Below are 56,011 nucleotides of genomic sequence, written 5' to 3' on the forward strand. Positions count from 1 at the left end.
GGACGAAAGCTTGTCACATGGCGACCCCGGCGTCAATAACTAGATGGTTACCTTTAGACTGGGGACATGCCACCAGATGCCACTGACACCAAGCGACGTATTCTCAGCGCAGCGCGTGCCGAGTTTGCGCAATTCGGTCTCGCTGGAGCCCGTGTGGATCGGATCGCTGATGAAGGGCGGGTCAATAAACGATCGATCTACGTCCATTTCGGACCGAAGGGTGACCTATTCGATCTGGTCGTGGCGACAGCGCTGACGGAGATGGCTGAGGAGGTGCCCTTCACTGCCGAAGACCTACCTGCGTATGCAGGAGCACTCTTCGACTATTTCGTCGCCCACCCGGAGATTCTGCGACTCACCTCATGGGCGAACTTGGAAAGAGCTAAGGCATCGGCCGATGAGATCGAAGCCTACGCGCCTAAGGTCGCCGCCCTCACTGAATTCTTTGGTGACAACGCAGTCGACGTGCTTGCTCTATTGCTCGGTCAGGTCACCGCCTGGCAGTACGCATCTTCTGCGCTTCGAGCCCACTCAACACATGATGAGTGGGCTACGAAACGTCTTCAGCAACACCGCGAAATACTCATGGTTTCGGTACGAGCACTAGTTGGCACCACCTCCACCGTCAATCACACCTACTGAGCTGGAATTGACTCTTTCACTGACGGAGCAGTCGGCACCGAGACTGGAGCTGACTTTGTTGGCTCTGGCTCACTGGACTCATCAGGCCTCTCGATGGTGATCGTCACCTTGGCCTCTGCGGTCTGACCGCGAGCGTCGGTGATTGAGTACTTCAGCGAATCGCGGACGGCATCTCCCTCGTCTGGTGTGTAACGGATTGAGGTGCTTCGACGGCTGCCTGGCCATTCTTTGGAGCATCGACAATTGCGATAGTGATGTCACCGCGGAAGTCATCGTTGCCAGTGACATCGATGAGCACTGAATCGTCTTTCGCAGTGTCAATGGTGGCTTCATCGTCTTCGGCAACAGGCTCAATCGGAGTGAAGACCTCGTAACTGACGCTGACGCGAATGCCGTCGGCACTCTCTTCAGTCTCGACATGAACCACGACGACAGCATCCTCGCCATAGTCATGCAGGAGGTCGAAGCGGTCGAGAGCTGAGGCCAATAGCTCATCGATAGCATCGCCGTCCGTGTCTGTGACCTCGATCTGGCCGAATGGGTCCGAGGTCTCATAGGCGTCCTTATCTTCCGGCGCCTCGGTCACGAGCAGTGTGGTCCCAGCTTCGCCGCGCTTGCCATTGAGCCCGTTGATTACAGAGTCTTCGGCCACTGGCGGGTACTGCGGGTCGGGATCTTCGCCGTCGTCGTCCCCGCCCCCGGCGTTGGCGTGACCATTCGCGTTGGAGTCGGAGCCGTCGCTGTTGCTGGATCCATCCGCGGAGCCAGTCGAGCCACCGTCTGAACTCGAGGCGTCGGATGAAGCGTTATCGCCGCTGCCGTCATCGTTGCCACTCTGGGCAGAATCGGACCCCGTATTCGAATCAGGGGCACTGCCGCTGCCGTCGGAATCGTTGTTGGCGTTAGCTGAAGCTGAAGCCGTGTTGGTGCTATCGTCACCGTCCGACGAACCGCTGCCGGCATCATCGTCGTCACCGGGGTTCGGGTTCGGTGGGCTTGGAGGGACGATGGGCGAACTGCCTTCGCGATCATCAGAGCCGTTGTCACCCTCATTATCTTTCGCTCCCTTGTCGTCTTCTTCGTCGTCGTCATCAGAGCTGCCAGGGCCAGTCGGGTCAGGAATATAGGGTGCGTTGTCTGAAGGTGCCTGCGGCATCGCAAAATTGTCACTTCCGTCATCTGGCTGGCCACCCGAGGCATTGTCACGTCCTGGGTCACCAAACGGATTTGAAGTGTCTGACGGCTCATTCGAGGCCGACTTATCCGTCTGGTCATCGTCGCCCTCATCACCCTCATCGGCGGGGATAGTGAAAGACGGGTTCGGCGTCTTCGAATCTGTGACCTTCGACTGAGAAGTCGGGTCGGACAGCAGCGTATTCACGGAACACGACACCGCTGTGACCAGCAGCGCAAGCACAATCGCAACGATCGCTCCAATCTTCACTTTCGTCGAATTGCCCTTGGAAGTCGTCTCATCAGCCATATATTCAGTACTCCGTGTGTTGATACGAAAAAGTCCCTACCCCTATCTATGCGCCGATTCTCAGCGCAGTCGACAGGTGCAGGGACTCGTTCGGTCTTCCTCAGCCGTTGTTCTCCATCACGTTGAGGATCTTCTTGCTGGCCAGAGCACGGATGACAGCCAGTTCATTGTCGACCTCGATGATCTCAACATTGCCCGTAGGCCGAGGAGTATCGGTGTTCGGCGAGAACTGCGTGCTGGCAACGATGAGCGGGATCTCCTCATGCGTCCAGTCGATGATTCCGAAATCATCTTTGAAGCCCGAGAGCAGAATCTCCTCGTCACGCTGCTCCAGATGCTTCTGCCCGTTCTCGGCAAGATAGCCACCGTAGATAAGCTCGGTGATGACCGGGATGACCGAATCCTCGATCAGAGAGATGCGGGCCTTGAGAGCCTCCGAGTCATCGAGGTCAGAGTAGCCGTCGATGACGAAGTCGGGGACCTCGGAGGCAGATTTGCAGCCGTGGTACTCCGTCTCCTGGGTGCCCTTGTCGAGGGTGATGACGACGAAGGGAAGTGCGGTCAGGTCGGTGTCGTTGTCGATGATTGTCATGGTGTGTCCTTCTGAGTTGAAATTGCGCTCACTAGGTCTATGCCCCATCACCTGATGTTTGTCCGCCACCCTTCGATGGGGCTGAACTCGAGCTGCTGGGCTCCGAGGATTTGGCCCCCGATGGAGACGCTGAGGCACCGGTGGACTGGCCGGATTTCGCCTTTGGTGCGGGCACCTTCTCGGCACTCGTACCGCCGTCTGATTTCGCCGGAGCATTCGGAACCGAGGACGGAGAATGAAGCGACTTCGGATTCGAGGCACGTTTTGTCGTCACGCTGCTCGATTTCTCGGGAGCCTTGGGCGCTGGTGCTTTTGCCACGGGTGCCTTTGGCTGTGTGGGTGAGCTCGCTGGCTTTTCCACCGTTTTCGTCGGAGCCTTAGCGACAGCCTTCTTCGGAGCCTCAGCCTTGGGTGCCGGAGTTGCCTTCTTCTTAGCGGGCTGTGTGTTGACGGCCTTCGGTGCAGGTTCAGACTTTGGCTTCTCGGCAGGCTGAGTCTCGGCGACTTTTGGTTTGCTCGACTTCTTCTTCGACGAACTGTCGCCCGTGGAATCTCCCTTCTTCTTGGCTGGCTGAGTATCGACAGCCTTAGGAGCGACCGACTTCTGCTCGTCATCGGACTTCTCGTCCTTGGGCGCCTCTTCACCGCTGGCATCAGGCTTCTGCGACTCTTCTTCATCAGTCGACTCAGGATCCTCGACAGTCCCGTGGGCCATATCGTTCGATACCTTCTCTGAGCCCTTGCCGGCATCATCCTCGGTCGTGGATTCGTCCGAGTCCTCAGAATCCTCTTCGTCGACCGGTGCGATCGCCATATCGTTCGAGACCTTCACCATGGAATCTGGCCTCTTCTCGTCGTCATCGCCAGCTTCATCTGAAGCCTTGGAATCATCAGCGTCACCGGATGAGGTCTCATCAGCTTCGGCCGACTTCTCATCATCGTCTGGTTTCGCATCCGCGAGCTCGGCGCTCTTGGACTTCTCAGCTGGGGCGCTGGCGTGGGCTTTGCCGTCCTCACCAATGGTGATGGTGACCGTTCCTTCAGCCTCGTCATTCTGCCCCGAGCGATTCTTGTCTCGATCCTGGGTGTGACGAACCTTGTAGGTGAACGTCACTTCTTCGCCGGGCTCATATTCTGAGGCATCGAAGGTGATCTCACCGGAATTGGCATCCCACGTCAGACCTTTGACGTCGTCGCCGGTGACTTCGGTAACTTCACCGTCGAGGACCTTGTCGTTCTTCGTCAGGTCATCAAACGTCAGCTTCACAGACGAACCGGCATCGACGCTGTAGTGGTCATCTTCTGCCTCCGGTGGCTTGAGGCGGTACTCGGTGATCGTCATGGTCGACTTCTCACCATCGCCGACACCATAGAGAGTCAGATCATCGGCATTCGGGTAATTCTTGAGGAACTCCCAATACGATCGACTCCCCTGCGGGACCCCAGACGTTCAAACCTCACGAGGTGAGCCTGGACCGTACATGGGTTCAACGCTCAGCACGCCAGCATTCGATCAAGCACTTCGGAGTGCCATTGGATGAGGACTGAATCCAAATTGCGGCATGATCACACGTAGCGCGGCCAGCAATCTCAATTGTGTACAGACAGTGACCCCAAAGGTGGACAATTTCATCTTTTTGAGGGATGTGCTGATCGAACCTCATCGGGGACAGTGGAGAAGTTGCAACTACTGAAAGGACTTCCCTGTGTACCTGCTACTAATATCAAATGCCCGATCGAACACAGTGAACGCGCGCCCATCCAGGCCTGTGTTCCTGGTCCGAGGCTGATCCAGTCGGACCAATTTCGCCGAACTGATGGCGAGTTACTCGACGCGCACCCCGAAACCACGTCACCCAATGTCGTCCAGGTATAAGCCGATGGGACTGGCCTCACCGGCTCTACCGCTATCGAAGCCAACTTCGTCAAGGAGCAAAATCCGGAGGTCGGGTGGGCCGTACATCCAACTTGAAAAAGAGGAAAAATTGAACAAGTCGTTATTGTCCACCATCCGAGTCTTTGCTGCCCTAACTGTGGCTTGTCTACTCGCTGGGTCACTATCCTTCGTAGCCCCCAACACCGCTGAAGCCGCTACCAACCCTGGAAAGGTAATGTGGCAGACAAAGGTATCTGGCAAGACCGGGGGTCTCCGGTACGGAACCACGAAATGGGGCTACGTGCATATCAAGCAAGGCGGCTCGACTGGCAATACTTCAAATCACGAGCTGTCTTCGGCCGCGAAGCGGCAGTGGGCCAGAGCCCTGAATTCCAAGAAGCCACATCGCGCGAAGAACGGCCTTCTTGTTTTTGCGGCGCAATACAAAATCGGCAAAGGCAAGAAGCAGAACCGCACCATGTGCGTCGTTTACAACACCAAGAAGGTAAAGTTCAAAGGCTTCAGGAAGCCGCAAGAGGCCGGCATCGTTACCGCGTATTGGAAGAAGGGAAACCACTCAGCCCGTGGATGCAATTAACGAAATACCGATTGGATCGATAGTCGTCAGCGACGACACCAAATCTGATTACGCTGTGGTCCGAGATACTCCCGGCCCAGACACCGTCGGTGAGCTTTCTATGTACGATTCGATCGGACAGGCATACGTCTCTGAGAAAAATGGGATTACTAACGTCGTGTCGGTAGAGACTCTTCGCCTGGCAACAGACGACGAACGCAAATCCGCGGGCTTCTAGCCTGGTTAGACTCATAGCGAAGGGCAGCTGACTGGTCAACCTGTTCACAGGTGGGCCCGTCGGCTGCCTGATTGGACCTAGGCACTCGTCCGATCGCCGACAAGTGAGACACCTAGCCTCACCGTCTAGAGGCTCAACTTCGCAGGCTTACTGGGAATATCGGCGGATCATCTGAACATTCGATCAAGCACTTCGGAGTGCCGCTGCTCGTTTACCTGGCTTGCTACACAGGCATGAGGTGGGGAGAGATTACAGGGCTCCGAGTCGGCGATCTGGACTTTGAGAAGCGACGAGTCAGAATCGTGCGCAATGCTGTTGAGTCAGGTAGCAAATTCCACGTGGGCACTCCGAAGAGTGGAAAGAAGCGAACCGCACCTCTGCCCGGCTTCCTTGCGGATGAGTTGAAAGACTTCTGCGCAGAAAAGTCACACGCCTCATTGGTTTTCGAGGCTCCGCGCCGTGGCGGATTCATTTTGCGACCAAAGCCGAAAGGTCGCAGCGAAGGTGGGACGGGTGGTTCATGGTGGGCATTGGCCAAAGAAGAGGCGGAGGTTCCGCCGCAAATGCGTATCCACGATATGCGCCACACAGCTGCCAGCCTGGCTGTTCAGTCAGGCGCCCACGTCAAGGTTCTCCAACACATGCTCGGTCATGCATCGGCGGCGATGACTCTTGACACGTACTCGGACCTTTTCGACGACGATTTGGACCAGGTTTCAGAGGCTTTGGATGCTCATAGATCAGAACAGTTAAGAATGAAATGTGGGCAAAATGTGGGCAAATGAGCCAAATCCAACGGCCCGACTAGCACTTCTAGGCTTCTCACCAGGCAACTTATCAACTGTTCAAAGGTGGGCCCAGAGGGACTTGAACCCCCGACCCTCTCGGTGTAAGCGAGATGCTCTAGCCAACTGAGCTATAGGCCCCACAGCAAATCGAGAGCTATGGCTCTCGATCGCGCTTGACCAGTATGCCATACGGCAGGCGGGCAGACGAATTGCTTGTCCTGTCGACTTGTTCGTTCAGACGACCTCGGTGCGAAGGAGGCGTGCCGCGATTGTCGCGAAGTTCTCACCTGCATCGTCGTTCCCTATGCCGAAGAGGCTGCGGTTCTGCTCGATCGCCACGGCCCCGAGCGCATGTGCCATCACACCCTGGGAGACCGTCTGTCCCAATGCGTCGACGCTCAACGCGCTGGGAGTCACTTCGCTGGGGGAAATCGAGTAGCCGAGCAACATGATCTCAGCACCGTCACGGTATGTGAGCAGGATGTCACGCAGCGCCATCACAGCTACAAGTGGGTCAGAAGTCGACGGGCATCGCGCATCCACCTCTGCGTTCATGCGTGTGGCGATGAGGACGAAGAGCTCCTGTTTATCCTTGACGTGCCAATACAGGGCGGAGGGCTGAACCTCGAGCTCACGCGCGAGCCTGCGCATCGACAGATCGCCCAATCCGTAGCGTGAAAGGATGTCGAGGGCGGTTGTCGTGATGCTCCCGGCAGTCAGTGCCAATGAGACTTTCCTTCCATTCACAGTCGGTTGACCGTACCGATTTTTCAGAACGCGTCGCCATCGCTATAGTAGTTCCTGGTCACGGGATATAGCGCAGCTTGGTAGCGCGCCTCGTTCGGGACGAGGAGGTCGTGGGTTCGAATCCCGCTATCCCGACCAATGAAATGTGTCGCGACATCGTTCACTCGATGTTGCGGCACATTTTTCTTGTCCTTAGGTGCCCCGGTGGATATCCCGCCTGGTCAGAACCGGTGGAATCCACATTGGAACTGCGCCGGATGATCAGCTGACATCGGTTCGAATGGTCAGCATGAATGCTGAGTCCTCGTGCGCCTGCACGGAGTGTCGCTCCGGAGGAATCGTCATGAGGTCTCCGACGCGAAGGTCCCACGAGTCCTCTGCTGATGACAAAGCCACACTCCCCCGCAGCACCTGCAGCGTCGCCTCTGGCGGTGAGTCATGCTCTGCCATCGCGGTCCCTGCCGTCAACGTCAGCAGGGCCTGCTTGAGATAGCGCCCGCTGTAGACGCTGTGGGCTGCCCGCCCGCTGTTGGCGCCCCGTGCCTTTTCCAGAAGTTCGTCGGCCAGCTCGCCGAGGTTCTGGGCGTGTGAATTGTCAGTCATCATCTGTCCTGTCCTGCTCGTTCGATTTTTGCTGCGCAGACCTCTCAGTCCTGATGCTAACTTGTAGTTGATCGATGTGAGACTGACTTTGGAGGTTGACCATGGCCGATGGCCCAGTATCCGAAACCATTGACGTTCGGACGGTTCCCAAGCCTGAGCGGCATCCGCTCATCATGGCGGCCTATCAGAAACTCGATGTCGGTTCAGGTCTGATCCTCATCAACGACCACGAACCCAAGAATCTCAAGGGTGAGATGGAGGAGGAGTTCGCCGAGGCGATGGCCTGGGAACCACAGTCATCAGATGACGAGGATTTCCGGGTCCTCATCAGCAAACGGGCAGCGACGCCTCTCCCCCGCGTCCTGGCCGATGTGGAGGAACTCAACGGGCCTGCGGAGACCTCAGGTTCCGTATGGCAGCTCCAGCCTCAGTCGCGTGATCTCGATGCGAACATCATCGCGCTCGCACCCGGTGGTGAGATCAAGGAACACATGGGGCCCGGCCTCGATGTGCTCATCCACATCCTCGACGGCGGCGGAACCCTGGAGACAGAGCTGACCACGATCCCGCTCGCACCGGGCCAGATAGTCTGGTTGCCGCGTCTCTCTCGTCGACGCTTCCTCGCCGATGAGTCCCAAGGCCTGCGATATTTCTCAGTCCATCAGCGCAAACAGGGACTGACGATCACCAGTCGACACTGACTCAGCCGAAGCATCAGTGCGACCCTGCGGTCCAGGCTGTGATCAGGGCGCTGGCTCGGGGTCATCTGGGCGGCCAAACGCAATGGCGATGAGTCTGCGCAGCACCGCCTCGTCGATGTCTTCCAACTTGCGCACATACACGCATCCAGCGCCCTCGGTGTACGTACCGAGGCTGCTCAGCAGCGCCGCTCCGGCAGGTGAGTCTTTGAGCCCGTAGAGCGAGAGCTGAGTCTTACGGGGTGAGAACCCGGTCTTTGGCCAGTGACCGCGGTTGCGCGGATTCGATGGCGAAACGTACTGATACTGTCCGTACCCCACGATCGACGGACCCCACATCACCGGCTGCGTGCCGGTGACCTCGGCGAAGATCGCAGCCAGCGCGAACCCATCCTCGCGTCGCTTATTGGGAACGGCAGCTGCAAGGAACTCGTTGACGTCAACGTCGGTGGGCTGTGTCTTCTGAGCGGTCATGGTTCAATTATGGCCTCTCGACGGTGATCAGGCACCGCAGCGAGGCTCAGGCGCCGTCGGGAATCCAGGCCGAACCATCCTGAACCTTGTAGATGAGGTTGGTTCGGGTGTGGGCGACCGCCGGGTAGCGGGTGAGGTAGTCCAGAACGAAGGACTGGACCGCCTCGGTGTCGGTGGCGACGATGTGGAGCAGATAGTCATCGGCTCCGGCCATGTGATACATCCGCACCACCCCGGGGAACTGCGGTGCCGCGGCGGTGAAGGCATCGATCTCAGCTCGGTCATGTTTGGCCAGACGGATGGAGATCAGAGCCTGCAGCGGGATGCCCACAGCTGCAGCATCGATGTCGACACGAAAGCCTCTGATCACGCCCAGCGTCTTGAGACGTTTGAGGCGAAGCGAAACCGTCGACTCGGAGATGCCGACCGCCGAGGCCAAGGCGGTGCCCGATGCTCTGGCATCATCGCTGAGAGCCTTGAGCAGCTGTCGATCAACATCATCGAGTTCCACTTTCTGCGACATGACTCACAGTCTGGCATATAAGATTCAAGAAGCTTCGATGGGAATACAGAAAATCACGGATTCTTGACTGATGATTGCGGTTCATAACAGGAATAGCTTGAATGCTGACATGACCTCACTGCACCCAGAAACGCTCATGGTCCATGGCGGCATGGAAGGCCTCACCGAGGCAGGAGTCCACGTTCCGGCCATCGACCTCTCGACCACCAACCCAGTCAACGATGTCGCCACCGGCGGTGACTCCTACGAATGGCTGGCGAGCGGGCATTCGCTCAAGGACGGCGATTCGGCCGTCTACCAGCGCCTGTGGCAGCCCGGTGTCGCACGCTTCGAAACGGCCCTGGCCGAGCTCGAGCACGCCGACGAAGCGGTCGCATTCGCCACGGGCATGGCCGCAATGACCGCGGCCCTCCTCGCAGCCGTCAGCGCAGGAACACCCCACATCGTCGCAGTGCGTCCGCTCTACGGCGGAAGCGACCACCTCCTCGAATCCGGACTGCTGGGCACGCGGGTCACTTGGGCCGAAGAATCCGACATCGCCCAGGCGATCGAGGACGACACCGGACTCGTCATCGTGGAGACCCCGGCCAACCCCAGTCTCGACCTCGTGGATCTCGACGGCGTCGTCGCAGCCGCCGGCAACGTGCCTGTGCTGGTCGACAACACCTTCTGCACCCCCGTGCTCCAGCAGCCCATCTCCCACGGAGCAGCCCTCGTTCTGCACAGCGCGACGAAGTATCTCGGCGGTCATGGCGATGCCATGGGCGGCATCATCGCCACGAACTCCGACTGGGCGATGCGTCTGCGCCAGGTCCGAGCCATCACAGGAGCCCTTCTCCACCCCATGGGTGCCTACCTCCTCCATCGGGGACTGCGCACCCTTGCCGTGCGCATGCGCGCGGCACAGACCACCGCCGGTGAACTCGCCGAGCGTCTGGCTGCGCACCCTGCCGTCGCCGTCGTCCACTACCCGGGGCTGGACGGCCAGGACCCGCGCGGACTGCTCGGGCGCCAGATGTCCGGTGGTGGAGCCATGATCGCATTGGAGCTGGCCGGCGGATTCGAGGCCGCACGCAGCTTCGTCGAACACTGCAGCCTCGTCGTCCACGCGGTGTCCCTGGGCGGCGTCGACACTCTCATCCAGCATCCGGCGTCACTGACTCACAGGCCGGTTGCGGCCACGGCGAAACCCGGCGACGGTCTCATCCGGCTCTCGGTGGGGCTCGAGCACGTCGATGACCTGGCAGACGATCTCATCGTCGCTCTCGACGCGAGCCGAGCCGCAGCCTGAGCCGGCCGACCTTCTGCCGCTGCCGATCCGAGGAGGGCGTGTACTCTTTTCCTCATTGACATTGACGCGACGTCAACTTCTAAGCTGATCGTCATGGACTGGTCCATACAGGAAACAGCGCGGATGACGGGGACGACGAGCCGAACGCTGCGTCACTATGACGCAATCGGACTGCTGCCACCGACGTACACTGCCGACAACGGATATCGCTATTACGACGAGACAGGGCTGTTGCGCCTGCAGCGCATTCTCCTGCTCAGGGAACTCGGGATGCCGTTGACGAAGATCGCCGAGGTGCTCGAGAGCACCGAGGACCCGATCGCGGCATTGTCCGAACACGTGGAAATGCTCGGACGCGAGCGTGACCGCGTCGAGCGGCAGATCGCCGCCGTCACCGCGACCATCGCACGATTGGAAGCAGGTGAACCTCTCATGGCAGAGGAAATGTTCGACGGTTTCGACCATCGCAGACACAAAGAAGAAGTGACGCAACGCTGGGGCCATGCCGCCTATGAGTCGTCTGCGCAATGGTGGGAGTCAATGAGCGCCGAAGACAGGCAGGCTTGGAAGGCGATAGTCGACCAGTTGAGTCAGGACTGGGCGAACGCCGCCGAGGCCGGGGTCGGCCCCGAAACGAAGTGCTGCCAGGAGATGGCCCGTCGTCACGTTCAGTGGCTGACAGCCGTGCCGGGGACTCCGGCAAATGATCCCGACGGTGATATGGACGGATATGTCCGCGGTTTGGCAGACATGTACGTCAGCGATCCGCGTTTCGGTGCCAATTACGGGGGCACCGAGGGCGCCGAGCTGGTCCGGGACTCACTCAATCTCTACCTGGACGCACACGCGGATTCCTAAAAGCAGTCAGGACTGCTGCTCCAGGGCTCGTCGAATCTTCTCGGCGGGCCCTGCCAGCTGTTCAGGGGTCTGCATGGGCGCACGGTCAGAGATGTCGAAATCGTCCATCGAGTTCGTCGGCAGGACGTGGATGTGCAGATGCGGGACCTCGTAGCCGACGACGAGCAGCCCGATGCGCTCACAGTCGAGGGCCTCCTGCTGAGCACGTCCGATCTGTCGCGCCACCGCCATCAGGTGGTCGAGCAGGTCCTGGTCGGCGTCGATCCAGTGTGAGATCTCGTCCCGGGGCACGACCATCGTATGGCCCTCGGTCATCGGCGATACATCGAGGAATGCAACGCACACGTCGTCCTGGTAGACGAAAGTGCCCGGAATTTCCCCGTTGATGATCTTGGTGAAGATGGTGGCCATGTTTCATTCCTCCTTGCTGATCCGATGATCGCATTGGCTCAACCGCAGAGTGCTCGCGCTTGAGCGACATCAACGGAGAAGTCACGCGTCTCGGTTCGTGCGACCTGACGACTGGTCACGATCGTACCTGTTCGGGAGATGACGAAGACTCCGCGTTCGGCCACACCGTGATCAGCGTCGAAGACCCCATACGACCTGGCCACATCGCCGTGCGGCCAGAAGTCCGAGCCGAGATCAAGGCCGATCTCTCTTTCCTCCGACCACGCGGCGAGTGTGTACTTCGAATCCACGGACATGGCGATGATCTCGACCGGGAGAAACTCAACCTCCAGCGACTGTCGCAGGTCATCAAGGGCGCTGACCTCATCACCGCAAACGGGTGAGAAGGCGAACGGAAAGAAGACGAGGATGACAGCCGAGCGACGTAGAACCTCGGCGAGGTGGAGCGTAGACCCGCACTGATCGGGCACGCGGAAATCGGGGGCCCGGTCTCCGGGCCGAAGGATCATGAATAGTTCTTCTTGCCCACCAAACGGAAGCCGGCCCAGTATTCGGCAGCGCTGACCGTCGAGGTCACATGCATGCCAGCTGTGGGAGCTGCCTCAGAAATGTCGGCCGGGCTGATATGCCCGGGGCGACTTGCCTTGGGAGACAGGAGCCAGACGACTCCGCCTTCCTTCAATGTTGCCTGCGCGTCGACGAGACCATCAATGAGGTCGTCGTCGTCGGAGCGCCACCACATCAGAATGACGTCGAAGACATCATCGACATCACCGTCCGCGATCTTCTCACCGATGATGTTTTCGATCGCCTGGCACAGGTCCAAGTCGACGTCATCGTCGTAGCCGATTTCTTGCACATAGTCTCCCGCAGCCAAACCAAGGTTCTGGCCCAGCTCGTTGGGGAGGGTCGACGTGGAAGATGTCCTTTCAGAAGAGGAGTTACTCATGCCCTTATTGTTCCGTCAAGTGTGCCGGAGGTGCAAATGACGGCGCGCCAACCCGGTGCAATCCACGTCAAAGAGCATCGAAGACCACGAACTCGTCATCGAGATCACAAGATTTCGCCCCAGCGAAGTTCGCGCGGGAGGACTAGGCTGATGGGAGTATCTGGTGGACCCTGGGCTCAATCATGATTTGATCTTCCATTCCACTCGATCACCCGGATCTCAACACCAACGAAGATCGTGGAGCGGAAGAGAGGACCACACCGTGGACAATCGGAAACAGGGCGGACCGATACTCAATGGGCTGCCCAGCCAGGTGCCCGACATCGATCCCGAAGAGACTGATGAGTGGCTGGCATCGCTGGACGGCCTCATCGACGAGGGCGGACGGTCACGCGCACGTTACGTCATGCTGCGGATGCTTCAGCGTTCGCGGGAGAAGCAGATCGGCGTGCCCAGCCTGACAGCCACCGACTACGTGAATACGATCGGGCCTGAGAACGAACCGTGGTTCCCCGGTGACGAAGAGGTCGAGCGCCGCTACCGGCGCTGGAACCGCTGGAATGCCGCAATGCTCGTCCACCGTGCCCAGCGGCCCGGAGTCGAAGTCGGCGGACACATCTCAACCTATGCTTCGTCCGCCACGCTCTACGAAGTCGGACTCAACCACTTCTTCCGCGGCAAGGACCACCCTGGCGGCGGCGATCACATCTTCTACCAGGGTCACGCCTCCCCCGGAATGTACGCCCGCGCCTACCTCGAAGGCCGGATGAGCGGAGACGATCTCGACGGATTCCGTCAGCAGCAGTCCCACCAGATCAACGGCAAACCCGCCGGTCTGCCGTCGTATCCGCACCCGCACCAGCTTCCTGATTTCTGGGAACACCCGACGGTGTCGATGGGTGTGGGACCGATCAATGCGATCGCCCAGGCACAGTTCGACAAGTACCTGCACAACCGCGGCATCAAGGACACCTCCCAACAGCAGACATGGGCCTTCCTCGGTGACGGTGAGCTCGACGAGCCGGAGAGCCGCGGAATGCTCCAGGTTGCCGCGTTCGAAGAGCTCGACAACCTCAACTTCGTCATCAACTGCAACCTGCAGCGCCTCGACGGACCGGTCCGCGGCAACGGCAAGATCATCCAGGAGCTCGAGGCCTACTTCCGCGGCGCCGGTTGGAACGTCATCAAGGTCGTGTGGGGCCGCGAATGGGACGCCTTGCTGGGCAAGGACCGCGACGGCGCACTGGTCAACCTCATGAATGCCACCCCCGACGGTGACTACCAGACCTACAAGGGAGAGTCCGGCGGATTCGTCCGTGACAACTTCTTCGGGCGCGATCCGCGCACCAAGGCCATGGTCGAGGACTACAGCGATGAGAGGATCTGGAACCTCAAACGCGGCGGTCACGACTACCGCAAGGTCTACGCAGCCTACAAAGCAGCCTTCGAACATACCGGGCAGCCGACTGTCGTCCTCGTCAAGACGGTCAAGGGCTATTCGCTGGGGCCTCACTTCGAGGCTCGCAATGCGACCCACCAGATGAAGAAGATGACGATCGACGATCTCAAGCTGGCTCGCGATCACTTCCAGATCCCGATCTCCGACAAGGACCTCGAAGCAGACCCCAAGCAGCCGCCGTACTACCATCCCGGAGAGGACGCTCCGGAGATCAAGTACATGCAGGAACGGCGTCAGAAGCTCGGCGGCTACTCCCCCAAGCGTCGCAGCAAGCACATCGATCTCAAACTGCCCGCCGACAAGGCCTTCGATGCAGGCAAGCGCGGATCGGGCAAGCAGACGATCGCCACCACCATGGGATTCGTCCGCGTACTCAAGGACCTCATGCGGGAGAAGGAATTCGGCAAACGCATCGTGCCGATCATCCCGGACGAGGCCCGCACGTTCGGCATGGACTCGTTCTTCCCGACGGCGAAGATCTACAACCCGCACGGCCAGAACTACATTTCGGTCGACAGGGATCTCTTCCTCGCCTACAAGGAAGCCACCGACGGCCAGCTGCTCCATATGGGCATCAACGAGATAGGTGCCACCGCGGCACTGACCGCCGTCGGCACCTCCTACGCCACACACGGCGAGCCGATGATCCCGTTCTACATCTTCTACTCGATGTTCGGCTTCCAGCGCAGCGGTGACTTCTTCTGGGCGGCAGGCGACCAGATGGCACGCGGCTTCATCCTCGGAGCCACTGCCGGGCGCACCACTCTCGTGGCAGAGGGACTGCAGCACGGTGACGGGCATTCGCATCTGCTGGCGTCGACCTACCCCTCGATCGTGTCCTACGATCCCGCCTACACCTACGAGATCGCCCGCATCGTCCGTGACGGCATCCACCGTATGTATGATCCGGCCGATGAGCGCGACCCCAACGTCATGTACTACCTGACGATGTACAACGAGCCGATGGTCCAGCCCCCTGAACCAGAGGACCTCGACGTCGACGGCGTGCTCAAGGGTATGTATCTCCTGGCGAAGGGCCCGGACAACGGCGGCCCGAAGGTCCAGCTCATGGCCTCCGGCGTGGGCGTCCCCTGGGTTCTCGAAGCCCAGGAGCTGCTGGCCGAGGATTGGGGCGTATCGGCAGACGTGTGGTCGGTGACCTCGTGGACCGAGCTGCGTCGCGATGGCCTGAATGCCGAAGACGGCCGACTGCTCGATCCCGATGCCGAGGCACGCGTGCCCTATGTGACTCAGAAGATGGCTGAGGTTGAGGGGCCGGTTGTGGCGACCTCGGACTTCATGCGCGCGGTTCCGGATCAGATCCGTCAGTATGTGCCAGGCCACTTCACATCCCTGGGCACCGACGGCTACGCGATCTCGGACACCCGTCCAGCAGCGCGCCGCTACTACCACGTCGATGGGCCTTCGGTCGTGACACAGGCTCTGATCTCCCTGGCCGACACCGGGGCGATCTCGATCGACAAGGCCGCCGAGGCGGCACGGAAGTACCAGCTCGACGACGTCACCGCGGGTACCTCAGGCTCGACCGAAGGTGCCGGCGCCTGATCGCATCGCGCTGAGCGGCGGATTCGATAACGTACTCGACACCGCTATGAGTGTGGCCGGAGTCTCTAAGACTCCGGCCACACTTGTCTCAATCGACAAAAACTTGTGTGTCGCACACAAGCGAATTGTGCCGAAGCGTTTAAAGTGGTGCCTATGACAACTGACGCCGAGACGCTCCGGCGCCGGGCAGAGACGGCACGCCGTCTGCGGGCAGGAGTGGGAGTCCTCTCCACTGTGACCCTGCAGAGACTTGAAGCTCGGCTCCCCTGGTACCGCAGCATGTCCCCCTCTGATCGATCCTGGGTCGGGCTGTTGGCGCAGTCGGGCATCTCGTCCTTCATCGACTGGTACCGCAAACCCGATACGGATCTGCGAGTCGTCAGTGAGATCTTCAAGTCCGCCCCACGCGACCTGATCCGAGCAATCAGTCTCCAGCAGACTCTTCAGCTGCTCAAGATCGTCGTCGAAGTCGTCGAGGAGAGAGTGCCCGACATTGCACGTGCGGTCGAGCAGCCGGCGCTGCGGGAGGCCGTTCTCGTCTACTCTCGTGAGATCGCCTTCGCCGCCGCAGACGTCTATGCCCGAGCCGCCGAGGCCAGGGGCAGTTGGGACGCTCGCTTAGAGGCAATGGTCGTTGATGCTCTGGTTCGCGGCGACTCCGTCGATGAGCTGGCCAGCCGCACTGCTGCCTTCGGGTGGCAGTCGGAAGGTCCCGTCAGCGTACTTGTCGGACGGGCCCCGCAGAGGTCAGCCAAGCGCGGCCTCGACGTCATCCGACGCAAGGCCCGGAAATGGGCCGATGATGCCCTCGTCGGCATTCACGATAACCGACTGCTCATCGTCCTCGGCGGTGCCACCGAACTCGATGAAGCCGTTGAGGAACTTTCCGAATCCTTCGGACCATCCGAAGTAATCGTCGGACCCAGAGTTCCGAGCCTGGCAGAGGCCGCCACCTCGGCGAAGGCAGCGATCATGGCGCTCAAGGCCGCCACCGCCCGCCCCGACTCCCCCCGCCCCGTCAGGGCAGAAGAGCTCCTGCCCGAACGCGCCCTGGCCGGAGACACCGTCGCCCTGAACGAACTCATCAGCCGGTACTACGAACCATTGACCTCGGGGACCGGGCAACTGCTCAAAACGGTCAGCGCCTACGTCGAATTCGGATCGTCTCTGGAAGCCACGGCCAAGGCACTTTCGGTCCACCCGAATACGGTGAGATACCGGCTCCGGAAGATCACCTCGGCGATCTCACTCGATCCCACGGTCTCCCGCGACGCATTCGTCATCCACATCGCATTGGTCTACGGGCGACTGTCAGATGCCGGGCTATTGTCGAACACCGACAAAACACACTGATTTAAAAGATCCATCCACTAGATTGAACACCGAAGTCGAGTGAAAAGAGAACTGAGTGCTAGCAATCACGTGCCCGGGCCAAGGCGCCCAGAAGTCGGGTTTTCTGAGTTCCTTCCTGGAACTCGACGCCTTCGCCGCACAGATCGACGAACTCTCCTCCGCATCCGGGATCGACCTGCGCCTGCACGGAACCGAATCGGATGACGAGACCATCAAGGACACAGCACTGGCACAGCCGCTGCTCGTCGCCTCAGCGATCGCATGCGCCGCTGAGCTCGGAGCCAAGGCAGAGTATGTCGCCGGGCACTCCGTGGGCGAGATCGCTGCCGCACAGATCGCCGGTGTCTTCTCTCCAGCCGATGCCATGCGCTTCGTCGCAGTGCGCGGCGCAGGGATGGCAGCGGCCGCGGCGCAGACTCCCACAGGCATGTCAGCCGTCGTCGGCGGCGAACCTGCCGACGTTCTGGCAGCCATCGAGGCAGCAGGTGCCAGCCCAGCCAATGTCAACGGAGGCGGACAGACGGTGGCAGCGGGATCCTTGGAGCATCTGGAGAAGCTGGCGGAGAACCCGCCGGAGAGAGCACGCGTCATCGCTCTGCCCGTAGCTGGTGCCTTCCACACCGAGTACATGGCTTCGGCGACCCAGGAACTGGCCGCCACTGCCTCGGCGCTGGAGATCGCAGATCCTTCCACTTATGTCCTCAGCAACTGCGATGGAACGGTCGTCGAGAGCGGTCAGGACTATGTCGACCGCCTCGTCAAGCAGGTCACGAACCCTGTTCGCTGGGATCTGTGCCAGGAGACGCTGTTGAATGCGGGAATCACCGGAATGATCGAACTCGTCCCCGGTGGCACTCTGACCGGAATCGCCCGACGCGCCATGAAGGGCGTGGAGACATTCGCCATCAAGTCCGCTGCAGACCTCGGCGGTGCGCGTGACTTCGCCGCGGCCCACGCCTGATCATCAAAGGAAGACCATCATGCCAACACTGAAGACCGCAGAATCCGGAACCTTCTCCAAGATCATGGGCATCGGCGCCTATCGTGCCGAAAACCTCGTCACCAACGACGACATCGCCGGACCCATCAACTCCTCCGATGAGTGGATCCGCCAGCGCACCGGCATCATCACCCGGCGTCGTGCCAGCAAGGACGTCGGTGTCATCGACATGTGCGAAGAGGCCGCGCTGGAAGCGATCGCCTCCTCCGGACTCAAGCCCGAAGACATCGGAGGCATCATCATCGCCACCGTCACCTTCGAATACTTCACTCCTTCGGCGGCGGCAGCGCTGACTGACCGCTTGGGAACCGGCCACATCCCCGCCTGGGACATCAGTGCGGCATGCGCCGGTTACTGCTACGGCATCGGACAGGCCGACGCATTGGTCCGTTCCGGCGCCATGGACAACATTCTGGTCATCGGTGCCGAGAAGCTCTCCGAGGTCATCGACCCCGAGGACCGTTCGATCTCCTTCATCCTCGGTGACGGAGCCGGTGCTGTCGTCGTCTCGTCATCGGACGAGCCGGGCATCTCGAAGACCGTCTGGGGCTCGAAGGGCGAGAACTGGTCGACGATCCGCATGACCGAGTCTCTCTACGACGTCCGCGACAACCGCGACACTCCCTTCCCCACCTTGCGTCAGGATGGGCCGACCGTATTCCGCTGGGCCGTCTGGGACGGCGCCGAGGTGGCCAAAGAGGCATTGGCCGAGTCCGGTATCGAAGCCGCCGACCTGGCTGCCTTCATCCCGCACCAGGCGAACATGCGAATCATCGACGAACTCGCCAAACAGCTCAAGCTGCCCGAGCACGTCGTCATCGCCCGCGACATCGCCGACAACGGCAACACCTCCTCGGCCTCCATCCCGCTGGCGACCGAACGTCTGCTGCGCGAACAGCCTGAACTCAGCGGCGGATACGCCCTGCAGATCGGCTTCGGAGCCGGTCTGGTCTTCGGCGCACAAGTGATCCGCCTCCCTTAAACGGGTTCATTCACGGAAAACTCTCCGTGAATGTCCTAAGATATTCGGCGGGACACTCGTCGAAAAGTTCCTCAACCGGTCGAACAACCCTCGGCTGACACTAGAAAGTAGGAAAGAAATGGCATTCACCGAAGCTGAAGTCCTCGCTGGACTGGCAGAGATCGTCAACGAAGAAACCGGTTTGGCTGTGGAAGCAGTCGAGGCCAACAAGTCCTTCACCGATGACCTCGACATCGACTCCATCTCGATGATGACCATCGTCGTCAACGCTGAGAAGAAGTTCGGCGTGAAGATTCCGGATGACGACGTCAAAGACCTCGTCACCGTCCAGGACGCTGTTGACTACATCAACAAGGCTCAAGAGGCCTGAGAAATTAGCCGAACACGGCCCGTCCACCGACGGGCCGTGTCCACACTATCGACGAGGTTTGTACCATGACACCTAAAGTTGTCGTCACCGGGATTGGTGCGGTAACCCCATTGGGCGCGACGGCCGATGCCACGTGGCAAGCCATACTGGCCGGCAAGTCCGGCGTCCACACAATGGACAATGACTGGTCCGAGAAGTACGGCCTCGCCGTCGACTTCGCAGCACAGGTCGACCCACAGGTCGTGCCCGATAATCTCAAACGTGTCCAGGCCAAGCGCCTCGACCCCTCCTCCCAGTTCGCTCTGATCTCCGCCCGTGAGGCCATGGCTGATGCCGGCCTCGAGGAGACGGACCCAGACCGCACCGCAGTCTCCTGGGCGACCGGAATCGGCGGTGTCTGGACTCTGCTCGATGCCTGGGACACGCTCCAGGAAGAGGGCCCACGCCGGGTCATGCCGCTGACCGTTCCGATGCTCATGCCCAACGGGCCCGCAGCAGCCATCGGCATGGAGTTCAAGGCCCGTGCTGGTGTCCAGACCATGGTCTCGGCGTGTGCGTCGTCGACCGAGAGCCTGGGCCACGCCTACGACGTTGTGGCCTCCGGTCACGCCGATGTCGTCATCGCCGGCGGCTCCGAAGCTGCGATCCATCCGATCACGATCGCCTCCTTCAACTCCATGCAGGCACTCTCACGCCGCACCGACTCCCCTGAGACTGCATCACGTCCCTATGACGTCGATCGCGATGGATTCGTCATGGGCGAAGGCGCGGGTACCCTCATCCTTGAAACCGAGGAGCATGCCAAGGCGCGCGGAGCGAAGATCTACGCCGAGGTGTCCAGCTGGGGCATCTCCAACGACGCCTACCACATCACCGGTGGTGAGCCAGGCGGACAGTACGCGCTGCGTGCGATGCAGAGTGCGCTGGACAATGCGGAGCTCAGCCCCGCAGATATCAAGCACGTCAACGCTCACGCAACCTCGACACCGGTTGGTGATATCCCTGAGTCTTTGGCGATCAGCCAGCTGCTGGGCTCTCACGTCGGTGACGCTCTGGTCAGTGCCACGAAGTCGATGACTGGCCACCTGCTGGGTGGAACAGGCGCTGTCGAGTCGATCCTCACGGTCAAGGCGCTGCAGACACGCACCGCTCCCCCAACGATCAACATCGACGAGGTCGACCCGGAGGTCGTGGGCATCAACATCGTCCGCGACACCCCTGCAGAACTTCCAGCCGGAGACATCGCAGCGATTTCGAACTCGTTCGGCTTCGGCGGGCACAATGCCGTCGTCGCCTTCAAGTCCGTGTGATACGTCAGCGCTTCTCGAGGCGGCGGTCCAGTCACAACTGATCGAGCCTCTGAGCGACCATGAGATCAGGCCCCAGCAATCATGCTGGGGCCTGATCTGCGTCTGGGCCACCGATCAACTCAGTGACTCGTGCGCTCAGTCAACCACCTGTCCGCTCAATCAACGCTGAGTCAGATTATCCCGCTTGCTCAGACGAGATAATCTGGCTCACCGTTGAACGAGGCGACACTGGGACCGAACTCGTGTCGTCGTAGAGCTGTATGCTGGCGCATCTGCATATGACTATGGGCACACCCGAGGTAGGCAGGTGTGCCCATAGTCGTGTTGCAGCAGCCTTCGTGCGTCTTGGTAGAACCGACGGCGCCGGAAGTCTGGTGAGAGGCTCAGCCGACCTTGGTCAGCCAGCGCACCGGAGCGCCCTCGCCTGCGTGGCGGAAGGCATCGAGCTCTTCGTCCCAGGCTTCGCCTAGGGCCAGAGCCATCTCAGTGGAGAGTTTGGCCGGATCACCGGAAGCGCGTTCCATGACGGAGCGAATGCGATCTTCGGGAACCAGAATGTTGCCTGCAGAGTCGGTGACTGCGTGATAGATCCCGAGGTCTGGAGTGTGGCTCCAACGGCCGCCGTCGACTCCGCCGGAAGGCTCCTCGGTCACTTCATAGCGCAGTGAGTCCCACCCGCGGAGAGCGGATGCGATGCGAGCACCAGAACCTGCTGGCGCACGCCAGCAGACTTCGGCACGCACAAGGCCTGGCGCTGCCGGCTGGGGTGTCCAGTCGAAGCGTGCCTGTGCACCGATTGCCCCGCCCGCTGCCCATTCGATGTGCGGGCATAGCGCGCGAGGTGCTGAGTGGACGAATAGTACGCCCTGTGTCATATCCATTTGTGCCTCCTACCTCGGATACGTCTTCCCCTACGATCCGAAAGGAGGTGCTAGAGCCAATGATAGACGAGTTTTGTCTGTGCGCCAAGCACTGAATGACCTGGTGGCGTCGCGTGTAGCCAGGTTCTGCTCGAGGACGGGAAGGGAGCGCGTCCGCGGGTTGCCCGAGCTGGACGAACGAAGGGTCGGTAAGAACCAGCGACCTTGTGCGCTACGATGGCGCCATGCTGCAGGAAGGCGCTACACCGACCACTGTGCGAATGTTCCCAGACTATGCTGACACCGTCCTTTGGCTCGTCTACCCCGTTGACTATGAGGACACCGATTTGTCCTCGGGACTGATTCGCGAGCTGGAAGCGTGGGAACGGTCGTACTACGAAGCGTTGGACGCCGACTTCAACTGGAAATCACCGGAGCTTGCTCGAGCCTTCACTAAGACAGGCATCGATCTGGCCGGACGGGTCGCGAACGAACTCGGCGAGGAATTCGTCATCGAATTCGCCTCTTACGAAACCACTGCACCGACGTACACGGTTCACAGCCGCAGACCGGCAGACAATGAGGGGGCCTCCACAGCCTTTTCGACTATCGCTGAAGAGCTCGAAGCCGAGCAGAAGCGCGTGACGCAACTGGTGGCCGAGGCCGGTCCCGATGCCGAGTGGACGGCATACGCGCCACTTTCCGGTGATGTCTTCACCTGGGGCAGGAAAGCCCCTCAAGCAGAAGATCGTGACTGACACACAGTTGCGCAGTCCCTCACCCAGTCGCGCAGTCCCTATTCGGACAGCCGGGATCGGACGACAATAGACATGAACGAAGACTACAACAGCGGTGCCCCCGGTCGGACTTGAACCGACGACCAAGGAATTATGAGTTCCCTGCTCTGACCAGCTGAGCTACGGGGGCGAGCAGAAATAAGATTAACACCAACTGACGGCCTGGACCCATTCGGCTCACGCGCAGCCGAGCATGGCTGCATCGTCAGATCCCGTTCTTGCCCCATTCCCTCGAAGGCAGAGTCCGGTCAGGGGCAGGAGACGATCAGCTCGCTGAGGAGACCGGTGATATGCGGGTCAGCGCACTTCGAGCGGCGTCGACACAGGTGTAGCGCTCGGTCGTGATGTAGACGTCGAACACGGTCTGACCGTCACTGCCGGGATCGTTGCGTTTGGACGCCGCGACGAGACCTGACCAGTCGGGACCGACCACGACGACGCCGTGCTCATTGCGCATGGGATCTGATGCGTCCACGACTCCTGTGCGCACACCCGGGATCGGCGGCTCCGTGAACCCACCCGAGAACATCGCCGTCAGACCGACCGTGTCGCGAATACGTTCATAGCGGTCTCGGGTGGCTTGGGAGAAGGTCTCATCTTCACCGAAGACGCCGAGGGTGATTGTGGCGGCACCTGAAGCCAGGGCGCGTTCTTCGAGCGCAGCGATCTGAGCGACGAGAAGCTCACGATTCATCACGAGTGGTTCGCGCCGCAGACCCTGGGCAATCGAATAGGGAGTGCCCAGAGCCGCGAGGTTACGCGAATGGTGATCGATCAATCCGTCCTCGATCGGCTCGGCGAATGGTTCGGGCTGCTTGGTTGCGGGACCGAAGAACGGACCGGACATGAAGCGTGCGCCCAACGCGCGAACTCGGTCGAGATCGTCTTCGGTGGTGACGCCCTCGGCGAGGATCACTGCGCCTGTGCGTTCGAGGTGAGCGTGGAGCAGACGATTCAGTTCGGCCAGGTGCGATTCGCAGTCGATGCGCAGTACGTCGGGATGAAGACCGACGACAGACGGATTGACCAGAGGCACGAAGGAGGTGCTGCGCAGGTCAGCCCCGACGGATGACATGCCTACACCCCATCCCATCGAGCGCGCCTGACGCACTGCGCGGAGTACAGATGCCGGCGACGATGAGACGCGGGAGGCATCGAGCTGAAGGATGACCGAACGGTCGGGTTCTTCGGTGCGATCTTCAAGGGTGGCGAAGGATTCGCCCTCGGCATGGAGGAAGAGTCGGTTCGACTTGGGCAGTCCGGCTGCCTCGGCGGTCCTCAGCGCTGTTGCTCGAAGCGAGGCATCGATGTCGCCGATCATTGCCGAGGCATGCATCTCGCGGCGGAGAATCTCGGATTCAGCGTGCCCGAGTGCCGGGTCATCTGTGGGGGCCTGCAGGATCTGATATCCCACCTTGTCGAAGGTGTACGCATCGACGACGGGGGCGAAATAGGTTTCGATCCCACCTGAGCGCACCAACTCCTCGAGAGCAAGGTCCAGATCGTGTACCGCCTCAACCACCATATGTCCTTCCATGGGCAAACGTGCGTTCACAGTCTTCCACATGAGAACAGACTCGATTGTCTATATTCCGTAACATTATTGCGCTCAGAGCTGACGGCGTCGGCCTCGCCTGACCTCGGCCAAACCGACGATTCCGGCCAGAACCACGATGATCGCAATCGCTGCGAATGAGCTGATCATTCCGATGTTCCAATCGCTGACTGCCGTGACAGCGAAGGCCAAAGCGGTCATGATGGCCAATCCCATCGACGTGCCGATGCGCTGTCCGGTCTGCAGGACTCCCCCGGCCGAGCCCGCATACTTCAGTGGCACTTCCTGCAGGGTCAGGGTCTGGTTAGGGCTGATGACCATGCCCTGCGCGGCACCGATGAAGCACAGAGTCAGCAGCATCCACCATTCGCTGCCGATGCCCTGGGTGAGCAGGAAAACCACGCCGATCGTCGAGACCAGACCCACCAGGCAGGTGATGATCCCCCAGACGACGAGTCGGCGTCCGATTTGGAACACGAAACGTCCGGACACATCTGCCGATACAGCAGAGAGCAACGCAGCCGGAAGTCCGATCATGCCTGCTGCCAGCGCAGTGTGGCCCAAGCCCTGTTGCATGTACATCGCGATGAGCACCCAGACGCTCGTCACACCCATGAAGTAGAGGGTGATGATGATCGAACCGTTGCTGAAGCTGCGAATGCTGAACAGGTTGAGGTCGACCATGGGAGCGTGTCCACGGGCAGAGTACCGGCACTCCCAACGGGTCCAGAGCCAGATGGTGAATATTCCCAGTGGCAAGCCGAGCCAGATGAACCACCCGACAGAGGACTCGACGAAGGGCAGCAGCACGAGGAGGACACCGACACCGAGCAGAACCACTCCGACGGGATCGAGGTCTCGATCCCTTTTCGGGACTTGTCCATTAGTCGCCGAGGTGGCTGTCGAGCTCGCATCGGTGCCGTCGTTGGCAGAGATGGGGTGCCAGGCTGATTTCGGCAGCCAGCTCCTGGCGAGGATGAGGGAGATGACCGCGAAGGGGACATTGACCAGAAAAGCCGCACGCCAACCCAACTCCGGGCCGAAGAGAGCGATGAAGACGCCGCCGAGGACAGGACCTGTGGCAACGGAGAGGCCGACGGTGGTGCCCATCAGTCCGAACGCGCGCCCGCGCTGTGGCCCTTGAAAGTACTGTTGAAGCAGCCCGACGACCTGCGGATTGAGCAGTCCGGATCCGAGTCCCATGAAGACGCGAGCAATGTTGAGCGTCAGTGCCCCGGGCGCGATGCCGGCGACGAGTGAGGCCAGGCCGAACAGGCCCACTCCGATCATGAACAGCTGGCCGCGTCCGAAGACGTCGCCTGCTCGACCTGCCGCGACGAGAACAACGCCGAACGAGAGGGCATAGCCGGTCAGGACCCATTGCAGAGCCGAGGACGATGCCTGAAGATCCGCCTCAATGGCGGGCAGGACGACGTTGATGATGGATACCGACAGCAGAGACATGAAGAGCGGGACGAGACCGATGAGGACGATTCGTCTTTGAATCTGATTCATCCGCTGGCCGTCGCTCACCTGATCACCTCTGTTCAGACTGCATTCCGCACAGAGGTTGCCGTACGGAACCAAGTCGATTCGACAGTTCCCTATGTGGGAACTGTTTCATCATACGTGCCAGTGTTCAGACCTCGGGCTAAATCACACGGCGGAACCGGTCACCGGGCCGGATGTATTTGGTTGCCATCCCAGAGCAGGAGCGACGTAGCTGGCGAAGGACTCCAGGATGTGGAGGTTGTAGTCCACGCCGAGTTGGCTGGGAATCGTCAACAGGACCGTGTCCGCGGCTTCGACCGCGGGGTCGGCCTTCAGCGCCTCGATGAGTTCGTCGGGTTCGCCCGCATAGGTCTTGCCGAAAGTCGAGCGCGTACCATCGATGATCCCGATCTGATCACCTTCTCCACCTGAACGGCGACCGAAGTAGAGGTCATCGAGGTTCGTGGTGATCGGGAAGATGCTGCGGCTGACGGACACGCGCGGAGTCCAGTCATGGCCAGCGTCCTTCCATGCTGCGCGATAGCGATCGATCTGATCGCGCTGCAGCGCGCCGAAGGATGCACCGGTAGCTTCGGTCAGCAGGGTCGAGCTCATCATATTCACGCCCTGGGCAGCGGCCCATTCGGCGGTCGCCGCAGTACCGGCGCCCCACCAGACACGTTGTTCGAGACCCGGAGAATGAGGTTCGACGCGCAGCTTCCTGCCTGGACCGAACTGCGTCGGATCTGCTGGGGCGAGTTCTTCGCCCTTGATTGCTGACAGGAACTGCGCGAACTTCTCGCGGGCCATGTTCGCGGCCTTCGCATCGTAGCTGTCGCTGTAGCCGAAGGCTTCCCAACCTCGGTCGGCTGGTTCCGGTGATCCCCGGCTGATGCCCAAAGCCACTCGCTGATCAGAGAGCAGGTCTAAGGCAGCGGCTTCCTCTGCCAGATAGAGAGGGTTCTCGTAGCGCATGTCGATGACACCGGTCCCGACCTCGATTCGAGAGGTCTTGGCCGCGATCGCTGCCAGAAGCGGCATCGGCGAGGCCGCCTGCTCAGCGAAGTGGTGAACCCGGAAATACGCGCCGTTGACGCCGATCTCATCGGCCCCGACGCCGATCTCGACTGCCTGCTGCAGCGCCTCCTTCGCCCCGTACTCCCCCGGAGCACTTCCCGAACCGTAGTGACCGAAACTCAAGAACCCGAATGCCTTCATACCCTCGACAACCTACTTGATCGATCAACTATTCCCGCCTGCTCGGCGCGCGATCCAGGCCAGTGCGCCGGAACCGCGGGGACGACAAAGGCCCCGTCCTTCTGGACGGGGCCTGAGCTGCTCCCCCGGCTGGGCTCGAACCAGCGACCCTTCGATTAACAGTCGAATGCTCTGCCAACTGAGCTACGGAGGAAAGGCGCAGTTGCCTGCGCACGTTGTGTCAGCTTAGCAAAGACACTCGGCCCACGACAAAGCGGACAACAGTGCTTTAGCTCACAGTTCCGGTTAACCCCACCACCGGACAGCGTGGAATCCATACAGTCAGGACAAACTCAGTCAACAACCACCTCGGCGAGGTGACCGCACTGTAAAATCAAGGGGATTCCTCACCCCACCCATGCAGCGGAAGAAGTGCACGTGACCTTAGTGGCAATCGCCCTCGCCGTCCTTGCTGCGGTGGCATTGGCCTATGGAGCGCTGTACCAGCATGACGCCGTCGCAGATCAGAACGACTCCCACAACGGGCTGAGCTGGGCTCACTTCAAAGAGCTGCTGAGCAACAGGAAATGGCTGATCGGACTGATCATCACCGGTCTGGGCACCGTGGGAAACATCGTCGCTCTGGCGCTGGCACCGGTCATGGTCGTCCAACCCGTCGGTGCCTTCTCCCTCATCGTGTCCGTCCTTCTGGGTGTGCGCCATCGTGGGCTCAAGGTCAACCGACGTCTGGTGCAGGCTGTCATCTGGTGCACTGTGGGGGTGACGATCTTCGTTGCGCTCTCAGCCACCACTGCCCGAACAGAGGTCCATCTGGGATCCGACGCGCTGCCCCTGGTGTGGATCACTGCAGTCATCCTCGCGCTGGGCCTGGGCATCATGCTGTTCTTCCGGAGTGCGCCCCAACTCGTGCTCATCATGGCTGCGGGTCTGCTGTTCGCATGTGTGGCCACGAATACACACCTCGTGAGCGTGCAGCTGCTCCGCGCAGGAATCGACCAGGTCACGTGGCTCAACGTCATCGGCCTCATCGCCGCGACTGCGATCGGAGCCTGGTTCGTCCAGAACGCGTATGCGGCCGGCCCCCCGGAGATGGTCATCGCCGGCCTGACTGTCGTTGATCCCATCGGCGCAGTGGTCCTTGGTTCGGTCGTTCTCGGGGAAGCGTCATCTGCTCCGGTATGGCTTGTCGTCATGATCGCAGCCACAGGATTGGTCGCGTGTCTGGGCGTCGTTGTATTGTCGCGGTATCACCCCGATGTCAAAGATCGAGAACACCAGCGTCGAGTCGCTCGTCGCACAGACCAGTTGACCGACACCGAGGAGAGTTGAATCCTGTCCGCGCATAGCCACACCCCAGCCCGCCGCATTCTCATTCCGACGGAAACCTACGCACCCGAGGTCAATGGCGCCGCGAAGTTCGCAGAACGTCTGGCCGCCGGGCTGGCTGCCCGCGGCAATGATGTTCACGTCGCCTGTCCCTCCGCGACAGGAAAGGCCTCGGTGAGCACCGAAGACGGTGTCACGGTCCACAGACTGACTTCACATCGTTGGCCCCTGCATCCGACGTGGACCATCTGCATGCCTTGGCAGACGAAACCCGAGTTGTCTCGCCTCCTCGATTCTCTTCAGCCCGATGTCGTGCATACTCAGGCGCATTTCGTCATCGGTCGCTACGCGTTTTCGGAGGCGAGCAAACGCGGCATTCCCGTGGTCGCCACGAACCATTTCATGCCCGATAATGTTCGACCCTATCTGCGGGCACCGAAATCCCTCCTCGACGGTGGCACTGCCGTGGCGTGGTGGGATCTGCGCAGGAAATTCCAGTCAGCAGACTTCATCACGGTTCCCACGCAGCTCGCTGCCGACCTGCTCACGCAGAACGGGTTCACCTCCCCGATTCGCGCAGTCTCCTGCGGTATCGACCTGGAACGGTTCGCGCACCTGCGTGACGATCAGACTGCTCAGAACGATCAAGCCGTCCGGAACGATCAGACTGCCCCGTCCGAGCAGGCGTCCGAAGGGTCGCCAACGGCGTCTGAGCGAGCGACCGCGGCTTCCGGCACCGAGGTCGCGGCTCCGCCGCGTGTCCTCTTCGTCGGCCGCCTCTCTTCGGAGAAGCACGCCGCCGACATCGTCGAAGCGGTTGCAAAGACCAACCCTGCGCTCGGGCTCGAAGCCGACATCGTCGGTGGCGGGGATCAGGAGGAGCCGCTCAAGGAGCTGGCCGCGGATCTCGGAATCGCCAATCGCATCCACGTGCTGGGCAAGATCAGCGACAAAGAGCTCATGGACGCCTACCAGCGGTGCACGTTCTTCTGCATGCCATCGACAGCTGAGCTCCAGTCCATCGCCACGCTGGAGGCACTGGCTTCACGCAAACCCGTTGTCCTCGCTGACGCGGTTGCGCTTCCACACCTGGTCAGGGACGGTGTCAATGGATTCCTGTTCCCGCCGCGGGATATCGAGGAGCTGGCCTCGCGATTCACCCAGATCTGCGAGCTTTCCGACACCGATCTCGACACTATGTCCAGGGCATCGCTCAATGTGGTCGCCAAGCATGACATCGAGTACACGCTCGACACGTTCGAATCCATCTACAGCAAGGTCATCACCGAAGGCCTTACTGCAGCGGCCTGAGACAGTCAGATGATTGAGCCTTCAGCCATCTGCGCCTGTCGGCGGAACAAACACAGTCTCCCCGGTACGAAGACGATCGAAGTCCACGCCTGCCACCATGTCATCGAGAGATGACCACGATCCTGCTGAGCCTGCAAACCCGAGGGATGAGCACATCCACGCGTAGACATCCTGGAGTGTCCAGCCCTGGGCGCGCAGCTGCTGGTAGGTGACCGCGCCGTCACGTTTGGCCAAGCGTCTGCCAGCTGTGTTCACGACCAGTGGAACATGCAGCCACGAGGGCTGCGGCAGGCCCAGCAGGTGGGCCAGATGAGCTTGACGAGGCGCCGAGGTGGCCAGGTCGTCCCCGCGCACCACTTCGTCGACACTGCTGGCACCGTCATCGACGATCACGATGAGGTTGTAGGCGAAGACTCCATCGCCGCGCTTGAGGACCAGGTCATCAACCGGGGACGTGATCTCGCCCAGCAGCCTGTCCTGAACCGTGACTTCAGCGTTGTCGGTCTTCAATCGCAGTGCCGGGCGGCGCCCCTGTTCGTAAAGACGCTGTCGGTGCTGAACTCGTTCGGACTCCAGCAGATCACGACAGGTCCCGGGATACGCTCCGGGCGGAGAATGCGGTGCCGATGGCGCCTGTTGGATGTCCTTGCGTGAGCAGTAGCACTCGTAGACGAGACCCTGTCCCGCGAGGCGGCTCAGCGCTTCGGTGTACACGTCGATACGGTCCGACTGGACGAGCGGCGGCTCATCAGGAGTCACGCCCAGCTCAGCGAAGACCTCGAGCTGTGATTGTGCCGCACCGGGTTGGACCCGATCAAGATCCTCGATGCGCCAGAGGAACCGTCGCCCGGTCTGTCGCGCGCGGACATACGCCAGCAGCCCCGAACGAATGTTGCCGATATGCAGGTCACCGCTTGGGCTTGGTGCGAATCGCCCTGCCCCGGTGATCGACGTCTCGAGCCCTGTGGTCTGTGTGCTCAAGCCTGCGTCACGAGGTCGGCGTACTGCGGGAAGCGTTGGAGATAATCCTGCACATAGCTGCACGTCGGGACGATGCGGCCGCCTTCGTCCCGGATCTGATCGAGGACAGTGGTGACCAGTGTGCGCGCGAATCCGCGGCGAGAGAAGCCTTCGGAGATGATGGTGTGCTGGAGTTCGACAGTCTCGTCATCGATGACCCGATAGCCGAGGAAGCCAGCGAACTCGACCGGTTCCTCAGCGGTGAAGATCTCAAACCGTTCACGACCGGGATTTTTGACCACCGTGACGGGGGTGGAACTGAGTTCGGGTTGCATATGGGACTCCTTGTCAGCGGCATCGTCCTTGTCACGAACATTACAGGGTGGCGCCGGGATCTTCACTCACCGACGCCACCCCGTTCCGGTCGATCAGGCGGCGGTCTTCGCTGACAGACCTTCTGCCCCGACGGGCGCGGTGGCCTTGCGCTGCAGTCGCTTCTCCAGCCACCGGGCGATTCCGGCGACGATCATATTGATGATGATGAACAGCACGGCACCGACGAGGAACGTCGGCAGCAGGTTGTTGTACTCGCGGCCGATGAGATTCACCTGGTAGAGCAGGTCCTGGTAGGTGACGATGAATCCCAAGGCCGAGTCCTTGAGCAGTACGACGATCTGCGCGATGATCGTGGGCATCATGGCGCGCAGAGCCTGCGGCATCAGCACCAAGCTCATCACCTGCCCCGGGCGTAGGCCGATGGCCATGGCGGCTTCCCTCTGCCCCTTCGGGACTGCGAGGATACCGGCACGGATGATCTCTGCCAGAACCATGCCGTTGTAGAGAGTGAGGCCGATGACGACGGACCAGAACGCTCCGATCGTGTTGCCGAAGATGAGGAACATCGCAAAGATGAGGAGCAGGACAGGGACCCCGCGGAAGAACTCGAGGACGATGGTTCCCGGTACCGAGATGGCCCTTTTGCTCGAGAGCCGCAGCAGCGCGAATACGACGCCGACGACCAGTGCCAGCACGGAGGCGACGACAGCGACCTTGAGGGTGGCCCCCATGCCTTTGAGGAGGACCAGCTGAATCTGGGAGAAGGTGAATGGATACCATTTCGCCGAGTCCAGCTGACCAGCATCGGCGAACTTCCAGATCACGAAGGCGATGAGGCCGGCCAACACGACGGCCGAGACGATCGAGAGGATGATGTTGTTGCGGCGAGCCTTGGGGCCGGGCTCGTCGAACAGGACCTGAGTCGGTGCGCTCATCGCAGGATCACCAGCTTCCTCTCGAGGTAGTCGAAGACTCGACCGAGGATCAGCGCCAGGATCAGGTAAGCCAGGGCAGTCCCGAACAGCAGCGGGATCACCAGGTCTCCGCGGACCTCAATGGCATTGCGCATGGCCGAGATGAGCTCTCGGTTGTTGAACGCCGAGGCGATTGAGGTGTTCTTCAGCAGCGCGATGATGACGCTGCCCAGGGGCGGAATGACGGTGCGGAAAGCCTGGGGAAGGATCACCTGGCTCAGGGTCTGTCCGAAGGTGAGCCCGACTGCCCGTGCGGCTTCGGCTTGGCCCACAGGAATCGTCGAGATGCCCGATTTGAGGGTCTCGGCGACGAAACATGCTGTGTAGGCCGTCAGCGCCAGCGTTGCATAGATGAAGGAGTTGAAGGAGCTGGTCGAGCCGAATCGGATGTCGAGGAACGGCAGACCGAAGGCACAGAAGAACATCACCAGCGTCAGCGGCGTGTTCCTCACGACGTTGATGTACGTTGAGGCAGCGAACCGCAGGACCGGTGTCGGTGAGACTCGCATTCCAGCCAGGATCGTTCCCAGCACGAGGGCACCGATCAAGGCGACAGTGAAGAGTTTGATGGTTCCCCAGATGCCTGAGAAGAACATCTCGAGAAGTTGCAGAAAATCCATTCCAGATTCCTTAATCGATGCGAGGGCACCGTTGGGTGCCCTCGCATCATGTCAATCTGAAGGCTGGTCAGTAACGGTCGATCTTGGGCATCTCGACATCATCGGCGGAGCCGAGGGAGTATTCGAATGCCTTCTTCCAGTCACCGTCGTCCATCCCCTTCTGGAGGGCATCGTTGACTGCGTCGCGCATGGCGTCATCGCCCTTGGGCAGACCGACACCGTAGGGTTCTTCGGTGAACGGCTGGCCGACGACCTTGAATTCGCCTTCGTACTGTTTGGCATATCCACGCAGGATCGCGTCGTCTGTGGTCACAGCGTCGACTGAGCCTGACTGGAGGTCGGTGACGCACTTCGAGTAGGTGTCATAGGCTACGAGCTCAGCCTTCTTGTACTTCTCTTCGATGTTCTGTGCCGGCGTCGAGCCGTCCACGGAGCAGACCTTCTTTCCGGCCAGGTCATCAGGACCGGCGATGTCGGAATCGGCGGCCACGAGCAGATCCTGCCCGGCGACGTAGTACGGCCCGGCGAAATCGACGACCTTCTTGCGTTCGTCATTGATCGTGTAGGTGGCCACGACCATGTCGATGTTTCCCTGCTGCAGGAAGGGCTCACGGTTGGCAGAGACCGTCTCCGTGTATTTGATCTGGTCCGGGCTGAAGCCCAGCTGCGCGGCCACCATCTTCGCAATCTCGATGTCGAACCCCTCGGGCTGTTCCGAGCCGGCCTTGACGTTGCCGAGGCCGGGCTGGTCGTACTTGACTCCGACCTTCAGCTCGCCGGCGTCCTTGGCAGCCTTCCAGGTCTTGGAATCTTTGAAATCGGCGCTGTCGTTGACTGCGTACTCAGGTGCTTCCGCCTGGGCGCCGTCGCCCTCGGCAGGAGCATCCGGGGTTCCGCCTTGACCGCAGCCGCTGAGAGCGAGCAGTCCGATTGCAACAGATGCGATTGAGAGTCTGAGCTTCTTCATCGTTTCTCCTTGTAAGTGTGGTGCTGTGTGACCGACAACTTCGTTCGGTGTGATCAGCGGGTGAGGATCTTGGACAGGAAGTCCTTGGCACGCGGGGTCTGGGGGTTGGTGAAGAACTGTTCGGGCTCGGCGACCTCGACGATCTCACCATCTGCCATGAATACGACGCGGTGAGCAGCCTTCCTTGCAAAACCCATCTCGTGGGTGACGACCACCATGGTCATGCCCTCTTCGGCGAGTCCGACCATGACGTCGAGGACCTCGTTGATCATCTCCGGATCCAGCGCCGAGGTGGGCTCGTCGAAGAGCATCACCTTCGGCTTCATCGCCAGCGCACGGGCGATAGCGACTCGCTGCTGCTGCCCGCCGGAGAGCTGTGCTGGGTATTTATCGGCTTGGTGGGCGACTCCGACGCGTTCGAGCAGAGCCATTGACTGCTCTTCGGCTTCGGCTTTGGACAGTTTGCGGACCTTGATCGGACCGAGGGTGACGTTCTCGAGGATCGTCTTATGGGCGAAGAGGTTGAAGGCTTGGAAGACCATGCCCACGTCCGAGCGCAGCTCTGCCAGGGCCGCGCCTTCAGCAGGCAGTTCCTTGCCGTCGATCGTGATCGAACCGGAGGTGATGGTCTCCAGGCGATTGATCGTACGGCACAACGTCGATTTGCCGGATCCGGACGGACCGATGACGACGACGACTTCGCGTTCTTTGATATGGAGGTTGATGTGTTTCAGAGCGTGAAAATCACCGTAGTGTTTCTCGACATCTGTGACTGACACCAGCGGTTGTGATTCAGCTCTCATGAGAGTTGATCTTAGTGAATAAAGTTCTCACATGAAAAACGTGACGTCTTGCCAGAAAAACTGCAACCGACTTGTGACCTGGGTCAGCAGCCGGCTGCAGTCTCTTCTGCGCCCTAACGCCGTGCGCGAAAGGGCGAATCGTGCTCAGCCTGCGATCGTGGTGTGGACGATCTTCTCGCCTTCTTCGCGCAGTTCGATCTTGCGGATCTTGCCCGAGACCGTCATCGGGAAGGATTCCCGAACCTCGACGTAACGCGGGATCTTGAAGTGAGCGAGCTTGCCTGAGCAGAACTCGCGGACCTCCGCGGCGTCCAAGGTTTCGACGCCGTCTTTGAGGATCACCCAGGCCATGAGCTCCTCGCCGTACTTCTCATCGGGGATCCCGACGACCTGGACGTCTCTGATCGAGGGGTGATGGTAGAGGAACTCCTCGACCTCACGGGGGTAGACGTTCTCTCCGCCGCGGATGACCATGTCCTTGATCCGGCCGGAGATGTCGACGTAGCCGTCATCGTCCATGATGCCGAGGTCGCCGGTATGGATCCAACGGGACTCATCGATCGCCTCGGCGGTCTTCTCTGGGTTCTCCCAGTACCCGAGCATGACAGCATATCCGCGGGTGCACAGTTCCCCCTTCTGTCCGCGTGGGACGGCTTGACCTGTGACCGGATCGGCGATCTTGATCTCGAGATGGGGCATGACACGGCCGACGGTCTGAGTGCGAGCCTCAAGACTGTCATCGACGCGGGTCATCATGGACACCGGCGAGGTCTCCGTCATGCCGTAGCAGATGGCGACCTCTTCCATGTTCATGTCGGTGATGACGCGTTTCATGATCTCGACCGGGCAGGGCGAGCCGGCCATGACACCGGTGCGCAGCGAGCTGAGGTCGTAGTTCGAGAAGTCAGGATGTTCGAGTTCGGCGATGAACATCGTGGGCACACCGTAGAGCGAGGTCGCCTTCTCCTCGGAGACTGCGCTCAGACTCGCCACAGGGTTGAATCCGGGAGAGGGCAGGATGACGGCAGCGCCGTGGCTGAGAGCCGCGAGGTTTCCGATGACCATCCCGAAGCAGTGGTAGTACGGGACCGGCAGGACGACGGAATCCTTCGAGGAGTAGCCCAGCATCTCTCCGATGAAGAACCCGTTGTTGAGGATGTTGTGATGGCTCAGCGTCACCCCTTTGGGGAAGCCTGTCGTGCCGGAGGTGTACTGGATGTTGATCGGGTCGTCCATCGCGAGCTCGTCCATGAGCTTCTGCAGGCGGACCGAATACTTGGCGCTCTCATCGTCGAGGAGGCTGCGACCGCTGCCGATCAGTCGGGCAAAGGATTCACGTTCGCCGATGACCGCATCGCCGAGGAGGTCGGACGGAAGCGTATCGAGGAAGACGAGTTCGAGTCCCGGCACCTTCGCCGCGACCTCGCTCGCGATCGCATGGAAATCCGAGTGGGGCGGGGCGGTGATTTGAGAGACGAGCATGCTCATGCCCGACTGCTTGACGACGTATTCGAGCTCGTGGCTGCGATAGGAGGGGTTGACGTTGACGAGGATTGCGCCGATCTTCGCGGTAGCGTACTGGATCTGTGCCCATTCGGCGACGTTCTGCGCCCAGATGCCGACCCGATCGCCTTTCTTGATTCCACGTTCCAGCAGTCCGATGGCCAGGGCATCGGTATCGCGGTCGAATTCGGCATAGGTCCACCGACGGTCTGAATACCGGTCGACGAGCGCAGGACCGTTCGCGTGAGCAGCGGCAGTCGCCTTGATGTGCGCGGGGATGGTTTCTCCCAGCAGTGGTGTGTCTGACGGTCCTGAGGAATAGGAAAGTTCTGCCACGTCGTTGTGCTCCTTTGTGCAGGTTCGATGGTGCTAGCGTGATCTACTGCACAGTATGCCTTCTGCGTCCCCGTCGCAAAAGCTCTGCAGGAAGTCGTGTCCAGGTAAGTCCGGCCACTGGCGAGAAGCGGTCGACAGGCTGGCTCCGACTTCACCCACGGGTGCGCTGAACGCAACGCTTCCGGAGTCGATGAGCACCAGCGTCGACGCCAGGGCGGTGACGTCGTCGACATCGTGGGTGATGATGACAGCGCTTCGATCTGACAGCACCTGGCCGAGCACGCGTCGCGTCTCGACCCTGACGTCGACGTCCAGGGCAGACAGCGGCTCGTCGAGGAGCAGCAGCTTCGGATCGGTGACCAGTGCTCGGGCCAGAGCGATGCGGGCTGCCTGTCCCCCGGAGACGGCATCGGGTCTGCGGTCCGCGCAGTGACCGACGCCGAGGCTCGAGAGCATGCGTCCGGCGATTCTTCGTGCCTCCGCAGTTCGGCGTCCGTGAGCTCTGAGTCCGAAGGCCACATTGTCGATGACGCTCAGATGCGGGAACAGGAGCGGGTTCTGAGCCAGGTGGACGATGCCTCTGGCGTGAACGGGCGGCCATCTGTTCGCGTCGAGGTCGAAAACGGTCTCAGCACCGATGTGCAGGGAGCCGGATTCGGCAGAGATCGCTCCGGTCATCAGCTGGAAGAGGCTCGACTTCCCCGCACCGTTGCGACCGATGATCGCCGTCGTCGAGCCAGTCGGCATCGTGAGATCGACGTTGATACCGCGCTCAGGCAGCCTGGCGCTGAGACGAACCGCGGAGGTCTCCGGCTGCGGTCGTTCGGTGTGCGACTCGGGGGTGTGTCCTCCAGAGTACGTCGAAGACGGACCCGGCCGGAGTGTCGAAGCCTCGACCGCCTCCGGTGCCACGGCCGGTGCCGGTGCCGCGGCCGAACCCGGAGAGCGCAGCCTGGGTGCGTGAGGAGAACGGTAGGCGAGGACGATGATGACCAGGGCGACGACGATGAGGAGCAGGGACAAGGCGATTGCCGACTGCGGGTCGGATTCGCGGACCAGATAGATCTGCAGCGGCATCGTTCGGGTGACCCCCGACAGCGAGCCTGCAAATGTCAGAGTTGCACCGAACTCCCCCAGTGCTCGGGCGAAGCAGAGGATGGCGCCGGTCATGATTCCTTGGCGCAGGAGCGGAAGTGTGATGTGGAAGAACACGCGGTTGGGCGCTGCGCCGAGCTCGGCCGCGGCGAGTTCGAAGTCCTGCCCCCGGGCGGCGACCGCCGTCTCGACGGACATGACCATGAATGGAAGTGACACGAAGATCTGCGCAAACACGACGGCTGCCGTTGTATATGCCAAGCCCAGTCCCATGTCGGTGAGCAGGGACCCGAGGAAGGCTGTTCTCCCCCAGGTGTAGAGCAGTGCCAGACCGCTGACCACCGGCGGCAGGACGAGTGGCAGCAGGATGAGCGTGCGCACGACTCGCTGCCCGCGGAAGGTGCGCGTCGCGAGCAGGTAGCCCAGGGGGAAGCCTATGCTCACGCTCACCAGAGCAGCGATGACGGAGGTCAGCAGTGAGAGTCCCATAGCCAATTGAGATTCCGGCGACAGAATGATCTCGCCGAGGTGGCTGGGCTCGATTCGTGTGATCATCCCGATGATCGGGACGAGGAGGAAGGCGATGCCGAGCCCCGCAGGGATCCAGAGCCACGCCGGCACCGTTGAGTGGCCGCGTCTCCTGCGCGTATTGCTCATATCAGGGCTCCCAAGTCAGAACGGTCAGATCAGGGAGTCGAGAATCCGGCGTCGTCGAACAACCTGATCGCCTCGTCAGACTTCAGGAACGACACGAATTCATCGGCGGCTTCCTGGTTCTCACTCGCTCCGACCGTCGCCGCCGGGTACTTGTTGATGACCTTGTCCGCGCCGTCGAGCGCGACCTGTTCGACGTCTCCGTTTCCACGGGCGGCATCGGTGACGTAGACGATGCCGGCGTCGGCCTGGCCGGCACTGACCTTGCCCAGAACATCAGTGACCGAGTTCTCCTCGCTGACGGGGTCGAGTGCGACATCATTCTGGTGCGCCCACTTCTCGGTGGCGGCGCCGCAGGGGACCTGGGGCGCGCAGACGACGAGGTCCTTGCCCGTGAAGTCCTTCGACGAGGCGATGTTCTCCGGGTTTCCCTTCGGCACGGCCAGGGTCAGCGTGTTCGAGGCGAAGATCTGCGGCGCCCCGGCCAGTAGGTCATCACTGTTGAGCGTGTTCATCGTCGACTCATCGGCGGTGGCGATCACGTCTGCGGGAGCCCCTTCCGAGATCTGTGCGACGAGATCGGAGGAGCCTGCGAAGGAGAACTTCACCTCGACGTCGGGCTCGGTTTTGTTGAACTCCTCGGCGACATCGTCGAAGACCTCGGTCAATGATGCGGCGGCGAAGACCGTCAGAGTTGTCTTCTCCCCCGGGTCCGAGCCCGAATCCGAGCCTGAGCCGGTCGAACAGGCGGTGAGTGTGAGCAGTGCGACGATGCACGCTGCAGATAGATGCTTCATCCGTCCATTAAACCCGCATTCGCGGATAAAACGCACATTCATCTCATCATCTACGACAACGAGGGTGAACTTGTCAGCCGGTTGCCGCAGTGTCGATGGAGACCATCGTGGCCTTCACCGAGGCGGTGGCAAGACTGCCCGGTTCGAGTTCGAGCTGTCTGCAGGCCTCTGCTGACATCAGAGACACGACGCGGAAAGGACCGCATTGGAGACTGACCTGCGCCATGACCCCGTCGATGACCACATCGGTGACAAGACCGGCGAACCGATTGCGGGCAGAACTCACGACACCGGTCGGATCATCGAGGGCCGCAGAACTCGACTGCGCCAGCGCCACGAGCTCGCGCCCCTCAACCACTGCCCGATTGGATCCGTCCTTGTGTTGGGTGAGTTTTCCTTCGCTGACCCACCGGCGGATGGTGTCATCACTGACCCCGAGGAACCGGGCCGCATCATTGATGCGCAGTTCCGTCATTCGAGTGCTCCCACCCATTCATCGTCTCCGTCGGAGAAGAACTGATGCTTCCAGATCGCGACCCGCGCCTTGACCTCGTCGATGAGCTCCGAGCACGCGGCGAAGGAATCATGACGATGTGGTGAGGCGACGACGGCGGCCAGGGCCACGTCTCCGATCTCGAGTGCACCGACACGATGGACCACGGACAGACGCACGACCGGGTGCTTCGACGCGATCTCAGCGGCCACCTCGGCGATCTGGGTCGTTGCCAGCGGATGGGATTCGTAGGACAGCCTGTGGACGCCCCGCCCGTCGTCGTGGTCTCGGATGACACCGGAGAAGCTGACCACAGCACCGCAGGTGTCGTTGAGGACATCGGGCTCGAGGGCGTCGGTGCTGATCGGGGTCTCGACGATGTCGGTGTGGATGACGCTCATGTGTCCCGGCTCCAGTCGCCGCTGCGTCCACCCGACTTCTCGGTGACCTTGATATCGCCGATGATCGCCTGATTGTCGACGGCCTTGATCATGTCGAAGATGGTCAGAGCGGCGATGGAGACAGCGGTCAGCGCCTCCATCTCGACACCGGTCTTCGACACGGTTTTGACGGCGCCATTGATGCGGACGGCGTCATCGAGGAGTTCGAAGTCGACGTCGATGCCGGTCAGCGGCAGAGGGTGGCACAGCGGGATGAGCTCGCTGGTGCGCTTGGCGCCCATGACTGCGGCGATCCGGGCCACAGGCAGAGCATCGCCCTTGGGCAGACCCGCCTCGGCGATCATATCGATGACCTCGTGTCGAGTGGTGATGAGTGCGGTGGCGACGGCGCGACGTTTGGTCACGTCCTTGTCTCCGACGTCGACCATATGGGCGGCGCCGGAATCGTCGATGTGCGTCAGTGTCATGTGATCTTCCACGTCTTCAGCCTATCGCCTGCGCCGGGCTCAGTCTCATCCGACTGCGCGCCGGAAGCTGCCGGTGGGATGAAGACAAGATGCGTGCTCTGGGCATAGTTGTGGAGCAGGTGGGAGCGGGATCCGCCCATGAGCTCGAGGCCCTCACCGGTCATCACGGCCCGGCGCACCTGCAGCTTTCCGCTCGGCGGGGCCTCGTCGAGTCCCCCGAGCAGACGGTGGTATTCGGTTTCGCGCGGGTCTTCGTCCACTTCGAGTCCCAACAGTGCGGGGCGGATGAACATCTCGAAGCTGATCAGGGCACTGACCGGGTTGCCGGGCAGCGCCACCCATGCGGTTCCGGCCAGTGTTCCGCATCCCTGCGGTCCTCCTGGCTGCATCGCGATGGGTTCGAAGACCATGGTCGAGGCTTCGTCGAGGTCGGCGGCGAGCTTGACGACCTCATGCGCACCCTTCGAGATCCCGCCGGTCGAGATGACGAGGTCGCTCTCGGATGCCTGCACAGCGTGAAGAAGTGCCTGCGGATCGTCGGGGACGGTGACGATGGTCGTGTCGACGCCCAGGCGGCGGAGACTGGCACCCAGGGTGATCGAGTTCGCGTCATGGATTCCGGCGGCGGCATCGGCGGTGATCTCATCCCCGGTGCTCACGATGAGCACCCGAGGCAGGTTCTGGACCTCGAGCGCGGTGATCCCGCACGCTGCTGCAACGCCGAGGTGAGCCGGCGTGAGCATCAGTCCGGCATTGAGCACTGCGGTTCCGGCGGCAACGTCGCTGCCTCGAGACCGCACGAAGTCACCCGGCTGAGGGCCTGTATCCGTGGCCGGCAGGGTGATGGTGATCTCCGAGGACTCGAAGTTCCCCGGCTGCGTATCCTCGATCTTGATCACCGTGTCGGTGCCCGCAGGCAGCGGTGCCCCAGTCATGATCTCGACCGCAGTTCCGGGCGCCACCTCTCCGCCGCGCGCTCCGGCCGCAACCCTGCCGCGTACCGGTATGGGGCCGTAGACTGTATGTGCGATGCCTTTGGCGTCTGCGTCGTGCCTCTGTGCCGCGTTGCGAAGCGTGGAGGCGGCTACGGCATATCCGTCCATGCTGGAGTTGTCGAAACCCGGAACATCGATCGGTGAGCTCACGGTAGTGCTCAGGCGCCGCGGTGAGTCGAGGAGTTCGCCGATCGGCCTTGTCTGCGTGTCGAGGAGTGGGCCGATCGTGTCGAGCACACGGCGACGATGCATCATGGCGGTAGTCATGGGACGATGATAGCGAAGATGTTGATCAAGGAGGATGGCAGAATGCGCAAGATCAGCCTGCCCACGCCCGTTCTGAGAACTCCGACAGTGGACCCGGGCGAGACGTTTACGGCCCATCAGGAGGATTCGCTCCTGGACACCTTCGGCCGACGTGCCCGCGATATGCGCATCTCGCTGACCGACTTCTGCAATCTGCGCTGCAGCTACTGCATGCCCGAGGAGGGTGTGGAGTTCATGTCTCGCGATGCGGCGATGACGGCCGAGGAGATCATCCGCTTCGTGCGCATCGGGGTCGAGAAGTTCGGCGTCGACCAGGTCCGGTTCACCGGTGGCGAACCGCTGACCCGCAAAGACATCACCGACATCATCGCCGGAGTCGCCGCACTCGAGCCCCGCCCCAATATCGCTCTGACCACGAATGCGATCGGTCTCGACAAGCGTGCCGCGAAGCTGCGGGACGCGGGCCTCGACCGTATCAATGTCTCGCTCGACACCGTCGATCCCGAGACGTTCGCGACGATCACTCGACGCCCGTTCCTGGGCAGGGTGCTCGACGGGATCAAGGGTGCCCAGGCTGCCGGCATGGATCCGGTGAAGATCAACGCCGTGCTGCTGCCTGGCGTCAACGACCATCAGGCTCCGCAGCTGCTGCGCTGGTGTCTCGAACGCGGACTCAAGCTGCGCTTCATCGAACAGATGCCTCTCGACGCCGGACATTCCTGGGAACGCGGCACAATGATCACGGCCGCCGACATCTTCGCCCTGCTCGAACCCGATTTCATCCTCACCCCCGACTCTGCGCCGCGAGGTGGTGCTCCAGCGGAGAAGTTCCTGGTTGCGAGCAGGGACGATCCGGAGACCGTCATCGGCGACGTCGGCATCATCGCCTCGGTGACCCGACCCTTCTGTGCCGATTGCACCCGCACCCGTCTGACTGCAGAGGGACGAGTGCGCACCTGCCTGTTCTCACACACGGAGGTGGATCTGCTCACCGCCATGCGGGGCGGTGCCGACGATGAAGCCATCGCGAACCTGTGGAAGGGCGCGCATTGGAAGAAGCTGGCCGGCCACGGCATGGATTCCGAGAGCTTCGAACAGCCCCAACGTCCCATGAGCGCCATCGGAGGATAAGTGCCCCAGATCAGAGTCCGCTTCTTCGCAGCCGCGCGAGAGGCCTTCGGAACCAAAGAATGCAGCGCCGAGGCTGCCACCATCGACGGGCTGATCGCGACCCTGACCAAGGATGCCGCCACCGAGGCGAGGACGGTCATCTCCCGCTCGAGCTTCCTGGTCAACGCGATCGCTGCCACGGATCCTCACGCGCCTCTGAGCGAGGGCGATACCGTCGACATCCTCCCGCCCTTCGCAGGCGGCTGAGTTCGTCAGTGCGGCAGTGACAGATACGCGAGATATCCCCCGGAGACAGAGCTGACCTCGCTGCCCTGCGCGCGCAGCTGTGCGCAGGCCCGGGCAGAGCGCACTCCCGAACGGCAGTAGAGAGCCACTTTACCGTTCCCCGCGATCAGTCCGGGATCGTCCACGAGGACGTCCATCGGTATGTGCCGAGCGCCTGGAACCATTCCTGCCGAGACCTCGTCTTCGTCTCTGATGTCGACGAGGTGAGTGCCGGGTGTGATCGACCCCCACGTCACGCTCGGATCATTTCCCGCCGGCGTCCCGGCGGTCGTCTCAGCACCGAGGCTGCCGAGTGCATCACCATAGTCGCCGAGGTGGCTGCCCAGCTCCGTGATCGACTCACGTTCAGGTATTCGTCCGACCGGGATGCTCTCCCAGCTGGCGTCGAGGCTGCTGTGGATGGAGACCGCGTTGTAGAGAGGTGTGCCGATGCCGGTGAGGACCTTGATCGTCTCCATCGCCATGGCCGCACCGATGCTTCCGCAGAGAGCTCCGAGGACACCGGCAGTGGCGCAGTCGGGTACTGATCCGGGGGCTGGGACGACCGGGTAGAGGTCGCGCAGCGTTGCCCCCCGCCTCGTGTCGAAGACGGCGACCTGCCCGTCGAAGCCGAGGATCGTGCCCCAGACGAGGGGCTTCTTCAGGATCTCACAGGCGTCGTTGGCTAAGTACCTGGTCGCGAAGTTGTCGCTGCCGTCGATGACGATATCGGCTGCACCGATGAGTTCGAGGGCGTTGTCCGGTGTCAGCAGCACGGGGTGGGTGATGATGTCGAGGGTCGAGTTCAGCTCGCCCATTCGGGCTTTGGCGGAATCGACCTTCCGGTGGCCCACGCGCGCCTCGGAATGGATGAATTGGCGGTGCAGGTTGCTCAGTTCCACCGTGTCGGGGTCGATGATGCTGATGCGTCCGACCCCGGCCGCTGCCAGGTACGTCAGGACCGGTGCCCCGAGCCCACCGGCGCCGATGACGAGCACATGAGATGCGAGGAGCGCGGACTGGGCCTGCGGACCGAACCCGTTGAGGCGGATCTGACGGGCATAGCGTTTCGTATCCGCAGGGGTGAGTGCATGTGCTGACATGTGCCTCAGTCTAGTTGGCTTCAGCAGTCGAGGACCGCGATGATGTCCCCGGTCCGAATCGTCCCTGGGGCTCGAGGTGCACGGATGATGACGTCGGCGGCGGCGAAGTCGCGCAATCGTGACCGGTCCAGGGCTTCGACATCTCCGGCTGTGGTGAATCTGCCAGGCAGCAGGCTGACGGCCTTGTTATGTCCGATGATGTCGGGACCGGCGTAGACGGCCTTCTTCCACCGCGATCCGAGGAGACGCGCCTCGAGCAGAGAGCGTGCGAAGAGGTGGAAGGACAGGAAGGCTCCGGTCGGTGTGCCCGGGAAATGCAGCAGTGGGACATCACCGCAGCGTCCGTACCCCTGGGGCCCACCCGGTCGCAGTGCCAGACGCAGGAACGACGAGTGGTCGCCGCTGAGTGCCTGTCTGACGACTTCGAAGGCACCGGCACTGATGCCGCCGGTGGTGATGATGAGGTCGACTCGGCCTGAGAGCTCGTCGATGATCTGGAGGAAGGCATCGGGATCGTCACCGCAGCTGCGTTCGACGGGGATGGCTCCGGCGGCCGTGATCGCTGAGCTGAGCATGGGCAGGTTCGAGTTGTGGATGAATGGCTGCACCGACGTGGTGAGACCGGTGCGCAGCTCATCCCCGGTGACGATGAGACCGATGGTGAGAGGGCGAAGGACACTGACGGTCTCGCGTCCCATCATGGCCAGTGTGCCCACACCTGCGGAGCTGATCGTCTCGCCGGATCGGATGACGGCGTCTCCGACCTGGGTGTCCTCCCCTACCCTTCTGATGTTCCACCCGGCGTGCAGCCTCGTGGGCCACGACGGGACACGGATGTGCTCGGGAGCTGGCCCTGTGGCCTCGGCATCGGTGAGTTCGACGGGAACGACCGCTACAGCGCTGGAGGGCACCTGCGCTCCGGTCATCACCCGCACTGCGGTGCCTGGTGCGATGTCCACCGGCACGGCACCGGCGGGGATGTCACCGCTGAGGGCCACCTCGGCGCCGGCCCGGGAACTGTCCAGTGCCGACTCATCGAATGCGAAGCCGTCCATCGCCGAGGTGGCGAACGCTGGGATGGGCGCGTCGGCGATCACGTCAGCGGCAGCGGTTCTGTCGATCGCCGACGCTGTGGGAATCGTCTCCACGGTGTGCGGCGGGGCCGATGAGATGATCAGTCGGCAGTATTCCTCGGGTTCCACGGGTGTCCTTTCGCCTGTGTCAGATACTACGAGGAGTTGCCGGTTCCAGCGCTCGTGTTCGGACTGTGGTGATTTAGAGTGTCAAGCGTGGACACACAAACGCGATTCGAACCTGATTCCAAACGATTCGATCTCATTTCCTGGCCGGGGCTGGCCGCAGTCCTGTTGGCGCTGTCCGCCTTCGTCCTGTTCGGTCTCGGAACCACGTTTCCTGAGCTGAGGGCCTTCGGCTACGCGCCGATGGTGGCATCCCTCATCGTCGCATGGATGGCCGACCGAGAGTTCGCACGCGACCTCAGCGTCATCGCCGGCTGTCTGGGACTGATCTCCTCAATCTCGGTGGCAGCCGATATCTCTTGGTCCAACATCGCTCGGATGGGAGTCGTGCTGTCCGCCGTGGTGATCGGGCCCTGGCTGATCACCCGATACGGGTTCAAGGACCGGACCATCGTCTTCCCTCTGCGTCGGGGGCAGAAGTGGTCGCGCCTGGAATGGGCTTGGCTGGCCTTCGTCATCGTCGTCGCCTGGCTTGTCCTCCCTCAGTACTTCATGCGCACCGGGGTCTATCTCAACTGGCCGCCGGTGACTCAGTGGGATGAGATCGTGCGACTCTTCTTCGGCGTCAACGCTGTCGGCATCTGGGATGAGCTGTTCTTCATCTGCACGGTCTTCGCCTTGCTGCGCAAGCACTTCGCTTTCTGGACTGCGAACGTGTTCACCACCATCATCTTCGTGTCGTTCCTGTGGGAGTTGGGCTATCGATCGATCGGCCCGGTGCTGACGATCCCGTTCGCACTGGTTCAGGCCTATATCTTCACTCGAACGAAGTCGCTGCCCTATACCGTGACGGTCCATCTCCTCTTCGACGCGCTCGTCTTCCTCACGATCGTCCACGCACATCATCCCGAGGCGCTGCCCATCTTCATCGGGGTGTAGTCGGCCGCAGTTGTCATCCAGCGGCGCCAGGCTTCTCCCGCGCACATGACGAAACGCCCTGGATCACGAGGTGTGAGCCAGGGCGTCTCATCGAGTCAGAGCATGCTCGCACGGGAAGCGTCCCCTGTGCGCGCACCCCGTATCAGCGGATTCCGCGCAGTGCCTTGAGCATCGGCTTGGTCAGGGTTAGTGCCAGCAACCCCAGAATGATCGATGCTGCGCCGATCGAAGTCCAATACGGCGTCTGGTTGTCGGCCGAGTAGTAGCCGCCGAGGACACCCGACAGTGCGGTTCCCACGCCAGAGGCGAGGAAGAACACGGCGATCATCTGTGACTGGAACACTTTCGGTGCGACCTTCGAGGAGAAGGACAGACCGATCGGTGAGATGAGGAGTTCGGCGAAGACGAAGAGCAGCAAGATGAAGGCCACCCACAGCAGCGGAGTCTCATGCTCGCCGGCATTCGCATACGGCAGGAACAGCAGGAACGCGATGCCGATGAGGATGAGCGAGAGCCCTGCCTTGACCGGGGTCGAGATCTGGCGTGTGCCCAGCTTGAACCAGATGGCCGAGAAGACCGGAGCGAAGGCGATGACGAAGATCGGCGGGATGAGCTGAAGCCAGTTGATCGGCATCTCCCAGCCGAAGATCTCACGGTTCATCTGCGAGTCGGAATAGGCAGTGAGCGTCCCGAAGATCTGCTGGTACAGGGACCAGAAGACCACACAGGTGATGAAGAAGGGAATGAATGCCAGCACGCGTGAGCGCTCATCGGCATTCGTCTGCGGGCTCACGCCCATGACGATGAAGTAGCAGGCCGCTGCTCCTGCCGAGATTCCGGCGATCCACCAGTCCAGATTGTCCGGATTGACGATTCCTGATATCCACAGGATGACGATGAGGATGACTGCGACGACGATGGCCGCCACGAAGAGATAGAGCTTCGAGGTCGGCAGCGGGTTGACCGCGCCGCGCGATTCGTCCGGCAGGTTCTTCCGCCCTGTCGCATAGATGATCAATCCCAGAGCCATACCGACTGCTGCGGCACCGAAGCCGAAATGGAAGCCGATCTCCTTCTGCAGGAGCCCGGTGATCAGCGGTCCCAGGAGGGCCCCGATGTTGACGCCCATGTAGAACAGAGTGAACCCGGCATCCCTGCGCGGGTCCTTCTCCGTATAGAGCTCACCGACGAGGGCCGAGGCGTTGGCTTTGAGGCCACCGGAGCCGAGAGCGACGAGGATGAGACCGGCGGCGACTCCGCCGAAGCCGGGAATGAGCGCCAGGCAGATGTGGCCGACCATGATGATGATCGCCGAGTAGAAGAGGATCTTCTCCGCGCCGAGGATCCGGTCCGCGACCCATGCGCCGAGGATCGTCGCCAAGAACACGGCGCCGCCGTAGGCGCCGACGATTCCGATGGCTGTCGGCTGAGGCATGCCCAGGCCACCCTCGGACACCTGGAAGTACAGGTAGATGGCGAGGATGCCGTTCATGCCGTAGTAGGAGAACCGTTCCCACAGTTCGAGGCTGAAGAGCTGCATGAGCGGAAGCGGGTGCCCGAAGAATCGGGTGTCGTTCCGCGCGGCCTCAGTAGTTGAGGTGCTTGATGACATATTGTGCTTTCCGTTGTGGCGTGCAAACGCGCACTGCGGTGCGCGATTCACTGTGAACAAGCGGCAATGCTACTCCCCGTTATTGCTCAGGTCACACGATCTCAATGCTGGGACTACGCGTCCCAGAAAGCGGAAACTACGAGTGAACCAGGTCTCTTTTTCGGGCCTCTTTGCCGACGAGCAGGTTGAGCAGGCCGGCGACGAGGACGAGTGCGGAAGCCGCCATCGGGACAGCCATTGCGGCCGAGGTTCCGGCCTCCTCGGCGAGGATTCCGTTGACTGCCGATGCCACCGACTGGCCGACGATGATCGCGGAACCAGCCATGGACATCACGGTCGCCGAGCGTCCGAGCGGACTGCGTTCGGCAGCGAGGCTGAACAGGGTCACCAAGGTCGGCCCGACCGCGCAGCCCATGAGCAGGAGGGCGATGACCACGATGACCATCGACGTCGACGACGCCATGATCACGGCTCCGATGAGCATCAGGGGTGCGAAGGACAGCAGCCGGGCCCACAGAGCATAGCGTGGGGAGAACACCGCGACGGTGATGGCCAGAATGGCAGAGCCGATGCCCATGATTCCGTAGATGAGGCCGGCTTCCTCGGGGCGTCCGAGGTCGTTCGTCAGTGAGGTCAGCGCCGTCAGCGTCGACCCGAAGACGAGCCCGATGCCGAAGACGCCGAGGACGACGACGAAGACGCCGAAGGTGAACAGCTCCTTGGCCGGAGCCTGGACTCGTGGCTGTGCTGAGGTGCTCACAACTGCCCTGCCCGTGGGGTGGAGGGCGAAAGAGGACACGAAGACCAGCGTCATGATGACCGCGCCGATGATCGGCGCGACCGGGTGGAAGGTCGTGGCGAGGAGGCCGACGATGAAGGGGCCGAAGACGAAGACGAACTCATCGGCTGCCGACTCGTAGGCCATTGTGCCGTTGAGAGTCTTCTGCTGTCTGGGGCCGTTGAGCTTGGACATGATGATCTCAACGAGGCGAGAGCGTGACATCGGGGCGACCTGCGGGGCTGTAGCGCCGATGGCAAAGGCGGCGATGAGCACCACGGAATCAGGCAGGGGGCTGAAGACGACCCAGGCCATGAAGATCAGGGCGACGCTGTTGAGCAAGCCGATGGTCAGCAGGACGCGGCGTTGTCCCCAACGGTCGGCGGCGGCGCCGATGAAGGAGCCGAAGATCGCCGTTCCCAGGCCGACCATGGCGGAGTTGATTCCGCCGAGGCTCAGCGAGTCGCGGCCGGCGACGACGAGGGTGAGGACACCGATGACCACCATGGCATAGGGCAATCTGGCCACGAAGGCGATCGGGAAGTAGGTGCGGCCCACGATGCTCCGCAGCGTCGGTGCTGCGATCTGATCGGGACGGGTGCGGGTTTCGTTGCTGGGCATATCAATCCAGTTTCTCCCCCATCACTGCGACGGGGATCGGTGCCGCCGTGGTGACCTGGATCAAAATCACTCGGTAGATGCACTCTGCTGTCTGTGTCGGCGCCAGTGGGCGCTTCTTCCAGGCTACCGGGATCGGAGCCTGCAGACGAGGGTGATCGTGAACTCAAGCGTTTGAGCTTGCTCACCTTCGCTCTCTGGCACAGACCTCATTCCCATCCGCGACTCAGTAAGAATGCAGACGAGAATGGGAAGATATCTGCATGAACTTCCTCTCTCGAGTAGTCGTCAACGCATGTGCGATCTGGGTTGCGGCTTGGATACTGCCTGGCGTTGCCATCGCAGGAAACCGAGTCGTGGAAGACCAGACCGGACCGATCGCCGCCACGATCATCTCCTACCTCGTCGTCGGGTTGATCTTCGGTTTGGCGAACGCGTTCATCAAACCGATCCTCAGCTTCGTGTCTGCACCGATCACGTGTCTGACCCTGGGACTGTTCTCGATCGTCATCAATGCGATCATGCTGGCGCTGACCAGTTGGCTCAGCGGCTTCACCCCGTTCCAGTTCACCATCGACACTTTCTTCCCTTCGGCCATCCTCGCCGCGATCATCATCTCCATCGTCTCCGCCCTTCTGGGCTGGTTGGTCCCGGAGAAGAGCTCCGCCCGCGACTGATCGGTTACCACCGTGACTCGGGCGTCAGCCGCACCCGGAATCTTCTCTACTGCGTGTAGACTTAATTTCAGTGTGTCAGTCTGCACCCCAATGACCGTCGGAGGAGAACATGTCCAACATCGCCACCACGAAGAGAACTCGGAACTCAGCCACGTTGCCTGACGTCATCGTCTTCATCTTCTCGTTTGCCCTCTTCGTGTTCGGTCTCTACCTCTTCGGTGCCGGATTCTACGGCGCCCCGGGGACCGAGTTCTGGCTCTTCTGGGCCGGCCTGCTCGCCTCCTGCCTCGCGTTCATCGTCCCCATGGTCTATCACTGGATCGTCGACCGTAAGGGCTGAGACCCTGGCATGAACGAAGGAGGGCCGATGCGTTGATTCGCATCGGCCCTCTTTCGCTGTTCAGTCCCTGATTCAGTCCCTGCCGCGACAGAATCCCATGATCGCCGAGGCGGCTGCCTCGGGACGTTCATAGTGCACCAAGTGCCCCACACCGGAGAGTTCGACGAACTGTGCACTCGCCAACTCCGATACGAATTCGCGAGTCGCCGGGATCGGGGCGATGGCGTCCTTGTCTCCGGCAATGACGAGCGTGGGCATCCTCAGGTCGCCGGCCACCTCGGTGACGGTGTGGGCGACCGAGACCTCGAAGGCCGCTGCCAGTGAATCCCGATCGCTGAAGGTGGAGAAATGCCGAGCATGCTGGTCGTGGATATAGCGTCGCAGCCCGCGGTCACTGGTCGTGGCCATGACCTCACTCATCGCCCGCACGATGACCGGATTGGCCAGCAGCTGGTGACCGATCGTCTCCGGCAGCCGGGCTCCGAGGTTGTAGTAGAGACGGGTCAGAGCCGTCAGCACTTTGGCGGAGCCTTCGAGCGCCGGTGTCGTGATCGGGTTGATGAGGATGAGCTCACCGACAGTGCCCGGTCGACGCGCAGCCATATGCGCGACCAGAATCGACCCGAAGGAGTGGCCGAGAACGATCGGCGCGGCCTGCCAACGCGAAGTCACCTCTGCGATGAGTCCGACGAGATGATCGCAGTAGCTGTCTAGGCTCAGACCTGCCGACAGCGGAGGCGTGAGGCCGAATCCGGGAAGATCGCTGACGATGACATCGCGATCACGGATTGCCCCTGCCATGAGGTCCATTCCGTGGTGGTCGCCGCGGAATCCGTGGACCATGAGCACAGGACGCGCAGTCGATCCCGAGGAGTGCACCCACACGGCGGTTGGGTGACCGTCGACGGTGAAGTCGGTGCGCGCTGGAGCAGAGAGGCTCACTTCGTCGAGGCGGTGCTGATTGCGCGCCGGGGCACAACGACGACAGGTACCGGCAGCACACGCAGCAGTCGCCTGGCACGAGCACCGATGAACACGCGACCGCCTCGGCCGAGTCTGCTCGAACCGATGAATGCGATCTCGCCGGGTTGGAAGTCCACGTTCGCGGCAGCGTCCTCGATGTCGGCTCCGGCCTGAGACTTGACGACGGCTCGGCCCGACTCGAACATCTCGGCCGCGCGGCCGGCCAGCACCGCTCCCCCGTACTCCTCGGCGAATTCCTGAATCTCCACGGTATCGTCATCGCCGAGCCCGTCGTTCTCGATCAGAGACAGCAGTCGCAGGTCGACGTCGAGGGCAGCGGCTGACTGCACGGCGGCGCCGATCAGCGCTGCCGCTCCGGGGCGGGCGCCGAAGAGTGTGGTGATTCGGGAGACGGGACCGATGTCCGAGTTGCCTGCCGGAGCCAGCACCACCGGGACCACTGAGGAATGGAGCAACGAGGTCGCGACCGTCCCGATGCGGAATGAGCGCATCAGCGTCGTGGCTCGAGCACCGATGACGATACCGAGCGCGCCTTCGGTCTCGGCGACCTCCATCAGACCTTTGGACTCATTGGACGAGGTGTGGATGACACCTCGGGCCGTGACATCATCGGGCACCAGGGCCAGTGCCTCGTCGAGCCAGTCCTCGAGCTGCTGCGAGACGATCCCGGTGCCGTCCTGCGGAATCGAATTGCCTGCGGTGAAGGTCGATGACTCCGGACGCACGATCGTCACAATGAGTTCGATCCCAGCAGAACGTGCCAGTGAGATGGCCAGAGCGATGGCGTCGCGTCCACGGTCGGTGGCGATGTATCCGACGACCAGTCGTCGAGGGGTGGCAGCAGGCTGTGACATGATCTTCTCCCAGTGAGTCGCGAGTCTGAGAAGATTCTACGTCGGCAGCTGGGCATTCTTCGACCTCACATTCCGAGCCCGATGGAAAGGCGCTCCACGGGACAGTGCGGATCGATGACCGGTCCGAATAGGCCACGATTCTCCTTAGCCGCAATAAAGTTCAGAAAGAATGAACAAAACCTACACACAGTTCTTCATCTGTGATAAATTCGACAGTGCAATTACGGATTCGCTCAAACCCCAGAATTGCAATAATCCATCTTGAGCACTGACGCCGCTCAAACGAGATCCACGACCAAGAAGGGAGCGCAGAACTATGCTGAAAATTATCGCATTTCCGAAGCCCCAGCACCGCTGGCTCGGGAACACTGCCTGCTTGATTGGCGGACAAGGGCTCGTCGGCTGAACTCCAGCCGCATCTTACGTCTTTCTCCACCGGTCATCTGAACGCCGGTACTTTCTCTGCCGCAGGATCATCCAGGCCATACCGCTGTGTCGCCACCGTTGGCGCTCACACGGTGCATTCACGCCTGAAGTGACCTCGGCCAGGACGCCGTTGTTCACCAGGTGCGTTCATTCATGAACACCATCGACCTTCGGGGCCTTGAACCACTCATCCAATTGAGCCTGCCTGTGGGCTGCTGCCGTCAATTCATCTGATCCTCACCGAGGCTCAGATCATGGCGGACATCGATCCGTGAATTCATCTCCCAGAAGTCGCTTTCATTCGAGTCTTCGGGCCTTTCTTCAGCTCATTGTCCTCGAACATTAACACTAACCCTCATTTGGGCATTACCCCTGCCCGAAAACATTAAGGAATCGTTTTGTCCACGGTATTCACATTCACCTATCCGCGGCGTGTGGCACTGAACGCCGGGCTCAAGTTGATCCAATGGGCCCGCCGCCCGGCTGCCGCCGCAAAGAACCACAATGAGGTCACTCGTCGAGACCGTCGTCAGGCGCAGCTTCGCAGACTCGCTCGAGATGAGCGCGTGAAGGAGCAGCGCGAACGCGAAGTCGCGAAGTACCTCTACTACGTTCGGCCCATGATCTGATGTCCGATAGCCGGGACCGGGAGATCGCCTGGTCCCGGCCATCATCAGATCCCCTGCCCCGGCCGCCATCAGACTCCCTGTCCCAGTCACCCGCAGATTCCGCGTGCCAGCCACCTCTTGACCACATGAGTGTGGTCAGCGTCACTCTCCGCCGATTTGTCGTCCCGCGTGCACCTGAGTAATATTGATCGAGCAAGCGGGGGTATGGCGCAGTTGGTAGCGCGTCTCCATGGCATGGAGAAGGTCAGGGGTTCGAATCCCCTTACCTCCACCGCACGAAGGACCTGGTCTCATCACAATGAGGCCGGGTCCTTCTTTGTGTGCGAGGCTCGAGTGAGTGGGAGGCTGCCGTCAGTGACCAGCCTCGAGGTTGAGCAGGGTTCGCTTCTTCTCTTCACCCCAGGCATAACCGGTCAGTGCCCCATCCGCTCCGATCACACGGTGGCAGGGAACGATGATGCTGATCGGGTTCCGCCCGTTGGCGGCTCCCACTGCACGTGCCGCTGTCGGTCTGCTGATCCACGCAGCGAGTTCCCCGTATCCGGCGGTGGCTCCGTAGGGAATCGTTGTCAGCGCCTGCCAGACTTCGCGTTGGAATTCGGTGCCCTTCGGGGCCAATGGAATGTCGAAGGCGACGCGGGAGCCCGCGAAGTACTCGGCCAGCTGCTCCCCCGTCGCCGCGAACACCGTGAGTCCGTCGTCGAGGACCGGCTCGGCATCGCCTGGCATTGCCAGTCGTTCCAGGATCTGATCGAAATCATCCAGGTAGAGTCCGGTCAGGTGATCGCCGTCGGAGGTGAGAAGAATCCTCCCCAACGCCGAGTCGATGATCGAGTATCGCACTGCGTTCGCCGTGGGCTGGGTCAGTGTCATCGTCATTGTGTTCTCCGTTCCTGATTCGCTGTGCTTGTTCATAGTTGTGGCTGCGAGTGATGGGCCCACAGCAGATGGGTGACGTAGGACCTCCAGGGTCGTGCGCGGTCTGTCTTCTGGGTCCAACCGGTCATGTCCGTGCCTGAACCGTTGAGCTCCTCCATAGCCTTCCTGACTCCGAGGTCCGAACTGAGAAGGACATCGGGGTCTCCCAGAGCACGCATCCGAATGTAGCCAAGACTCCACGGACCGATTCCAGGGATGGCGAGCAGGCTGTCGTTGACCTCCGTCCGATCGCATCCCGGACCCAGATCGATCGAGCCGTCTGCCAGGTGTGAGCTCAGCGTTCTCAGGGTGCTGATCCTGCGGCTGGGCAGCGACCAATGCTCGTCGGGGATCTCCGCGATTGCGGTTGCGGTGGGAAAGACCCGGTCGACGGTGCCGACTCTCAGCTCATCAGGCAGCACCTGACCATAGGTGGTCACCAGGCGATTCAGGTGAGTCTGCGCGGCGCTGACGGAGATCTGCTGCCCCAGGACCGCTCGAATTGCGAGTTCGACGGGGTCGCCTGTTCCTGGGGAGCGGATGCCCGGATACCTGTCGATGAGCGCGGACAGGCCCGCCTCGGTCAGTGTCGCTCGCACAGCGATGGGGTCCGCGTCGAGGTCGAGGATTCGCCTGGCCCTGGCGGCCGCGCTTCCCAGGTCGCGGGTATCGGCTAAACGGAGGTGGCATTCGATGTAGTCTCCGGCACCCGGTGTCAGGGTCAGAACAGCAGGTCCGTGAGCCAAGCGCAGTGAACGGGTGTAGCGATCACCGGTGACGTCCTCGATTCCGGGAATCGCACGCACACCCAGATACCTGAACAGGTGAGCATGGTCGAATGGCGGCCGGTAGGCGAGGCGGACAGTGATGTCCTGTCCGGTGTGCGCTTCCCCGGCGCTGGTGCGCAGATCCCTCGGAGTCGACGAATAGACGGCGCGGAAGGTGTCGTTGAATTGTCGAATGCTCGAGAATCCGGCTGCGAAGGCGATCTCGCTCATCGACAAGGTCGTCGATTCGACCAGCGTGCGAGCAGTCCTGACGCGTTCGGTGCGGGCGATGGCAAGCGGCCCGACGCCGATCTCGGACTGCAGCACTCGTCCCAGCTGCCGTGGACTGTATCCCAACGCCGAGGCGAGGCCGGAGATCCCCTCCCGATCGACGAGGCCATCTTGGATGAGTCTCATGGCTCGGGCGGTGACATCGGCTCGAATGTCCCACTCAGGCGAATTCGGGCTGGCATCGGGTCGGCACCGTTTGCAGGCCCGGAATCCGGCCTCCGCCGCTGCCGCTGCGGTCTGGTAGAAGCCGACGTTCCTGCGCAGCGGAGTTCTCGCCGGACAGGACGGACGGCAGAAGATGCCCGTTGAATGAACCGCGGTGAAGAACATTCCGTCGAAGCGCCTGTCGCGCCCGGCCACTGCCTGGTAGCACTGATCTGTCGTGAGCATGTGACCATTCTGCTCGCAGAAGAAGGACAATACTAGCGGTTTTCGGACACAGCGGTGTCCGGGAGGATTCGCGGGACCAGACGGACCAGAAGGAGCATGAAGACAAGCTCGACCATCGTCTGCGCAACGACGGTCGATGGACCGATGCCGTCTGCGGTGATGGCGCGCACGATCGGGAGCATGACCAGCGAATTGCGGGTGACAGCGGTGAAGACGAGGGCTCTGCCCTGGCCCACGCTCAGAGGCAGCACCCGAGCCAGGATCGCGCCGAGGCAGGTCATGAGGACCGCGAACACGACGAATGTCGCTATGGCACCGCCAAGTTCCCACAGATGCGAAGCGATCAGGGGCACCTGCGCCGCGGCGATCACAGCCAGGGTGAGCATCATCAGCGGCACCATCGACCCCGAGACACTCTGGACGCAGCGATCCACGACCGTCGACCTCCGAGACAGGAGACGCACGAGGACTGAGGCGCCCAGCGGCAGGAGGATGAAGATGACGAGAGCGGCGATGAAAGGCCCAGGCGCGATCAGTCCCACGCCGGTGGTGCCGAGAATGATCCACAGGTAGACCGGCAGGAGGATGATCTGGACGAGCATGAGCGCCGGCGTCAGTGCCAGCAGACTTACGTGGTCGCCGCCGGCCAATCGGGTGAAGACGAGGACGTAGTCGATGCAGGGGGTGAGGAGAACGATGAGCACAGGCAGGATGAAGGGCTCAGCAGGAGGCATCATGACATAGATGCCGGCGACGACGAACGGGACGAGAACGAAGTTGACGAGGGCAGCTGCGCCCAGGAACTTCATGTCGGTGAAGGAATCACGGACGGCATCGAACGGGATATCGAGGAATGTCACGAACAGGAGCGCGATGAGGCATGGCGTGATCGCAGCGGCGGCGATCGATGATGCCACCGGCAGTCCCAGCCCGATGAGGGCACCTGCGACTATGGCGATGAGGTACCAGAGAACCTGATGTCTGGTCAGTGATGCGAACACGCGAGGGCAGTCAGCCGTTCTCGGGCCAGTAGTAGCTGTCAGGCAGTGCCCTTCTGCCGAAGATGGCCTGGCCT

59 protein-coding genes and 5 tRNA genes (1 of these 64 cut by a window edge) are annotated in these 56,011 nt (G+C 61.5%); 23 read left to right on the forward strand and 41 right to left on the reverse strand.

Annotated features, from left to right (window positions below; translation table 11 throughout):
- Window positions 1-66: 66 nt before the first annotated feature.
- Complete coding sequence (locus HU144_RS13060; protein ID WP_235351675.1) at window positions 67-642, forward strand: TetR family transcriptional regulator; 576 nt, start codon at window positions 67-69, stop codon at window positions 640-642.
- Here HU144_RS13060 and HU144_RS19555 read toward each other — a convergent pair.
- The 4 genes from HU144_RS19555 to HU144_RS13075 all read right to left on the reverse strand — a co-directional run bounded on the left by HU144_RS19555 (window position 636) and on the right by HU144_RS13075 (window position 4,059).
- A complete protein-coding gene (locus HU144_RS19555) occupies window positions 636-839 on the reverse strand; it encodes an Ig-like domain-containing protein (protein WP_442862672.1) in 204 nt (67 codons plus the stop codon). The two genes, HU144_RS13060 and HU144_RS19555, sit on opposite strands and share 7 nt — an antisense overlap.
- A complete protein-coding gene (locus HU144_RS13065; protein WP_235351676.1) occupies window positions 794-2,125 on the reverse strand; it encodes a hypothetical protein in 1,332 nt (443 codons plus the stop codon). Before HU144_RS13065 ends, HU144_RS19555 begins: the two co-directional genes overlap by 46 nt.
- A 100-nt stretch (window positions 2,126-2,225) precedes the next feature.
- Window positions 2,226-2,717: a hypothetical protein gene (locus HU144_RS13070; RefSeq protein WP_235351677.1), complete on the reverse strand. Its 492-nt coding sequence runs from the start codon at window positions 2,715-2,717 to the stop codon at window positions 2,226-2,228.
- Between the two features lie 37 nt (window positions 2,718-2,754).
- A complete protein-coding gene (locus HU144_RS13075) occupies window positions 2,755-4,059 on the reverse strand; it encodes a hypothetical protein (RefSeq protein ID WP_235351678.1) in 1,305 nt (434 codons plus the stop codon).
- 769 nt (window positions 4,060-4,828) lie between these two features.
- On the opposite strand from HU144_RS13075, the gene HU144_RS13080 reads away from it, so the two are divergent.
- Both HU144_RS13080 and HU144_RS13085 read left to right on the forward strand, forming a co-directional pair.
- Complete coding sequence (locus HU144_RS13080; RefSeq protein ID WP_235351679.1) at window positions 4,829-5,191, forward strand: hypothetical protein; 363 nt, start codon at window positions 4,829-4,831, stop codon at window positions 5,189-5,191.
- A gap of 414 nt (window positions 5,192-5,605) precedes the next feature.
- A complete protein-coding gene (locus HU144_RS13085) occupies window positions 5,606-6,193 on the forward strand; it encodes a tyrosine-type recombinase/integrase (RefSeq protein WP_328284293.1) in 588 nt (195 codons plus the stop codon).
- Between the two features lie 67 nt (window positions 6,194-6,260).
- Here HU144_RS13085 and HU144_RS13090 read toward each other — a convergent pair.
- A tRNA-Val gene (locus HU144_RS13090) sits at window positions 6,261-6,334 on the reverse strand.
- Between the two features lie 96 nt (window positions 6,335-6,430).
- A complete protein-coding gene (locus HU144_RS13095) occupies window positions 6,431-6,922 on the reverse strand; it encodes a TetR/AcrR family transcriptional regulator (protein ID WP_235351680.1) in 492 nt (163 codons plus the stop codon).
- 82 nt (window positions 6,923-7,004) lie between these two features.
- Here HU144_RS13095 and HU144_RS13100 point away from each other — a divergent pair.
- A tRNA-Pro gene (locus HU144_RS13100) sits at window positions 7,005-7,081 on the forward strand.
- 123 nt (window positions 7,082-7,204) lie between these two features.
- On the opposite strand, the gene HU144_RS13105 is transcribed toward HU144_RS13100, so the two are convergent.
- Entirely contained in the window at window positions 7,205-7,546 is a 342-nt protein-coding gene (locus HU144_RS13105; protein ID WP_235351681.1) for a LuxR family transcriptional regulator, read from the reverse strand.
- A 101-nt stretch (window positions 7,547-7,647) separates the two neighbouring features.
- Here HU144_RS13105 and HU144_RS13110 point away from each other — a divergent pair, with 101 nt between their 5' ends.
- Complete coding sequence (locus tag HU144_RS13110; protein ID WP_235351682.1) at window positions 7,648-8,247, forward strand: DUF2249 domain-containing protein; 600 nt, start codon at window positions 7,648-7,650, stop codon at window positions 8,245-8,247.
- A gap of 42 nt (window positions 8,248-8,289) precedes the next feature.
- Here the strand turns inward: HU144_RS13110 and HU144_RS13115 are convergent, their stop codons facing one another.
- Both HU144_RS13115 and HU144_RS13120 read right to left on the reverse strand, forming a co-directional pair.
- Window positions 8,290-8,718 carry a DUF1801 domain-containing protein gene (locus tag HU144_RS13115; protein ID WP_235351683.1) on the reverse strand — a complete coding sequence of 143 codons (429 nt, stop codon included), beginning with the start codon at window positions 8,716-8,718 and terminating at the stop codon, window positions 8,290-8,292.
- 46 nt (window positions 8,719-8,764) lie between these two features.
- On the reverse strand, window positions 8,765-9,241 hold the full coding sequence (locus tag HU144_RS13120; protein ID WP_235351684.1) for an Lrp/AsnC family transcriptional regulator: 477 nt from the start codon (window positions 9,239-9,241) through the stop codon (window positions 8,765-8,767).
- A gap of 109 nt (window positions 9,242-9,350) precedes the next feature.
- Between HU144_RS13120 and HU144_RS13125 the strand changes: the two genes are divergently transcribed.
- On the forward strand, window positions 9,351-10,532 hold the full coding sequence (locus HU144_RS13125) for a trans-sulfuration enzyme family protein (RefSeq protein WP_235351685.1): 1,182 nt from the start codon (window positions 9,351-9,353) through the stop codon (window positions 10,530-10,532).
- Between the two features lie 93 nt (window positions 10,533-10,625).
- Complete coding sequence (locus tag HU144_RS13130; protein ID WP_235351686.1) at window positions 10,626-11,390, forward strand: MerR family transcriptional regulator; 765 nt, start codon at window positions 10,626-10,628, stop codon at window positions 11,388-11,390.
- A 6-nt stretch (window positions 11,391-11,396) separates the two neighbouring features.
- Here HU144_RS13130 and HU144_RS13135 read toward each other — a convergent pair whose 3' ends face one another.
- The 3 genes from HU144_RS13135 to HU144_RS13145 are packed head-to-tail and all read right to left on the reverse strand — an operon-like array spanning window position 11,397 to window position 12,750.
- Entirely contained in the window at window positions 11,397-11,801 is a 405-nt protein-coding gene (locus tag HU144_RS13135; RefSeq protein ID WP_235351687.1) for an HIT family protein, read from the reverse strand.
- Between the two features lie 38 nt (window positions 11,802-11,839).
- Window positions 11,840-12,310: a peroxiredoxin gene (locus tag HU144_RS13140; RefSeq protein ID WP_235351688.1), complete on the reverse strand. Its 471-nt coding sequence runs from the start codon at window positions 12,308-12,310 to the stop codon at window positions 11,840-11,842.
- Entirely contained in the window at window positions 12,307-12,750 is a 444-nt protein-coding gene (locus HU144_RS13145) for a DUF3052 domain-containing protein (protein ID WP_232488055.1), read from the reverse strand. The genes HU144_RS13140 and HU144_RS13145 overlap by 4 nt, the downstream gene beginning before the upstream one ends.
- A 262-nt stretch (window positions 12,751-13,012) precedes the next feature.
- Here HU144_RS13145 and aceE point away from each other — a divergent pair, with 262 nt between their 5' ends.
- From aceE to HU144_RS13175, 6 genes are all read left to right on the forward strand, one after another.
- A complete protein-coding gene (gene aceE, locus HU144_RS13150; RefSeq protein ID WP_235351689.1) occupies window positions 13,013-15,775 on the forward strand; it encodes a pyruvate dehydrogenase (acetyl-transferring), homodimeric type in 2,763 nt (920 codons plus the stop codon).
- Between the two features lie 153 nt (window positions 15,776-15,928).
- On the forward strand, window positions 15,929-17,128 hold the full coding sequence (locus HU144_RS13155; RefSeq protein ID WP_235351691.1) for a PucR family transcriptional regulator: 1,200 nt from the start codon (window positions 15,929-15,931) through the stop codon (window positions 17,126-17,128).
- A 55-nt stretch (window positions 17,129-17,183) separates the two neighbouring features.
- Window positions 17,184-18,089 (forward strand): ACP S-malonyltransferase, encoded by a 906-nt coding sequence (locus tag HU144_RS13160; RefSeq protein ID WP_235351692.1) that lies wholly within the window; start codon window positions 17,184-17,186, stop codon window positions 18,087-18,089.
- Window positions 18,090-18,108: 19 nt separating this feature from the next.
- Window positions 18,109-19,110: a beta-ketoacyl-ACP synthase III gene (locus tag HU144_RS13165; protein ID WP_198395609.1), complete on the forward strand. Its 1,002-nt coding sequence runs from the start codon at window positions 18,109-18,111 to the stop codon at window positions 19,108-19,110.
- Between the two features lie 118 nt (window positions 19,111-19,228).
- Window positions 19,229-19,480 carry an acyl carrier protein gene (locus tag HU144_RS13170; RefSeq protein WP_009882400.1) on the forward strand — a complete coding sequence of 84 codons (252 nt, stop codon included), beginning with the start codon at window positions 19,229-19,231 and terminating at the stop codon, window positions 19,478-19,480.
- A 65-nt stretch (window positions 19,481-19,545) separates the two neighbouring features.
- A complete protein-coding gene (locus HU144_RS13175) occupies window positions 19,546-20,790 on the forward strand; it encodes a beta-ketoacyl-[acyl-carrier-protein] synthase family protein (RefSeq protein WP_235351693.1) in 1,245 nt (414 codons plus the stop codon).
- Between the two features lie 383 nt (window positions 20,791-21,173).
- Here the strand turns inward: HU144_RS13175 and HU144_RS13180 are convergent, their stop codons facing one another.
- On the reverse strand, window positions 21,174-21,665 hold the full coding sequence (locus HU144_RS13180) for a DUF3145 domain-containing protein (protein ID WP_235352703.1): 492 nt from the start codon (window positions 21,663-21,665) through the stop codon (window positions 21,174-21,176).
- Between the two features lie 266 nt (window positions 21,666-21,931).
- On the opposite strand from HU144_RS13180, the gene HU144_RS13185 reads away from it, so the two are divergent.
- Window positions 21,932-22,408 (forward strand): hypothetical protein, encoded by a 477-nt coding sequence (locus HU144_RS13185; protein WP_235351694.1) that lies wholly within the window; start codon window positions 21,932-21,934, stop codon window positions 22,406-22,408.
- 95 nt (window positions 22,409-22,503) lie between these two features.
- Here HU144_RS13185 and HU144_RS13190 read toward each other — a convergent pair.
- The 5 genes from HU144_RS13190 to HU144_RS13210 form a co-directional block, all read right to left on the reverse strand.
- Window positions 22,504-22,577: transfer RNA gene (locus HU144_RS13190), tRNA-Ile, on the reverse strand.
- A gap of 135 nt (window positions 22,578-22,712) precedes the next feature.
- On the reverse strand, window positions 22,713-23,972 hold the full coding sequence (locus tag HU144_RS13195) for an EAL domain-containing protein (protein ID WP_235351695.1): 1,260 nt from the start codon (window positions 23,970-23,972) through the stop codon (window positions 22,713-22,715).
- Window positions 23,973-24,056: 84 nt separating this feature from the next.
- Window positions 24,057-25,535 carry an MFS transporter gene (locus tag HU144_RS13200; protein ID WP_235351696.1) on the reverse strand — a complete coding sequence of 493 codons (1,479 nt, stop codon included), beginning with the start codon at window positions 25,533-25,535 and terminating at the stop codon, window positions 24,057-24,059.
- A 123-nt stretch (window positions 25,536-25,658) separates the two neighbouring features.
- Complete coding sequence (locus HU144_RS13205) at window positions 25,659-26,711, reverse strand: LLM class flavin-dependent oxidoreductase (RefSeq protein ID WP_235351698.1); 1,053 nt, start codon at window positions 26,709-26,711, stop codon at window positions 25,659-25,661.
- 120 nt (window positions 26,712-26,831) lie between these two features.
- A tRNA-Asn gene (locus HU144_RS13210) sits at window positions 26,832-26,904 on the reverse strand.
- A 224-nt stretch (window positions 26,905-27,128) separates the two neighbouring features.
- Between HU144_RS13210 and HU144_RS13215 the strand changes: the two genes are divergently transcribed.
- A complete protein-coding gene (locus HU144_RS13215) occupies window positions 27,129-28,040 on the forward strand; it encodes a DMT family transporter (RefSeq protein ID WP_235351699.1) in 912 nt (303 codons plus the stop codon).
- 42 nt (window positions 28,041-28,082) lie between these two features.
- Window positions 28,083-29,348, forward strand: a complete 1,266-nt coding sequence (locus HU144_RS13220) for a glycosyltransferase (RefSeq protein WP_235352704.1) — start codon at window positions 28,083-28,085, stop codon at window positions 29,346-29,348.
- A gap of 21 nt (window positions 29,349-29,369) precedes the next feature.
- Here the strand turns inward: HU144_RS13220 and gluQRS are convergent, their stop codons facing one another.
- The 13 genes from gluQRS to HU144_RS13285 all read right to left on the reverse strand — a co-directional run bounded on the left by gluQRS (window position 29,370) and on the right by HU144_RS13285 (window position 41,016).
- Complete coding sequence (gluQRS, locus tag HU144_RS13225) at window positions 29,370-30,329, reverse strand: tRNA glutamyl-Q(34) synthetase GluQRS (RefSeq protein ID WP_235351700.1); 960 nt, start codon at window positions 30,327-30,329, stop codon at window positions 29,370-29,372.
- Entirely contained in the window at window positions 30,326-30,643 is a 318-nt protein-coding gene (locus HU144_RS13230; protein WP_198395603.1) for a GNAT family N-acetyltransferase, read from the reverse strand. The genes gluQRS and HU144_RS13230 overlap by 4 nt, the downstream gene beginning before the upstream one ends.
- Before the next feature lie 93 nt (window positions 30,644-30,736).
- Window positions 30,737-31,579, reverse strand: coding sequence for an amino acid ABC transporter permease (locus HU144_RS13235; protein ID WP_235351701.1), 843 nt, complete (start codon window positions 31,577-31,579; stop codon window positions 30,737-30,739).
- A complete protein-coding gene (locus HU144_RS13240; protein ID WP_198395601.1) occupies window positions 31,576-32,238 on the reverse strand; it encodes an amino acid ABC transporter permease in 663 nt (220 codons plus the stop codon). Before HU144_RS13240 ends, HU144_RS13235 begins: the two co-directional genes overlap by 4 nt.
- 67 nt (window positions 32,239-32,305) lie before the next feature.
- The gene (locus HU144_RS13245) at window positions 32,306-33,205 is read right to left on the reverse strand and encodes a glutamate ABC transporter substrate-binding protein (protein WP_235351702.1); all 900 of its coding nucleotides are present in this window, start codon (window positions 33,203-33,205) and stop codon (window positions 32,306-32,308) included.
- A 53-nt stretch (window positions 33,206-33,258) separates the two neighbouring features.
- Window positions 33,259-34,008, reverse strand: a complete 750-nt coding sequence (locus tag HU144_RS13250; protein ID WP_442862659.1) for an amino acid ABC transporter ATP-binding protein — start codon at window positions 34,006-34,008, stop codon at window positions 33,259-33,261.
- A 144-nt stretch (window positions 34,009-34,152) separates the two neighbouring features.
- Window positions 34,153-35,847 carry an AMP-binding protein gene (locus HU144_RS13255; protein ID WP_235351703.1) on the reverse strand — a complete coding sequence of 565 codons (1,695 nt, stop codon included), beginning with the start codon at window positions 35,845-35,847 and terminating at the stop codon, window positions 34,153-34,155.
- Window positions 35,848-35,880: 33 nt separating this feature from the next.
- Window positions 35,881-37,599: an ABC transporter permease gene (locus HU144_RS13260; protein ID WP_235351704.1), complete on the reverse strand. Its 1,719-nt coding sequence runs from the start codon at window positions 37,597-37,599 to the stop codon at window positions 35,881-35,883.
- A gap of 29 nt (window positions 37,600-37,628) precedes the next feature.
- Entirely contained in the window at window positions 37,629-38,393 is a 765-nt protein-coding gene (gene modA / locus HU144_RS13265; RefSeq protein ID WP_235351705.1) for a molybdate ABC transporter substrate-binding protein, read from the reverse strand.
- 73 nt (window positions 38,394-38,466) lie between these two features.
- On the reverse strand, window positions 38,467-38,868 hold the full coding sequence (locus HU144_RS13270; protein ID WP_235347064.1) for a TOBE domain-containing protein: 402 nt from the start codon (window positions 38,866-38,868) through the stop codon (window positions 38,467-38,469).
- Window positions 38,865-39,287: a molybdenum cofactor biosynthesis protein MoaE gene (locus HU144_RS13275; protein ID WP_198395595.1), complete on the reverse strand. Its 423-nt coding sequence runs from the start codon at window positions 39,285-39,287 to the stop codon at window positions 38,865-38,867. The genes HU144_RS13270 and HU144_RS13275 overlap by 4 nt, the downstream gene beginning before the upstream one ends.
- On the reverse strand, window positions 39,284-39,754 hold the full coding sequence (moaC, locus tag HU144_RS13280; protein ID WP_235351706.1) for a cyclic pyranopterin monophosphate synthase MoaC: 471 nt from the start codon (window positions 39,752-39,754) through the stop codon (window positions 39,284-39,286). The genes HU144_RS13275 and moaC overlap by 4 nt, the downstream gene beginning before the upstream one ends.
- Window positions 39,751-41,016, reverse strand: coding sequence for a molybdopterin molybdotransferase MoeA (locus HU144_RS13285; protein ID WP_235351707.1), 1,266 nt, complete (start codon window positions 41,014-41,016; stop codon window positions 39,751-39,753). Before HU144_RS13285 ends, moaC begins: the two co-directional genes overlap by 4 nt.
- Window positions 41,017-41,058: 42 nt before the next feature.
- Between HU144_RS13285 and moaA the strand changes: the two genes are divergently transcribed.
- Both moaA and HU144_RS13295 read left to right on the forward strand, forming a co-directional pair.
- A complete protein-coding gene (moaA, locus tag HU144_RS13290; protein ID WP_235351708.1) occupies window positions 41,059-42,147 on the forward strand; it encodes a GTP 3',8-cyclase MoaA in 1,089 nt (362 codons plus the stop codon).
- Window positions 42,148-42,393, forward strand: coding sequence for a MoaD/ThiS family protein (locus HU144_RS13295; protein WP_235351709.1), 246 nt, complete (start codon window positions 42,148-42,150; stop codon window positions 42,391-42,393). It abuts the gene before it with no gap.
- A gap of 5 nt (window positions 42,394-42,398) precedes the next feature.
- Here HU144_RS13295 and HU144_RS13300 read toward each other — a convergent pair whose 3' ends face one another.
- Window positions 42,399-43,514, reverse strand: coding sequence for a ThiF family adenylyltransferase (locus HU144_RS13300; protein WP_235351710.1), 1,116 nt, complete (start codon window positions 43,512-43,514; stop codon window positions 42,399-42,401).
- A 20-nt stretch (window positions 43,515-43,534) separates the two neighbouring features.
- A complete protein-coding gene (locus tag HU144_RS19455) occupies window positions 43,535-44,716 on the reverse strand; it encodes a molybdopterin molybdotransferase MoeA (RefSeq protein WP_235351711.1) in 1,182 nt (393 codons plus the stop codon).
- A gap of 78 nt (window positions 44,717-44,794) precedes the next feature.
- On the opposite strand from HU144_RS19455, the gene HU144_RS13310 reads away from it, so the two are divergent.
- Entirely contained in the window at window positions 44,795-45,652 is an 858-nt protein-coding gene (locus tag HU144_RS13310) for a CPBP family intramembrane glutamic endopeptidase (RefSeq protein ID WP_235351712.1), read from the forward strand.
- 142 nt (window positions 45,653-45,794) lie between these two features.
- On the opposite strand, the gene HU144_RS13315 is transcribed toward HU144_RS13310, so the two are convergent.
- Window positions 45,795-47,264, reverse strand: coding sequence for a peptide MFS transporter (locus tag HU144_RS13315; protein WP_235351713.1), 1,470 nt, complete (start codon window positions 47,262-47,264; stop codon window positions 45,795-45,797).
- Window positions 47,265-47,400: 136 nt separating this feature from the next.
- Window positions 47,401-48,663 (reverse strand): MFS transporter, encoded by a 1,263-nt coding sequence (locus HU144_RS13320; RefSeq protein WP_235351715.1) that lies wholly within the window; start codon window positions 48,661-48,663, stop codon window positions 47,401-47,403.
- A gap of 260 nt (window positions 48,664-48,923) precedes the next feature.
- Between HU144_RS13320 and HU144_RS13325 the strand changes: the two genes are divergently transcribed.
- Together HU144_RS13325 and HU144_RS13330 are read left to right on the forward strand one after the other, a co-directional pair.
- Window positions 48,924-49,337, forward strand: coding sequence for a phage holin family protein (locus tag HU144_RS13325; protein WP_204233690.1), 414 nt, complete (start codon window positions 48,924-48,926; stop codon window positions 49,335-49,337).
- A gap of 109 nt (window positions 49,338-49,446) precedes the next feature.
- Entirely contained in the window at window positions 49,447-49,677 is a 231-nt protein-coding gene (locus HU144_RS13330; protein ID WP_235351716.1) for a hypothetical protein, read from the forward strand.
- A gap of 72 nt (window positions 49,678-49,749) precedes the next feature.
- Here HU144_RS13330 and HU144_RS13335 read toward each other — a convergent pair whose 3' ends face one another.
- On the reverse strand, window positions 49,750-50,619 hold the full coding sequence (locus HU144_RS13335; protein WP_235351717.1) for an alpha/beta fold hydrolase: 870 nt from the start codon (window positions 50,617-50,619) through the stop codon (window positions 49,750-49,752).
- Window positions 50,616-51,515 (reverse strand): universal stress protein, encoded by a 900-nt coding sequence (locus HU144_RS13340; protein WP_235351718.1) that lies wholly within the window; start codon window positions 51,513-51,515, stop codon window positions 50,616-50,618. Before HU144_RS13340 ends, HU144_RS13335 begins: the two co-directional genes overlap by 4 nt.
- Window positions 51,516-52,339: 824 nt before the next feature.
- Between HU144_RS13340 and HU144_RS13345 the strand changes: the two genes are divergently transcribed.
- Window positions 52,340-52,570, forward strand: a complete 231-nt coding sequence (locus HU144_RS13345) for a hypothetical protein (RefSeq protein ID WP_235351719.1) — start codon at window positions 52,340-52,342, stop codon at window positions 52,568-52,570.
- A gap of 198 nt (window positions 52,571-52,768) precedes the next feature.
- Window positions 52,769-52,841 (forward strand) — tRNA-Ala (locus tag HU144_RS13350).
- Window positions 52,842-52,921: 80 nt separating this feature from the next.
- Here HU144_RS13350 and HU144_RS13355 read toward each other — a convergent pair.
- The 4 genes in view from HU144_RS13355 to HU144_RS13370 are tightly spaced (at most 32 nt apart) and all read right to left on the reverse strand, a layout consistent with a single transcriptional unit that may run on beyond the window.
- Entirely contained in the window at window positions 52,922-53,449 is a 528-nt protein-coding gene (locus tag HU144_RS13355) for a methylated-DNA--[protein]-cysteine S-methyltransferase (RefSeq protein WP_328284295.1), read from the reverse strand.
- 32 nt (window positions 53,450-53,481) lie between these two features.
- Window positions 53,482-54,936: a DNA-3-methyladenine glycosylase 2 family protein gene (locus HU144_RS13360; RefSeq protein ID WP_235351720.1), complete on the reverse strand. Its 1,455-nt coding sequence runs from the start codon at window positions 54,934-54,936 to the stop codon at window positions 53,482-53,484.
- A 32-nt stretch (window positions 54,937-54,968) separates the two neighbouring features.
- Window positions 54,969-55,937: an arsenic resistance protein gene (locus tag HU144_RS13365; RefSeq protein ID WP_235351721.1), complete on the reverse strand. Its 969-nt coding sequence runs from the start codon at window positions 55,935-55,937 to the stop codon at window positions 54,969-54,971.
- Window positions 55,938-55,947: 10 nt separating this feature from the next.
- On the reverse strand, window positions 55,948-56,011 hold the end of the coding sequence (locus HU144_RS13370) for a YggS family pyridoxal phosphate-dependent enzyme (protein WP_235351722.1). 728 nt of this gene lie beyond the right edge of the window; the window shows 64 of its 792 coding nt (coding positions 729-792); the start codon falls outside the window, past its right edge; it ends in the stop codon at window positions 55,948-55,950.

This window comes from Brevibacterium sp. UCMA 11752, from assembly GCF_021532235.1.
Classification (GTDB): Bacteria; Actinomycetota; Actinomycetes; order Actinomycetales; family Brevibacteriaceae; genus Brevibacterium; species Brevibacterium antiquum.

What these genes read in the sequence shown, in the direction of transcription:
- HU144_RS13060 (WP_235351675.1), top strand. Translation starts at nt 67, where the DNA reads ATGCCACCAGATGCCACTGACACCAAGCGACGTATTCTCAGCGCAGCG.
- HU144_RS13065 (WP_235351676.1), bottom strand. Translation starts at nt 2,125, where the DNA reads ATGGCTGATGAGACGACTTCCAAGGGCAATTCGACGAAAGTGAAGATT.
- HU144_RS13070 (WP_235351677.1), bottom strand. Translation starts at nt 2,717, where the DNA reads ATGACAATCATCGACAACGACACCGACCTGACCGCACTTCCCTTCGTC.
- HU144_RS13075 (WP_235351678.1), bottom strand. Translation starts at nt 4,059, where the DNA reads ATGACGATCACCGAGTACCGCCTCAAGCCACCGGAGGCAGAAGATGAC.
- HU144_RS13080 (WP_235351679.1), top strand. Translation starts at nt 4,829, where the DNA reads ATGTGGCAGACAAAGGTATCTGGCAAGACCGGGGGTCTCCGGTACGGA.
- HU144_RS13105 (WP_235351681.1), bottom strand. Translation starts at nt 7,546, where the DNA reads ATGACTGACAATTCACACGCCCAGAACCTCGGCGAGCTGGCCGACGAA.
- HU144_RS13110 (WP_235351682.1), top strand. Translation starts at nt 7,648, where the DNA reads ATGGCCGATGGCCCAGTATCCGAAACCATTGACGTTCGGACGGTTCCC.
- HU144_RS13115 (WP_235351683.1), bottom strand. Translation starts at nt 8,718, where the DNA reads ATGACCGCTCAGAAGACACAGCCCACCGACGTTGACGTCAACGAGTTC.
- HU144_RS13120 (WP_235351684.1), bottom strand. Translation starts at nt 9,241, where the DNA reads ATGTCGCAGAAAGTGGAACTCGATGATGTTGATCGACAGCTGCTCAAG.
- HU144_RS13125 (WP_235351685.1), top strand. Translation starts at nt 9,351, where the DNA reads ATGACCTCACTGCACCCAGAAACGCTCATGGTCCATGGCGGCATGGAA.
- HU144_RS13130 (WP_235351686.1), top strand. Translation starts at nt 10,626, where the DNA reads ATGGACTGGTCCATACAGGAAACAGCGCGGATGACGGGGACGACGAGC.
- HU144_RS13135 (WP_235351687.1), bottom strand. Translation starts at nt 11,801, where the DNA reads ATGGCCACCATCTTCACCAAGATCATCAACGGGGAAATTCCGGGCACT.
- HU144_RS13140 (WP_235351688.1), bottom strand. Translation starts at nt 12,310, where the DNA reads ATGATCCTTCGGCCCGGAGACCGGGCCCCCGATTTCCGCGTGCCCGAT.
- HU144_RS13145 (WP_232488055.1), bottom strand. Translation starts at nt 12,750, where the DNA reads ATGAGTAACTCCTCTTCTGAAAGGACATCTTCCACGTCGACCCTCCCC.
- HU144_RS13155 (WP_235351691.1), top strand. Translation starts at nt 15,929, where the DNA reads ATGACAACTGACGCCGAGACGCTCCGGCGCCGGGCAGAGACGGCACGC.
- HU144_RS13165 (WP_198395609.1), top strand. Translation starts at nt 18,109, where the DNA reads ATGCCAACACTGAAGACCGCAGAATCCGGAACCTTCTCCAAGATCATG.
- HU144_RS13170 (WP_009882400.1), top strand. Translation starts at nt 19,229, where the DNA reads ATGGCATTCACCGAAGCTGAAGTCCTCGCTGGACTGGCAGAGATCGTC.
- HU144_RS13175 (WP_235351693.1), top strand. Translation starts at nt 19,546, where the DNA reads ATGACACCTAAAGTTGTCGTCACCGGGATTGGTGCGGTAACCCCATTG.
- HU144_RS13180 (WP_235352703.1), bottom strand. Translation starts at nt 21,665, where the DNA reads ATGACACAGGGCGTACTATTCGTCCACTCAGCACCTCGCGCGCTATGC.
- HU144_RS13185 (WP_235351694.1), top strand. Translation starts at nt 21,932, where the DNA reads ATGTTCCCAGACTATGCTGACACCGTCCTTTGGCTCGTCTACCCCGTT.
- HU144_RS13195 (WP_235351695.1), bottom strand. Translation starts at nt 23,972, where the DNA reads ATGGTGGTTGAGGCGGTACACGATCTGGACCTTGCTCTCGAGGAGTTG.
- HU144_RS13205 (WP_235351698.1), bottom strand. Translation starts at nt 26,711, where the DNA reads ATGAAGGCATTCGGGTTCTTGAGTTTCGGTCACTACGGTTCGGGAAGT.
- HU144_RS13230 (WP_198395603.1), bottom strand. Translation starts at nt 30,643, where the DNA reads ATGCAACCCGAACTCAGTTCCACCCCCGTCACGGTGGTCAAAAATCCC.
- HU144_RS13235 (WP_235351701.1), bottom strand. Translation starts at nt 31,579, where the DNA reads ATGAGCGCACCGACTCAGGTCCTGTTCGACGAGCCCGGCCCCAAGGCT.
- HU144_RS13240 (WP_198395601.1), bottom strand. Translation starts at nt 32,238, where the DNA reads ATGGATTTTCTGCAACTTCTCGAGATGTTCTTCTCAGGCATCTGGGGA.
- HU144_RS13245 (WP_235351702.1), bottom strand. Translation starts at nt 33,205, where the DNA reads ATGAAGAAGCTCAGACTCTCAATCGCATCTGTTGCAATCGGACTGCTC.
- HU144_RS13250 (WP_442862659.1), bottom strand. Translation starts at nt 34,008, where the DNA reads ATGAGAGCTGAATCACAACCGCTGGTGTCAGTCACAGATGTCGAGAAA.
- HU144_RS13260 (WP_235351704.1), bottom strand. Translation starts at nt 37,599, where the DNA reads ATGAGCAATACGCGCAGGAGACGCGGCCACTCAACGGTGCCGGCGTGG.
- modA (WP_235351705.1), bottom strand. Translation starts at nt 38,393, where the DNA reads ATGAAGCATCTATCTGCAGCGTGCATCGTCGCACTGCTCACACTCACC.
- HU144_RS13270 (WP_235347064.1), bottom strand. Translation starts at nt 38,868, where the DNA reads ATGACGGAACTGCGCATCAATGATGCGGCCCGGTTCCTCGGGGTCAGT.
- HU144_RS13275 (WP_198395595.1), bottom strand. Translation starts at nt 39,287, where the DNA reads ATGAGCGTCATCCACACCGACATCGTCGAGACCCCGATCAGCACCGAC.
- moaC (WP_235351706.1), bottom strand. Translation starts at nt 39,754, where the DNA reads ATGACACTGACGCACATCGACGATTCCGGCGCCGCCCATATGGTCGAC.
- HU144_RS13285 (WP_235351707.1), bottom strand. Translation starts at nt 41,016, where the DNA reads ATGACTACCGCCATGATGCATCGTCGCCGTGTGCTCGACACGATCGGC.
- moaA (WP_235351708.1), top strand. Translation starts at nt 41,059, where the DNA reads ATGCGCAAGATCAGCCTGCCCACGCCCGTTCTGAGAACTCCGACAGTG.
- HU144_RS13300 (WP_235351710.1), bottom strand. Translation starts at nt 43,514, where the DNA reads ATGTCAGCACATGCACTCACCCCTGCGGATACGAAACGCTATGCCCGT.
- HU144_RS13315 (WP_235351713.1), bottom strand. Translation starts at nt 47,264, where the DNA reads ATGTCATCAAGCACCTCAACTACTGAGGCCGCGCGGAACGACACCCGA.
- HU144_RS13320 (WP_235351715.1), bottom strand. Translation starts at nt 48,663, where the DNA reads ATGCCCAGCAACGAAACCCGCACCCGTCCCGATCAGATCGCAGCACCG.
- HU144_RS13325 (WP_204233690.1), top strand. Translation starts at nt 48,924, where the DNA reads ATGAACTTCCTCTCTCGAGTAGTCGTCAACGCATGTGCGATCTGGGTT.
- HU144_RS13330 (WP_235351716.1), top strand. Translation starts at nt 49,447, where the DNA reads ATGTCCAACATCGCCACCACGAAGAGAACTCGGAACTCAGCCACGTTG.
- HU144_RS13340 (WP_235351718.1), bottom strand. Translation starts at nt 51,515, where the DNA reads ATGTCACAGCCTGCTGCCACCCCTCGACGACTGGTCGTCGGATACATC.
- HU144_RS13355 (WP_328284295.1), bottom strand. Translation starts at nt 53,449, where the DNA reads ATGACGATGACACTGACCCAGCCCACGGCGAACGCAGTGCGATACTCG.
- HU144_RS13360 (WP_235351720.1), bottom strand. Translation starts at nt 54,936, where the DNA reads ATGCTCACGACAGATCAGTGCTACCAGGCAGTGGCCGGGCGCGACAGG.